Origin of the sequence: Acidibrevibacterium sp., assembly GCF_049965395.1 — a bacterium.
Classification (GTDB): domain Bacteria; phylum Pseudomonadota; class Alphaproteobacteria; order Acetobacterales; family Acetobacteraceae; genus Acidibrevibacterium; species Acidibrevibacterium fodinaquatile.
Map to the genome: position 1 here is coordinate 33,830 of NZ_JBMFWJ010000008.1, position 51,615 is coordinate 85,444.

51 protein-coding genes and 2 tRNA genes are annotated in these 51,615 nt (G+C 66.4%); 16 read left to right on the top strand and 37 right to left on the bottom strand.

The features are described 5' to 3' along the window. A partial coding sequence (locus ACP5M5_RS04245) for an Rne/Rng family ribonuclease (RefSeq protein ID WP_427935745.1) occupies positions 1-2,186 on the bottom strand: 2,186 nt, incomplete at its 3' end. Positions 2,187-2,683: 497 nt separating this feature from the next. Next, entirely contained in the window at positions 2,684-4,855 is a 2,172-nt protein-coding gene (katG, locus tag ACP5M5_RS04250) for a catalase/peroxidase HPI (RefSeq protein ID WP_427935746.1), read from the bottom strand. 202 nt (positions 4,856-5,057) lie between these two features. On the opposite strand from katG, the gene ACP5M5_RS04255 reads away from it, so the two are divergent. Continuing rightward, on the top strand, positions 5,058-6,677 hold the full coding sequence (locus tag ACP5M5_RS04255; RefSeq protein ID WP_427935747.1) for an acyl-CoA dehydrogenase family protein: 1,620 nt from the start codon (positions 5,058-5,060) through the stop codon (positions 6,675-6,677). 43 nt (positions 6,678-6,720) lie between these two features. Here ACP5M5_RS04255 and gltA read toward each other — a convergent pair whose 3' ends face one another. The 15 genes from gltA to ACP5M5_RS04330 all read right to left on the bottom strand — a co-directional run bounded on the left by gltA (position 6,721) and on the right by ACP5M5_RS04330 (position 21,585). Next, positions 6,721-8,028: a citrate synthase gene (gene gltA, locus ACP5M5_RS04260; protein ID WP_114913729.1), complete on the bottom strand. Its 1,308-nt coding sequence runs from the start codon at positions 8,026-8,028 to the stop codon at positions 6,721-6,723. A 129-nt stretch (positions 8,029-8,157) separates the two neighbouring features. Beyond that, positions 8,158-9,594: a CHAD domain-containing protein gene (locus ACP5M5_RS04265; RefSeq protein ID WP_427935748.1), complete on the bottom strand. Its 1,437-nt coding sequence runs from the start codon at positions 9,592-9,594 to the stop codon at positions 8,158-8,160. After that, entirely contained in the window at positions 9,591-10,124 is a 534-nt protein-coding gene (locus tag ACP5M5_RS04270; RefSeq protein WP_427935749.1) for a SixA phosphatase family protein, read from the bottom strand. Before ACP5M5_RS04270 ends, ACP5M5_RS04265 begins: the two co-directional genes overlap by 4 nt. 89 nt (positions 10,125-10,213) lie before the next feature. Continuing rightward, a complete protein-coding gene (ppa, locus tag ACP5M5_RS04275; RefSeq protein WP_427935750.1) occupies positions 10,214-10,756 on the bottom strand; it encodes an inorganic diphosphatase in 543 nt (180 codons plus the stop codon). An 87-nt stretch (positions 10,757-10,843) separates the two neighbouring features. Beyond that, positions 10,844-11,293: a DUF1178 family protein gene (locus ACP5M5_RS04280; protein ID WP_427935751.1), complete on the bottom strand. Its 450-nt coding sequence runs from the start codon at positions 11,291-11,293 to the stop codon at positions 10,844-10,846. A gap of 30 nt (positions 11,294-11,323) precedes the next feature. Continuing rightward, a complete protein-coding gene (gene grxC, locus ACP5M5_RS04285; RefSeq protein WP_427935752.1) occupies positions 11,324-11,587 on the bottom strand; it encodes a glutaredoxin 3 in 264 nt (87 codons plus the stop codon). Positions 11,588-11,691: 104 nt separating this feature from the next. After that, the gene (locus tag ACP5M5_RS04290) at positions 11,692-12,465 is read right to left on the bottom strand and encodes a ComF family protein (RefSeq protein WP_427935753.1); all 774 of its coding nucleotides are present in this window, start codon (positions 12,463-12,465) and stop codon (positions 11,692-11,694) included. Continuing rightward, positions 12,462-15,101 carry an alanine--tRNA ligase gene (gene alaS, locus ACP5M5_RS04295; RefSeq protein WP_427935754.1) on the bottom strand — a complete coding sequence of 880 codons (2,640 nt, stop codon included), beginning with the start codon at positions 15,099-15,101 and terminating at the stop codon, positions 12,462-12,464. The genes ACP5M5_RS04290 and alaS overlap by 4 nt, the downstream gene beginning before the upstream one ends. A 99-nt stretch (positions 15,102-15,200) precedes the next feature. After that, positions 15,201-15,902, bottom strand: a complete 702-nt coding sequence (locus ACP5M5_RS04300) for a pirin family protein (RefSeq protein ID WP_427935755.1) — start codon at positions 15,900-15,902, stop codon at positions 15,201-15,203. Between the two features lie 116 nt (positions 15,903-16,018). After that, entirely contained in the window at positions 16,019-17,047 is a 1,029-nt protein-coding gene (locus tag ACP5M5_RS04305) for a WD40 repeat domain-containing protein (protein WP_427935756.1), read from the bottom strand. Beyond that, positions 17,044-18,036 (bottom strand): CobW family GTP-binding protein, encoded by a 993-nt coding sequence (locus ACP5M5_RS04310; RefSeq protein ID WP_427935757.1) that lies wholly within the window; start codon positions 18,034-18,036, stop codon positions 17,044-17,046. Before ACP5M5_RS04310 ends, ACP5M5_RS04305 begins: the two co-directional genes overlap by 4 nt. 190 nt (positions 18,037-18,226) lie before the next feature. Next, positions 18,227-19,327, bottom strand: coding sequence for a TQO small subunit DoxD (locus ACP5M5_RS04315; protein WP_427935758.1), 1,101 nt, complete (start codon positions 19,325-19,327; stop codon positions 18,227-18,229). A 26-nt stretch (positions 19,328-19,353) separates the two neighbouring features. Beyond that, positions 19,354-20,346 carry a molybdate ABC transporter substrate-binding protein gene (locus ACP5M5_RS04320; protein WP_427935759.1) on the bottom strand — a complete coding sequence of 331 codons (993 nt, stop codon included), beginning with the start codon at positions 20,344-20,346 and terminating at the stop codon, positions 19,354-19,356. Between the two features lie 120 nt (positions 20,347-20,466). Beyond that, entirely contained in the window at positions 20,467-20,985 is a 519-nt protein-coding gene (locus ACP5M5_RS04325) for a DUF3576 domain-containing protein (protein WP_427935760.1), read from the bottom strand. Positions 20,986-20,994: 9 nt separating this feature from the next. Continuing rightward, entirely contained in the window at positions 20,995-21,585 is a 591-nt protein-coding gene (locus tag ACP5M5_RS04330; protein WP_427935761.1) for a thiamine phosphate synthase, read from the bottom strand. Here ACP5M5_RS04330 and ACP5M5_RS04335 point away from each other — a divergent pair. Then, on the top strand, positions 21,584-22,297 hold the full coding sequence (locus tag ACP5M5_RS04335; RefSeq protein ID WP_427935762.1) for a YggS family pyridoxal phosphate-dependent enzyme: 714 nt from the start codon (positions 21,584-21,586) through the stop codon (positions 22,295-22,297). The two genes, ACP5M5_RS04330 and ACP5M5_RS04335, sit on opposite strands and share 2 nt — an antisense overlap. Before the next feature lie 187 nt (positions 22,298-22,484). Then, positions 22,485-24,365, top strand: a complete 1,881-nt coding sequence (locus ACP5M5_RS04340; RefSeq protein ID WP_427935763.1) for a potassium transporter Kup — start codon at positions 22,485-22,487, stop codon at positions 24,363-24,365. A 67-nt stretch (positions 24,366-24,432) separates the two neighbouring features. Here ACP5M5_RS04340 and ACP5M5_RS04345 read toward each other — a convergent pair. Beyond that, positions 24,433-24,504 (bottom strand) — tRNA-Thr (locus ACP5M5_RS04345). Positions 24,505-24,663: 159 nt separating this feature from the next. Further along, complete coding sequence (locus ACP5M5_RS04350; RefSeq protein WP_427935764.1) at positions 24,664-25,533, bottom strand: N-formylglutamate amidohydrolase; 870 nt, start codon at positions 25,531-25,533, stop codon at positions 24,664-24,666. A 106-nt stretch (positions 25,534-25,639) separates the two neighbouring features. Between ACP5M5_RS04350 and ACP5M5_RS04355 the strand changes: the two genes are divergently transcribed. After that, positions 25,640-25,714 (top strand) — tRNA-Val (locus ACP5M5_RS04355). 18 nt (positions 25,715-25,732) lie between these two features. Here the strand turns inward: ACP5M5_RS04355 and aroB are convergent. Continuing rightward, positions 25,733-27,418 (bottom strand): 3-dehydroquinate synthase, encoded by a 1,686-nt coding sequence (aroB, locus tag ACP5M5_RS04360; RefSeq protein WP_427935765.1) that lies wholly within the window; start codon positions 27,416-27,418, stop codon positions 25,733-25,735. Between the two features lie 50 nt (positions 27,419-27,468). Between aroB and ACP5M5_RS04365 the strand changes: the two genes are divergently transcribed. From ACP5M5_RS04365 to ACP5M5_RS04380, 4 genes are all read left to right on the top strand, one after another. Further along, positions 27,469-27,615, top strand: coding sequence for a hypothetical protein (locus ACP5M5_RS04365; protein ID WP_427935766.1), 147 nt, complete (start codon positions 27,469-27,471; stop codon positions 27,613-27,615). Between the two features lie 12 nt (positions 27,616-27,627). Beyond that, positions 27,628-28,530 (top strand): tyrosine recombinase, encoded by a 903-nt coding sequence (locus tag ACP5M5_RS04370; protein ID WP_427935767.1) that lies wholly within the window; start codon positions 27,628-27,630, stop codon positions 28,528-28,530. A gap of 70 nt (positions 28,531-28,600) precedes the next feature. Then, complete coding sequence (locus tag ACP5M5_RS04375) at positions 28,601-29,557, top strand: acetyl-CoA carboxylase carboxyltransferase subunit alpha (protein ID WP_274966670.1); 957 nt, start codon at positions 28,601-28,603, stop codon at positions 29,555-29,557. 100 nt (positions 29,558-29,657) lie between these two features. Continuing rightward, positions 29,658-31,238: a DHA2 family efflux MFS transporter permease subunit gene (locus ACP5M5_RS04380; protein WP_427935768.1), complete on the top strand. Its 1,581-nt coding sequence runs from the start codon at positions 29,658-29,660 to the stop codon at positions 31,236-31,238. 40 nt (positions 31,239-31,278) lie between these two features. Here the strand turns inward: ACP5M5_RS04380 and ACP5M5_RS04385 are convergent, their stop codons facing one another. The 17 genes from ACP5M5_RS04385 to ACP5M5_RS04465 all read right to left on the bottom strand — a co-directional run bounded on the left by ACP5M5_RS04385 (position 31,279) and on the right by ACP5M5_RS04465 (position 45,388). Beyond that, a complete protein-coding gene (locus tag ACP5M5_RS04385; protein ID WP_427935769.1) occupies positions 31,279-32,310 on the bottom strand; it encodes a lipid A deacylase LpxR family protein in 1,032 nt (343 codons plus the stop codon). Between the two features lie 73 nt (positions 32,311-32,383). Then, positions 32,384-33,397 (bottom strand): dipeptidase, encoded by a 1,014-nt coding sequence (locus ACP5M5_RS04390; RefSeq protein WP_427935770.1) that lies wholly within the window; start codon positions 33,395-33,397, stop codon positions 32,384-32,386. A gap of 83 nt (positions 33,398-33,480) precedes the next feature. Further along, complete coding sequence (locus ACP5M5_RS04395) at positions 33,481-33,894, bottom strand: DUF1489 family protein (protein WP_427935771.1); 414 nt, start codon at positions 33,892-33,894, stop codon at positions 33,481-33,483. 19 nt (positions 33,895-33,913) lie between these two features. After that, a complete protein-coding gene (dmeF, locus tag ACP5M5_RS04400; RefSeq protein WP_427935772.1) occupies positions 33,914-34,828 on the bottom strand; it encodes a CDF family Co(II)/Ni(II) efflux transporter DmeF in 915 nt (304 codons plus the stop codon). Positions 34,829-34,870: 42 nt separating this feature from the next. Next, positions 34,871-35,785, bottom strand: coding sequence for a glycosyltransferase (locus ACP5M5_RS04405; RefSeq protein ID WP_427935774.1), 915 nt, complete (start codon positions 35,783-35,785; stop codon positions 34,871-34,873). 9 nt (positions 35,786-35,794) lie between these two features. Further along, on the bottom strand, positions 35,795-36,676 hold the full coding sequence (gene rfbD / locus ACP5M5_RS04410) for a dTDP-4-dehydrorhamnose reductase (protein WP_427935775.1): 882 nt from the start codon (positions 36,674-36,676) through the stop codon (positions 35,795-35,797). Then, the gene (gene rfbC, locus ACP5M5_RS04415; protein WP_427935776.1) at positions 36,673-37,236 is read right to left on the bottom strand and encodes a dTDP-4-dehydrorhamnose 3,5-epimerase; all 564 of its coding nucleotides are present in this window, start codon (positions 37,234-37,236) and stop codon (positions 36,673-36,675) included. The genes rfbD and rfbC overlap by 4 nt, the downstream gene beginning before the upstream one ends. A gap of 148 nt (positions 37,237-37,384) precedes the next feature. Next, positions 37,385-38,260, bottom strand: a complete 876-nt coding sequence (gene rfbA / locus ACP5M5_RS04420) for a glucose-1-phosphate thymidylyltransferase RfbA (RefSeq protein WP_427935777.1) — start codon at positions 38,258-38,260, stop codon at positions 37,385-37,387. Further along, positions 38,257-39,327, bottom strand: coding sequence for a dTDP-glucose 4,6-dehydratase (gene rfbB, locus ACP5M5_RS04425; RefSeq protein ID WP_427935778.1), 1,071 nt, complete (start codon positions 39,325-39,327; stop codon positions 38,257-38,259). The genes rfbA and rfbB overlap by 4 nt, the downstream gene beginning before the upstream one ends. Positions 39,328-39,404: 77 nt before the next feature. Beyond that, positions 39,405-40,187 (bottom strand): enoyl-ACP reductase FabI, encoded by a 783-nt coding sequence (fabI, locus tag ACP5M5_RS04430; protein ID WP_427935779.1) that lies wholly within the window; start codon positions 40,185-40,187, stop codon positions 39,405-39,407. Positions 40,188-40,253: 66 nt separating this feature from the next. Then, on the bottom strand, positions 40,254-40,958 hold the full coding sequence (gene ccmI / locus ACP5M5_RS04435) for a c-type cytochrome biogenesis protein CcmI (RefSeq protein ID WP_427935780.1): 705 nt from the start codon (positions 40,956-40,958) through the stop codon (positions 40,254-40,256). Beyond that, complete coding sequence (locus tag ACP5M5_RS04440; RefSeq protein ID WP_427935782.1) at positions 40,955-41,407, bottom strand: cytochrome c-type biogenesis protein; 453 nt, start codon at positions 41,405-41,407, stop codon at positions 40,955-40,957. The genes ccmI and ACP5M5_RS04440 overlap by 4 nt, the downstream gene beginning before the upstream one ends. Next, positions 41,404-42,009, bottom strand: coding sequence for a DsbE family thiol:disulfide interchange protein (locus tag ACP5M5_RS04445; RefSeq protein WP_427935784.1), 606 nt, complete (start codon positions 42,007-42,009; stop codon positions 41,404-41,406). The genes ACP5M5_RS04440 and ACP5M5_RS04445 overlap by 4 nt, the downstream gene beginning before the upstream one ends. After that, positions 42,006-43,967 (bottom strand): heme lyase CcmF/NrfE family subunit, encoded by a 1,962-nt coding sequence (locus tag ACP5M5_RS04450; protein WP_427935786.1) that lies wholly within the window; start codon positions 43,965-43,967, stop codon positions 42,006-42,008. Before ACP5M5_RS04450 ends, ACP5M5_RS04445 begins: the two co-directional genes overlap by 4 nt. Positions 43,968-43,977: 10 nt before the next feature. Further along, positions 43,978-44,478 (bottom strand): cytochrome c maturation protein CcmE, encoded by a 501-nt coding sequence (ccmE, locus tag ACP5M5_RS04455; RefSeq protein ID WP_427935788.1) that lies wholly within the window; start codon positions 44,476-44,478, stop codon positions 43,978-43,980. Then, a complete protein-coding gene (gene ccmD / locus ACP5M5_RS04460; RefSeq protein ID WP_427935790.1) occupies positions 44,475-44,612 on the bottom strand; it encodes a heme exporter protein CcmD in 138 nt (45 codons plus the stop codon). Before ccmD ends, ccmE begins: the two co-directional genes overlap by 4 nt. After that, positions 44,609-45,388, bottom strand: a complete 780-nt coding sequence (locus ACP5M5_RS04465) for a heme ABC transporter permease (RefSeq protein WP_427935792.1) — start codon at positions 45,386-45,388, stop codon at positions 44,609-44,611. The genes ccmD and ACP5M5_RS04465 overlap by 4 nt, the downstream gene beginning before the upstream one ends. 79 nt (positions 45,389-45,467) lie before the next feature. Here ACP5M5_RS04465 and ACP5M5_RS04470 point away from each other — a divergent pair, with 79 nt between their 5' ends. From ACP5M5_RS04470 to folE, 8 genes are all read left to right on the top strand, one after another. Further along, positions 45,468-45,761 carry a YciI family protein gene (locus ACP5M5_RS04470; protein WP_427935794.1) on the top strand — a complete coding sequence of 98 codons (294 nt, stop codon included), beginning with the start codon at positions 45,468-45,470 and terminating at the stop codon, positions 45,759-45,761. Between the two features lie 28 nt (positions 45,762-45,789). After that, the gene (locus tag ACP5M5_RS04475) at positions 45,790-46,203 is read left to right on the top strand and encodes an EVE domain-containing protein (protein ID WP_427935810.1); all 414 of its coding nucleotides are present in this window, start codon (positions 45,790-45,792) and stop codon (positions 46,201-46,203) included. Between the two features lie 62 nt (positions 46,204-46,265). Further along, positions 46,266-47,576: a serine hydrolase domain-containing protein gene (locus tag ACP5M5_RS04480; RefSeq protein ID WP_427935796.1), complete on the top strand. Its 1,311-nt coding sequence runs from the start codon at positions 46,266-46,268 to the stop codon at positions 47,574-47,576. Positions 47,577-47,584: 8 nt separating this feature from the next. Continuing rightward, positions 47,585-48,352: an enoyl-CoA hydratase gene (locus ACP5M5_RS04485; protein ID WP_427935798.1), complete on the top strand. Its 768-nt coding sequence runs from the start codon at positions 47,585-47,587 to the stop codon at positions 48,350-48,352. A gap of 2 nt (positions 48,353-48,354) precedes the next feature. Next, positions 48,355-48,642 (top strand): DUF1330 domain-containing protein, encoded by a 288-nt coding sequence (locus ACP5M5_RS04490; RefSeq protein WP_427935800.1) that lies wholly within the window; start codon positions 48,355-48,357, stop codon positions 48,640-48,642. Between the two features lie 29 nt (positions 48,643-48,671). After that, positions 48,672-49,442 carry an SDR family NAD(P)-dependent oxidoreductase gene (locus ACP5M5_RS04495; RefSeq protein ID WP_427935802.1) on the top strand — a complete coding sequence of 257 codons (771 nt, stop codon included), beginning with the start codon at positions 48,672-48,674 and terminating at the stop codon, positions 49,440-49,442. A gap of 9 nt (positions 49,443-49,451) precedes the next feature. Beyond that, complete coding sequence (locus tag ACP5M5_RS04500) at positions 49,452-50,879, top strand: MFS transporter (RefSeq protein ID WP_427935804.1); 1,428 nt, start codon at positions 49,452-49,454, stop codon at positions 50,877-50,879. 97 nt (positions 50,880-50,976) lie between these two features. Continuing rightward, complete coding sequence (gene folE, locus ACP5M5_RS04505) at positions 50,977-51,615, top strand: GTP cyclohydrolase I FolE (RefSeq protein ID WP_427935806.1); 639 nt, start codon at positions 50,977-50,979, stop codon at positions 51,613-51,615.

The following is a 51,615-nucleotide window of genomic DNA, read 5'->3' on the forward strand; positions in this document are numbered from 1 at the left end:
GGCTCGGGGGTAAATGGCTCGGGGGTAAATGGCTCAAACGCCATATCCGGTGGTGTTTCGCCGCTCGGCACCGCTTCCGCCTCGACGATCTCTTCCGCGTCCACCGTCAAGACCGGCATGGCGGCGGCCTCGCTGCCGGGCGCCATCTCCTCGCGCCGCTTGCTTGCGCTCCGGCGGCGGCGGCGGCGGCGGCGTTTGCTGCGCTCCTCGCCTTCGGCGAGCTTCCCCTCCGCCGCACTTTCCGCGGCCGCGCGTTCGGCATCCGGCGCGACGAGGGCGGGCTTCGCCACCGCCGGCGTCTCTACCGCCGCCGACTCGTCGGGCGTCCGTGCGAGCGGCCGCGGCGCGCTGGCTTCGCCCTCGGCCTGGGTCCGGGTTTGGGCGCGGATGCGTTCGATGCGAATCTGCTGGCCGGTCAGGCTGGCATCGATCTGAAACGCAACCCGCATCCCGAACCGGGTCTCGATCTCCGAAAGCAGGGTTCGTTTGTTGTTGAGGACATAGAGCACCACCGGCGCCGCCGCATGCACGGCGATTTCGGCGGCACGACGCTTGGCGCCTTCTTCCTCGACCGCGCGGAGGATGTGGATCGCAGCGCTTTCGGTGCTGCGGACATGGCCAAGCCCGCCGCAATGCGGGCACGTGACGAGGCTGGTTTCGGTGAGCGAGGGGCGGAGCCGCTGGCGGCTCATTTCCAGAAGGCCGAAATGGCTGATCGAGCCGACTTGGATGCGGGCGCGATCCTGTTGCAGCGCCTCTTTCAGCCGCCGCTCCACCTGGAGATTGTGGCGGCGCTGCTCCATGTCGATGAAATCGATGACGATCAGCCCGGCAAGGTCGCGCAGCCGCAATTGCCGCGCCGCCTCCTCGGCGGCTTCGAGATTGGTGCGGAGCGCGGTATCTTCGATATCGCGTTCACGCGTCGCGCGGCCGGAATTGACGTCGATCGCGACCAGCGCCTCGGTCTGGTTGATCACTAGATAGCCGCCGGAGCGGAGCGGCACGGTCGGGCTGAACACCGCCTCGAGCTGGGATTCGATCTGGTGATGCGCAAAAAGCGGCGTGCCGCCATCGTGCCACGCGATCACCTTGTTGGCATGGCTCGGCATGAGAAGGCGCATCAATTCATGCGCGCTCCGCCAACCCGCCTCGCCATCGACGATCACCTCGTCAATGTCGCGCGAATAGACGTCACGGATCGCCCGCTTGATCAGCGAGGCGTCTTCATAGATCAATGCCGGGGCGATCGACGCGAGGGTGGTTTCGCGAATATCGTCCCAAAGCCGCAAAAGATATTCGCAATCGCGCTTGATCTCCGGTTTCGGACGGTTGGCCCCGGCGGTGCGGACGATCATGCTCATCCCGTCCGGAATGCCGAGTTCGGCGATCACTTCCTTGAGGCGGCGGCGATCGGCGAGCGAAGTGATCTTGCGCGAAACTCCGCCGGCGCGCGGCGAATTCGGCATGAGCACGCAAAAGCGGCCGGCGAGCGAGATGTAGGTGGTAAGCGCCGCGCCTTTGCTGCCGCGCTCCTCCTTCACCACCTGGACCAACATGATCTGGCGGCGGTGGATGACCTCCTGGATTTTGTACTGGCGCAGAAAGCGGGGCAAAAGACGCGGCTCGCGCCCCTCCTCGCCGCTGTCGCCCTCGCCGCCACCAAAGGTCTCGGGCGCCTCGCGCTCGGGCCGATCACTCTCGGTTTGTTCGCTCTCTGTCGGGTCGTTGTCAGAGGGCGCAACAGACGCTGCCGCGCCGTCCTCGCCGGCGCCGCCAGCGCTGGCCGGATCGGCGGCAAAAGGCGCATGGTCCTCGACCGCCGGCTGCTCGCCCGGCAGCTGGTCGGGCGCAGCCATGGCGGCCGGCAACTCGTCATCGGAATCGTCGTCATCGCCGGCAGCGGCGGCCTGCATGGCGAGAAGCTTTTGGCGATCGGCGACCGGGATCTGGTAATAATCGGGATGGATTTCGCTGAACGCGAGAAACCCGTGGCGATTGCCACCATACTCGACGAAAGCGGCCTGGAGGCTGGGCTCGACCCGCACCACCTTGGCGAGATAGATATTGCCCTTGATTTGCTTGCGGGCGACGGTCTCGACGTCGAAATCCTCGATACGATTACCGTCGATCACGACCACGCGGGTTTCTTCCGCGTGGGAGGCATCGATGAGCAGGCGTTTGGTCATGGAAATGAAAACTCCGGAGCGGCGCCGGGAGCGCTGCGCAAAACAAGCTCCACCGGCGACGGGAAAAGCGGGAAAGAGACCGCGGGCGACCGCTCTCGCACCGATCAAACATAGCGCCCGCGGCCTCGGGGGAGGCGCTGCGGGCATCGGCATTGCGAGAAGAGTGAAAAATCACGGTCGGGCAAACAATCTCAAGGTTACAGGCGGCACGGCCGACACTTCGGCGAACACCGCAATAGATCAGCGCAAACCAGTGCCGGCTGCACCGGACATGCTATTCGCCAGGCATGAAACCGCCTGACCGGGCACAATCCGCACGGGCCACCGAACCCGCCAGCACCCCGCAGACGGGGCAAAACACCCCTCCGCGCTCGCCAGCGAGTTAAAAGACATCATGACGCAATCCCTGCTCGGCTGCAAGGCATCCCGTCAACCCCAACCCCGGACGCCGTGGCAGGCGTGGCGCTGAGGCCGAAAATCCCGGCGCCAGCCCCCTCTCAGGCGAGATCGAAGCGGTCGCTGTTCATCACCTTCACCCAGGCGGCGACGAAATCGGTGACGAATTTCTCCCGGCTGTCGGCCTGCGCGTAAACCTCGGCATAGGCACGGAGAATGGCGTTCGAGCCGAATGCGAGATCGACGCGGGTTGCCGTCCATTTGACCGCGCCTGACTTGCGATCGCGTATCTCGTAGAGATTTTCGCCGACCGGCACCCAGCGCGTGTTCATATCGGTGAGGTTGACGAAGAAATCCTGGCTCAAGACGCCGACCCGATCGGTGAACACGCCGTGTTTCGTGCCGCCGTGATTGGTCCCGAGCACCCGCATGCCGCCGACCAGAACCGTCATCTCGGGGCCAGTCAGGCGCATCAGCTGTGTGCGTTCGAGCATCAGTTCCTCGGGCCGCGCCGCGTAATCCTGCTTGAGCCAGTTGCGGTAGCCGTCATGAATCGGCTCCAGCACGGCGAAAGACGCGGCATCCGTCATCGCCTCGGTGGCATCGCCGCGCCCCGGCGCGAACGGCACGGTGATCTCGACCCCGGCCGCCTTGGCCGCGCGCTCGATGCCGACATTACCGCCGAGCACGATGACATCGGCAAGGCTCGCGCCAGCCTCGTCGGCGATCGGCGCCAAGACCGAGAGCACTTTGCCGAGACGCGCCGGCTCGTTCCCCACCCAATCCTTCTGCGGCGCAAGGCGGATGCGCGCGCCATTGGCGCCGCCGCGAAGATCAGAGCCGCGGAAGGTCCGCGCGCTGTCCCACGCGGTTGCGACCAGTTCGCTGAGGCCAAGCCCGCTCGCCGCGATGCGCGCCTTGACTGCGGCGATATCGTAATCGCGGCGGCCGGGCGGGATCGGATCCTGCCAGATCAGATCCTCTTTCGGCACGTCGGGGCCGAAATAGCGCGCTTTCGGCCCCATGTCGCGATGGGTGAGCTTGAACCAGGCGCGCGCGAAAACTTCCGAGAAATACGCCGGATCCTTGTAGAATCGCTCTGCAATCGGGCGATAGCTCGGGTCCATCTTCAACGCCATGTCGGCATCCGTCATGATCGGATTGCGCCGTATCGAGGGGTTGAAGGCATCGACAGGCTTGTCTTCCTCGCGGATCCCGATCGGCTCCCATTGCCAAGCACCGGCGGGGCTTTTCTTCAGTTCCCACTCGTAATTGAGAAGGAGATGGAAATAGCCATTGTCCCATCGCGTCGGGTGGGTGGTCCAGGCGCCCTCGATGCCGCTGGTGATCGCGTCCGGCCCGGCGCCGGTGCCGCTCGGATTGCGCCAGCCAAGCCCCTGCTCCTCGAGATCCGCCGCTTCAGGTGCCGGGCCGAGGCGCGTCGCATCGCCATTGCCATGCGCCTTGCCGACGGTGTGGCCGCCGGCGGTGAGCGCCACCGTCTCCTCATCGTTCATCGCCATGCGCTCGAACGTGACGCGGACATCCTGGGCGGTCCGCAGCGGATCGGGATGGCCGTCAACGCCCTCGGGATTGACGTAAATCAGCCCCATTTGCACAGCGGCGAGCGGGTTATCCAAGGAGGCGCGATCATCATTTCCATAGCGCTCGGTGCTTTGCGCGAGCCATTCCTTCTCGCCGCCCCAATAGACGTCTTTTTCCGGATGCCAGATATCCTCGCGCCCGAAGCCAAAGCCAAACGTCTTCAATCCCATCGATTCATAGGCGATGGTGCCGGCAAGGATGATGAGATCGGCCCAACTCACCGCGTTGCCGTATTTCCTCTTGAGCGGCCACAAAAGGCGACGCGCTTTGTCGAGGCTGACATTGTCGGGCCAGGAATTGAGCGGCGCGAAACGCTGATTGCCGTGCCCGGCGCCACCGCGCCCGTCGGCGATGCGATAGGTTCCCGCCGAATGCCAGGCGAGCCGGATCATCAGCCCGCCATAATGCCCCCAATCCGCCGGCCACCAATCCTGGCTGTCGGTCAAAAGCGCGTGGAGATCCCGTTTCAGCGCCGCGATATCGAGCGTCTTCAACGCCTCCCGATAGCTGAACCCTGCGCCCAGGGGATTGGTTTTGGTGTCGTGCTGATGCAGGATGTCGAGATTGAGGGCGTTCGGCCACCAATTCATCACCTGGTCGCGAAAAGCGGTGTTGCCGCCATGCATCACCGGGCATTTGCCAGCCGCTGTGGCGCGATCTCCATCCATGACATTGACCTCCCTGTCAAAAACGCCGCGCGGCCACCCCGCCGCGTTCGTCGCTGCGGCGCCAGTGTGGCAAAGGCCTTGGGTGGCACGCCAACGAAATTTCTTGGCGAGCGCCATCGACCCAAGCGATGACGCGAAAGCGTTTCCCCGCCCGCCCTGGTTTCGCTACCTTTTCGCGCGATCTTTGGGGAGAAACCATGCCATGACCGCCCTCCGGCCCGTCACCGCGCTCGACACGCACGAGGTTTTCAACCAGCCGCCGCCGCTCGAAAATAGCAATCTTTTCACCAGCGACCGCGCCTTGATGGACGCGGTGGCAAACGCCGGCGGCGCCCGCCACGCCGCACGGCTCGCCGCGCTCGGCGCGCGCGCCGGCTCGGCGGACGCCATCGCCTGGGGTATCGCCGCTGAGCGCAACCCGCCGGTCTTGGAAAATTTCGACCGCTTCGGCCAGCGCATCGATGAGGTCTCCTTCCACCCCGCTTATCACCAGTTAATGGCGCTCGGCCTCGAAAGCGGCTTCGCGAAGCTCGCCTGGGACGGGACGGAGGCGGGCCATGTCGCTCATGCCGCCATCCTCACCCTCACCGGCATGGTCGATCCCGGCACCAGTTGCCCGATGACGATGACCTACGCCGCCATCCCCAGCTTGCGCGCCGAACCCGCGATCGCCGCCTTTTGGGTGCCGCGCGTCCTCGCCGGCCGCTACGATCCCGCCTCGCGCCCGGCCGCGGAAAAAGCCGGGGTCACGATCGGCATGGCGATGACCGAGAAACAGGGCGGCTCCGATGTCCGCGCCAACACCACCCGCGCCGAAAAAATCGCAGACGGGAACTGGTATCGCCTCACCGGCCATAAATGGTTCTGCTCGGCGCCGATGTCTGATGCGTTTCTTACGCTCGCCTATGCCAAAGACGGCCTCACCTGCTTTCTCGTCCCGCGCTGGCTGCCCGATGGCACGCGCAACGCCGGATTTCGCATCATCCGCCTCAAGGACAAGCTCGGCGATCGCGCGAACGCGTCCTCGGAAATCGACTATCATGGCGCGCTCGCCGAACGTGTCGGCGCGGAGGGCCGCGGGATCGCGACCATCCTCCAAATGGTCCAGCACACGCGGCTCGATTGCGCCATCGGCTCGGCCGGGCAAATGCGCGCGGCGCTGGCGCAAGCGCTCTGGCACACCGCCCATCGCACCGCCTTTCAGCGGCGGCTGCTCGATCAGCCGGCGATGGCGGCGGTGCTCGCCGATCTCGCGATCGAAAGCGAAGCCGCAACAGCGCTCGCCTTCCGCCTCGCCGCGGCGCTCGACGCGGCGGATCCGCTCGCCCGCATTCTGCTCCCGTGCGCCAAATATTGGATCTGCAAACGCGCCCCGGGCTTCGTTGCCGAGGCGATGGAGTGCTTGGGCGGCGGCGGTTATATCGAGAGCGGGCCGATGCCGCGGCTTTTTCGCCAATCACCACTGAATGCGATCTGGGAGGGCTCGGGCAATGTCATCGCGCTCGACGTGCTGCGCGCGCTCGCCCGCGAGGCGGCAAGCGTTGCCGCACTCCGGGAGTTTCTCGAGGCGGCGCGCGGCCGCGAAAGGCTCTACGATGCCTGGATCGCCGAGATCGCGCTCGAACCGGCGGGAGAAGCGCAGGCGCGGCTGCTCGTCGAGCAGATCGCGCTCGCCGCCAGCGCCGCCGTGCTCCTCACCACGGAAAACCCGCTCGCCGAAGCCTTTTGCCGCCTGCGCCTCTCGCCACGCGGCGCCGCTTACGGCGCCTTCGATGCGGCGATCGACACATCGCTGATCCTTGCGCGGGCGATGCCGGCGTAAGGCATGACGTAAGGCGCGGGCGCCGCCGCGGGCGCCGAAAAACTCAATCGCGGTGCGAGCGCGGGACGAAATCGCGCATCGGCGCGCCGGTATAGAGCTGGCGCGGGCGGCCGATGCGCTGGGAGGGATCCTCGATCATCTCTTTCCACTGGCTGATCCAGCCCACGGTGCGCGCGACCGCGAACAGCACCGTGAACATGCTGGTCGGAAAACCCATCGCCTTGAGAATGATGCCGGAATAGAAATCGACGTTGGGATAAAGCTTTTTCGAGATGAAATACTCGTCGCTGAGGGCGATCCGTTCGAGTTCGATCGCGAGATCGAGCAGCGGGTCGTCCTTGATGCCGAGTTCACCGAGAACTTCGTGGCAGGTGCGCTGCATAATCTTGGCGCGTGGGTCATAGTTCTTATAGACGCGATGGCCAAAGCCCATCAGCCGGACATTGCTGTTCTTGTCTTTGACGCGGGCGATGAACTCGGGAATGTGGTCAACATGGCCGATTTCCTCGAGCATTTTCAAAACCGCCTCGTTGGCGCCGCCATGCGCCGGGCCCCAGAGGCTGGCGATGCCGGCGGCGATGCAAGCGAACGGATTGGCGCCGGTCGAACCGGCAAGGCGCACGGTGCTGGTCGAGGCGTTCTGCTCGTGATCGGCGTGCAGGATCAGAATTCGGTCCATCGCGCGCGAGAGGATCGGATTGACCTTGAACGGCTCGGCCGGCACCGCGTTCATCATGTAGAGAAAATTCTCGGCGAACGAGAGATCGTTGCGCGGATACATGAAGGGCTGGCCGATCGAGTATTTATAGGCCCAGGCGGCGATCGTCGGCACCTTGGCGATCAGGCGGAAGGCGCTGATGCGGCGATGCTCGGGATTATTGATGTCGAGACTGTCGTGATAAAATGCCGACAAAGCGCCAACCACCCCGCACAACACCGCCATGGGATGCGCATCACGGCGGAAGCCGTTGAAGAAGCTGCGCAACTGCTCATGCAGCATGGTATGGCGGGTGACGCCGCGCTCAAACTCGGCGAATTCGGCGTCATTGGGCAACTCGCCATTGAGGAGGAGATACGCCACCTCGAGAAAGGTCGAATGCTCGGCCAATTGCTCGATCGGATAGCCACGATAAAGCAAGACTCCCTCATCGCCGTCGATATAGGTGATCTTGCTTTCGCAAGACGCCGTGCCGCCATAGCCGGGATCGAAAGTGAAGACCCCGAGTTCGTTGTAAAGCTTGCGGATGTCCAGCACCTCCGGCCCAATCGTGCCCGCCAGCATGGGCAATTCCGCGCTCTGATTATGCCCGGGAATGGTGATGACGGCGGAGCTCTTGGTGGCGTTGCTCATGCGTGTGTCCCCTGTGGCGGCGCGCACCGCGCGTTTGTTGGCGTGTCGGCTATCGGGCCGGTGCTGCGGCGTAGATAAGAGTGAAATCGCCGGCAAAGCAACCTTCGCAGACGCAGCAAAATCGCGTGATTATTGCCAGAATGGTTTAAGCGCCTGTAAACGCTCGCGTGCCCGCTCCGCTTTGCGGAGCGCGCGCGGCACGCCGGCGGCGGCGAGACCGAGCGCCATGCCTTGCGCCACGGCCAAATCGTCAGCGCGGGCATGATCGGGCGTGAGGCCGCGCACCAGGCGCGTGGTGGTGGTGGCGTCGTTGATCGTACCCAGCCACTCTTGCAGCGCCGCGAGGCGGCGGAGAAAGCGCGCCATGCGCCGCGGCGGAAAGCAGGGCGCGAAAATCTCGCCGAGATAGCGGAGCCGCTTGGCATCCAGCCGCAAGCGATGGCGCTGGTCCGGCCCGAGCTCGGCCAGCGTCGTCACCCGGCGGAGTTTTCGCGCCCGCCGTTCGAGCCTCTCGCGAGCAAATTCGCCAAAAGAGAGCGCAATCGTGTCGCTATCCGTGGCATCGCGCCCCGCAGCGACGTCGTTGGGAGGCATGACAAGCAGCGGCAGGATCGCAAGCATGACGTCGAGCCGGCGCCCGCCCTCCCCCGCCCGCCAGGCGCCGAGCGCCGCATAGGCCTCGTGCCAGCGCCGAATCGCCAGCGGCAAAAGCTGCGACGGCGCCGGATCATCGGGAAAGGCGAGGGCAAGATCGCGCCCGATCCCTGCCATGAACACATCCCATTCCCGCGCCGGGGTGAGACTATGGCTGAAATCGCGTAGGCTTTGACGAAGTTCAACGAGCAGCGGCGCGCACAGCGGTGCGAACACGGCGATCGCGGCGCGCAGCCGGCGAAGGGCGACGCGGGTTTGATGCACCGGCTCGGGGTCGTGCGCGGCGCTGGCCGGCCCTGGCGCCCGCGCCAGGGCGGCGAGATGGGCGCGCAAATTCGCCCCGCGCGCCGCCAGAATCTGGCGGGCGGCGAGCGCAAGGGGGGTTGCCGCGTCAAGGCCGGTGATGGGATCGGGAGGGGGCGGCAAAGCAACGCCAAGGGCGCGATGGGCGGCGAGAGCGGGGAGCGGTGCGGGGAGTAGCGCGAGCGGCAGATCCTCGGCAAGCGCCCGCGCCGCCGCCGCGACCGCGAGCGCCGGCCCGGCCAGCGTCAGACAAAAAAAGCGTCCCGTCCCGCCGGCAACGAAGGCCCCGGCGGTGATCTCGAGCGCAACCCCGGGCACATTGCGACTGACATAGCGCCGCCGCCGGCCGATCATGCCGCCGAAAACGACCCCCTCGCCGCAGGATAGAGCGCCCGGCCGCAGCACCATCGCCTCTCCCGCAGCGTTGAGACCCCAAAGTTCGACGAAACGCGCCGAGGCGCGCCCGCCATGCAACCCGAGCGCCCGAAACCCCGGCGCGCGGCGCAGCCGGCGCACGGCATCGGGAGGAAGAAGGAGGTCGAGCCGCGCCGCGGTGGCGGCGTCCGGTTGCCGACGGCGCGGCTGCCGCGCGGGCTCGCCGGCGATCATCCCTCGGCCGCGGTGAGATCACGCGGCGAGAGGAAGCGGAGCAGCCGCGCCGGCCCGACGCCGAGCGCCGCCCACGGGCCGCCATACGCAAATTCGAGCAGGGTTCCGGTCGGCAACCCTGCTGCCAGCCGCGTCACGATCTCGCGCCTTTCGCCATCATCGCGATGATCGGCAAGCCGCAGCGCGCAATCATGCAAACCGGGGTTATGGCCGATCACCAGCACGCTGCGGACGGTTTCCGCAACCTCCGCCAGAATCCCTAAGATCTGCTCGGCGCTCGCGAGATAAAGTTGCGCCATCGTCTCGACCAGCGGCGTCTCTTCCCAAGGCTCAAGCGCGGCCAGCGTCTCGATCGCGCGCCGAGCGCTCGAGACCAGCACGAGATCGGGGAGCAGGCCGCGCGCGCGCATCGCCGCGCCGATCGCGCTGGCATCGCCGCGCCCGCGCGCCGTCAGCGGTCGCGCGTCATCGGGAATACCCGGGCCGGCGGCGGCCGCTTTGGCGTGGCGCAGGAACAAAAGCTGGTGCATGCGGGCGGAAAACCATGACGGACGATGTGATCCAAGTCATCTTGCCATCTTCGGCGGCGTTTGTCGCCCACCCCGCTTGCGAGAGACCGCTAGCGCCCGGCTTTGGCCTGCTGCTCGCGCGCGATCGCGGCGCGGATCAAATCCCGCGCCTCCGCGGCGTCGCCCCAGCCCGAGAGCTTTACCCACTTGCCCGGCTCGAGATCCTTATAGTGCTGAAAGAAATGCTGAATCTGCTCGAGCGTGATCTCGGGAAGGTCGGTGTAGTTTTTCACATGGGCATAGCGCTTGGTGAGGTGGGGCGATGGCACGGCGAGGATTTTTTCATCGAGGCCGGCATTGTCCTCCATGCGCAAAACGCCGATCGGGCGCACATTGATCACCGCGCCGGGAACGATCGGGCGGGTATTGGCGATCAACACATCGATCGGATCGCCATCTTCGCACAAAGTATGGGGCACGAAGCCGTAATTGCCGGGATACCGCATCGGCGTGTACAAAAACCGATCGACCACCAGCGTGCCGGCCGCCTTGTCCATTTCATATTTGATCGGCTCGCCGCCAACCCCGACCTCGATCACGACATTGACGTCATCCGGCGGGTTTTGGCCAATGGCGATGGCATCGAGACGCATGGCGACACTCCGAGAGCAGGAAAAACCGAATAGGCCGCGCTCGTTACCATGGATCCGCCTCGCGCGAAACCGTGCTGCAGCGCAAAATCAGCCGTCGGCGCGCGGTACCCAAGGAATGCGCGCGACTTCGATGCCCTCCTCGGCGAGTTGCTCGGCCTGCTCGCGGCTGGCTTCGCCATAAATCGGGCGGACAGCGCTTTCGCCAGCATGGATACGCCGCGCCTCCGCGGCAAAGTCGGCGCCGACATAGTCGCAGTGTTTCTCGATCTCGGTGCGCAGCCGTTGCAAGACCGCGCGCACCTGATCAGGGAGGTGGGGGCCCGCGACGGCTTTCGGCGGCGCCATGGCGGCAGTGGCGGGTGCGGCCGCGTCCCGCCGTGCCAGCGCCGGCGCCATCAGCGCCCGGGTGACGCCGCGATCGCCGCAGTGCGGGCAGGAAAGCAGACCCTTCGCCGCCTGCTGCTCGAAGGCGGCGCTGCTCTTGAACCATCCGTCGAAAGCGTGCTCAGACGAGCAGCGGAGCTGGTAGTGGATCATCGTGCCGGCCGCATACCGTCGTCGTCTCGATCAGGCGGCTTTGTGCAGCAACCGATCGAGCTTGCCGGCTTCGTCCAACGCATAGAGATCATCACAGCCGCCGATCGCCTGGCCGTCGATGAAAATCTGCGGCACCGTTCTCTGCCCGCCCGAGCGCCGCATCGCCTCGGCCCGCGCCGCCGAGCCGGCGGGCGCATCGATCTCCTCGAACGCGACCCCCTTCTGCGTCAAAAGCCGCACCGCGCGCGCGCAATAGGGACAGAAAGCCTGGGTATAGATCTCGATCTTCGGCATGCCGATCTCCGTGTCTCCGAAAGAAATGTTCTTTCCTGGTGACGCTGGCAAGGGGTAGGACCGGTTCGGGGGCGCAAAAGAGGCGCCGAGGTCGCGTGCCGGCATCACTGAAACCGTGGATCGGCGACACGGGCGAGCGCCAAGACATCGACGGCGAGCGCGCCGGCGGCGAGCAGGGCGCGGGCGCAGGCATTGCTGGTGGCGCCGGTGGTCAGCACGTCATCGATCAGAAGAATGCGCCGCCCAGCGATCGCCGCCGCGCGGCCGGGCCGAACCGCGATCGCGCCGGCCATGGTCTCCGCCCGCGCGCGCGCCGAGAGATCCCCCAGCATCGGCGTTGCCCGCACGCGGCGAAGCACATCGGGGAGCATTTTCCGCCCAGAAAGCCGCGCCAGCGCCCCGGCAAGCAGCGCCGCCTGGTTGTAACGCCGGACAAGCAAGCGCGTCCGATGCAGCGGCACCGGCACCAGAAGATCGGCCTCTTCGAGCAGCGCCGCGCCGGCGCGGGCCATGAAGCGGGCGAGCGGCAAAGCGAGGTCGGTGCGGTCGCCATGCTTGAACGGTAGGATCAAGCGCCGCGCCATCGCGTCATAGCGAAAGGCTGCCCGGGCGCGCGAAAAAACCGGCGATTGCTGGCGGCAATGGGCGCATAGCCCGTCACCACCGGCGAGTGCGGCATAAACGAAAGGCGCGCCGCAGCGGACACAAAACGGCGCGGTGATGAAGGTAACGCCTTGAAAGCAGGTGGCGCAGAACTGCCCTGGCGCCGCAACCGGCCGGTCACAGGCAAGACAAAGCGGCGGCAGCAGGAGATCGAGAAGGCCGCGCCCGCAGCGCTGCAGAAGCCGCCCCAGCCTCGGCGCGGCGGCGCCGCTCACGCCGCAAGACGCGTGCGGATCGCGGCCAAGGCCGCCTCCGCCCGCGACGCATCCGGCCCGCCCGCTTGGGCGAGATCGGGGCGGCCACCGCCGCCCTTGCCGCCGACCGCCTCGCTCGCCGCGCGCACGAGATCGACGGCGTTGAACCGCGCGGTCAGATCGGGCGAGACGCCAACGACGATGCTCGCCTTGCCGTCAGCGGTGGAAACCAAAGCGACGACGCCGCTGCCGAGCTGCTTTTGGATGGCATCGGCGAGGCTTTTGAGTTCGCGCGCCGCGACTTCGCCGAGATTGCGGGCGGCGAGTTTCACCCCGCCGACCTCCTCGATCGCCGCCTCCGTGCTGCCGGTCGCGAGCTTGCGCTGCAAGGAGCTGATTTCACCCTCGAGCCGCCGGCGGTCTTCGAGCAGGGCCTGAACGCGCGCCGGCACATCGGCGGGATGGGTGCGCAAAGCCGCCGCCGCCGCAGCGAGGCGGCGATCAGTCTCGGCAACCAGCGCCAGCGCACCAGCCCCGGTCGCCGCCTCGATGCGGCGAACCCCGGCGCCAACCGCGCTTTCCGCTTCGATGCGGAAAAGACCGATATCGCCAGTGCGCCCGACATGGGTGCCGCCGCAAAGCTCGATCGACCAGGCCGGCTTGTTGCCGTCTGGCGCGCCCATCATCACGACCCGCACCTCATCGCCGTATTTTTCGCCGAACAAGGCCATCGCGCCGAGTTCGACCGCCGCCGCCGGCGTCATCAGCCGGGTGGTGACGGCGCTGTTTTCGCGGATCCGGGCATTGACCTCCGCTTCCACCAAAGCGAGATCCTCGGCGCTCAGCGGACGCGGGTGGCTGATGTCGAAACGCAGCCGATCGGGCGCATTGAGGCTGCCTTTTTGCGTCACATGGCTGCCGAGCCGACGCCGCAGCGCCTCGTGCAGAAGATGGGTCGCGGAATGGGCGGCGCGGATCGCGCGGCGCCGGTCATGGTCGATCTCGGCATGGACGGCGGCGCCGACGCGGGCGGTGCCGGCCTCGATCCGGCCGAGATGGACGAAAAGATCGCCGAGCTTCTTTTGCGTGTCGGTGACGAGGATGCGCAAGCCTTCGGCGCCGGTGATTTCCCCAGTATCGCCGACCTGGCCGCCGCTTTCGCCATAAAACGGTGTCTGGTTGAGGATGACCGCGACCTCTGCCCCCGGCTTGGCCTCGGCAACCGGCGCGCCGTCCGCGACCAGAGCAAGGATGGTCGCATCGGCGGCCTCGGTCGCATAGCCGAGAAATTCGCTGGCGCCGGTCTTTTCGCGAAGTTCGAACCAAACGCGCTCGGTCGCCGCCTCCCCCGACCCCGCCCAGGCGGCGCGGGCGCGGGCGCGCTGGCTTGCCATCGCCGCCTCGAAGCCGGCGAGATCAACGCTGCGGCCCTGCTCGCGCAGCGCGTCCGCGGTGAGATCGACCGGAAACCCATACGTGTCATAAAGCCGAAAGGCGACCTCACCGGGCAGCGCCGCCCCTGCCGGCAGATCCGCGACCGCCTCGGCGAGAAGATGCAGCCCGCGCTCCAGCATCGCGGCAAACCGCGTCTCCTCCAGCGCCAGCGTCTCCTCGATCAGCACCTCGGCACGGCCAAGTTCGGGGTAAGCAAGACCCATCTGGCGTAAAAGCGCCGGCACGAGCCGGCACAGCAAGGGCCGATCGACGCCCATCTGGTGGGCGTGGCGCATGGCGCGGCGCATGATCCGGCGCAGCACATAGCCGCGTCCCTCGTTTGAGGGCAGCACGCCATCGGCGATCAGGAAAGCGGAACTCCGCAAATGGTCGGCGATGACGCGGTGGCTCACTTTATGCGGCCCGTCCGGTGCCTGGCCGGAGGCTTCGGCGCTGGCGAGGATGAGGGCGCGAAGCGTGTCGGTGTCGTAATTGTCGTGCTTACCCTGGAGGATCGCCGCAAACCGCTCGAGCCCCATGCCGGTATCGATCGAGGGACGCGGCAGCGGCCGGCGTTCGCCGGGCGGATCCTCCTCGAACTGCATGAAAACGAGGTTCCAGATCTCGATGAAGCGGTCGCCATCGGCGTCCGCGCTTCCGGGTGGGCCGCCGGGGACGCTATCGCCATGGTCATAGAAAATTTCCGAGCACGGACCGCAGGGGCCGGTATCGCCCATGCGCCAGAAATTATCGCTGGTCGGGATGCGGATGATGCGATGTTCGGGCAACCCCGCGATCTTGCGCCAGAGCATTGCCGCGTCATCATCCTCGGAATAGACGGTGACCAGGAGGCGCTCGGGCGGCAGCGCGAAATCGCGGGTGATCAGCGTCCAGGCCAGCTCGATCGCGACATCCTTGAAATAATCGCCGAAGCTGAAATTGCCCAGCATCTCGAAAAACGTGTGATGGCGGGCGGTATAGCCGACATTGTCGAGATCGTTATGCTTGCCGCCGGCGCGGACGCATTTCTGCGCCGTGGTCGCGCGGCGATAGGGGCGGGTTTCCTGACCAGTAAAAACGTTCTTGAACTGCACCATGCCGCTGTTGGTGAACAGCAGACTCGGGTCGTTGCGCGGCACGAGCGGCGAGCTTTCCACCACTTGGTGGCCGTTGCGGGCAAAAAAATCGAGAAAGGCGGCGCGAATGTCGTTGCTGCTGGGCATCGTGACCGGAAGGCCCCTGGCTCTCTGGGTTGGCTATGATCGAAGCAAAACCCATTACCGCAGGCGCCCCCGCCTGTCACCTTGGCGCGGTCACCGGCTTTACTGGCCGAGTTCGACGAGCACGATTTCCGCCCCGTCGTCAGACGCCAGGGTGATCTCGCTCTCGCCCGCGATCGCCGCGCCATCGCGCGGGCCGAGCCGCTCGCCATTGACCGTGATCGTGCCGCTGGCCGCAACGATATAGGCGCCGCCGCCTTGCGGCAGGCGGCAGCTTACGCTCTCGCCGGCCGCGAGCCTGCCGGCGAGCACCGCAGCGTCGGCATAGAGCGGCAAGGCTCCGAGCCCGTCATGCGCTGCCCGGCCGCTCGCCAGCACCTGCAAACCGCCGCCCTCGCGCGGGAATTGCCGCGTCCCCCAGCCGGGCGCAACGCCGCGCTGATTGGGCGCAACCCAAATCTGGAAAAGCCGCGTCGGCACCGCTTCGAGATTATATTCGGCATGAACGATGCCGGTGCCGGCATGCATCACCTGAACATCGCCGGCCTCGGTGCGCCCCTCGTTGCCGAGACTGTCGCGATGGGTGATCGCGCCATCGCGGACATAGGTGATGATTTCCATTTCGCGATGCGGGTGCGGGTCGAAGCCACGCGCGGGCGCGATCTCGTCGTCATTCCACACCCTGAGCGGGCCGAACCCCATCCGCTGCGGGTCGTGATACTCGCCGAAACTGAAATGATGGCGGGCATTCAGCCACTCATTGCGAAACCGACCGAGGCCGGCAAACGGGCGAAGATCGATCATGGTGCCGCTCCTGCTATTTTTCTTCGATATCGAAGGATAGGGAGCGAGTCAACTCTCGCCAAGGATTTGGCACGGTGGGATCACCCGTAAGCGCCGAGCGCGACGGCGAAATTTCCCTAACGCTTCGAAAAATCGACACGGGCGACAAAGCCCGTTTCCGTGCCGAAAACGAGATTGGCGCCATCGGCACTCCAGGCAAGTGCCGAAATCGCACCGCGCCCGGGTGCGGCAACCGGCAGAATGCGCTCGGAGGCGATATCGGCAAGCACGACCAGACCATCGGCGAACCCGGCGGCAACCGTGTCGTGGACGGGGTGGCACGCGACGCGCGTGCAGAGCACGCCATCGCCGCCGGCGAGTTCGAGCGGTGGTTTTCCCATCGGCCCACCGCCGGAAAACGGCCACAGCACCACCGTCTCGGCGCCGCTGGTCGCGAGAAATTTGCCGCTGCGGCTAAAGGAAAGCGATTGCGTCTTCGCCGGATAGCCGCTCATGCGCATATGCTCGCCACTCGAGAGCCGCCAGCCATGCAGCGCGTTTTCCTGCATCGCCGTCACCACCACATCATTATCCGGCGACCAGGCGAGCGCGGTGTGGCTTCCCTTCCATTCCAGTCGGCGCGGATTGTCCGATTTCGAGGCAACGAACCAAAGACTGACGCCGTTGTAATGCGCCGCAGCAACACGTTTGCCCTTGGCGTCAAACGCGAGCCCGGTGATCGCGGACGGATGGTCGAGCTGTTTTTGTGTCCGCCCCGCCTGATCGAAGAGATGGAGCTTTTTGCCGATCGCAGCGGCGCGATGGCCGCTGGCATGGCTTGCGACGTGCTCGACCCATTTCATCCCGAACCGGGCGATCTCGGTGATCTCGCCCGCGGCCGAGACCGCGAGAAAGCGCCCGTCATCGCCGCCGGAGAGAAATCCCGCCGGCCCGCCGTCGGCGCAGAGCGCAAGGGCCGCGCCATCATGGGCCGCAACCCGCCGAAAGCCGCCCCTATCAGCGAGCGCGAGCGTGCCGTCACCGAGCGCGCAAGCACTAACCAGGCCGTCTCGCGTCCAGGCGGCTTCGGTGACGAAGGCGCCGAAATCCTCGCTGATCCCGCGCTCTTCGAGGAGCCGGTCGGCCTGCCGCAGGCCACCACTCATGGCGCGGCATCTGGCGCGGCATCGACCTGACAGGCGAGGAAGCCGCGGCGGAGCTGCGGGCGGTTGAGGTTGCGGCCGATGAAGACCAGTTTCGAGGCCGGCTTGGCGCCCTTCGGCCACGGGCCGATGAAATCCCCCTCCGCCATCATGTGGACGGCTTGGAAGGCGAAGCGACGGCTCTCGCCCGGATAGTGCAGGATCCCCTTGGTGCGGAGGATATCCTGACCTTGGGCGGCGAGGAGGGCGCCGATCCAGGCGTTGAATTTTTCCGGGTCGATCGGCCGCTCGGCCTCGAAACTCATGCTGGCCACGTCTTCGTTATGGCTGTGGCTGTCGTCTTCGAGGAAATTCGGGGCATGGTCGAGCACGCGGGTGAGGTCGAAAGCACCCTGGTCGAGAAGATCGGCGATGGCGACGCCGGCGCGGGTTGCGCGGTGGATGCGCGCAAAACGGTTGATCTCGCGGATCCGCGCCTCTAGCGCCGCCGCTTCCGGCTCCGAAACCAGATCCATCTTGTTGAGGACGATGACATCGGCGAACGCGATCTGCTCGCTCGCCTCGGGGCTGTCGGCGAGCCGCGCCAGGAGATTCTTCGCGTCGACGACGGTGACGATGGCATCCAGCCGGGTTTTTTCGCGCACCCCCTCATCGACGAAAAATGTCTGCGCGACCGGCGCAGGATCGGCAAGCCCGGTGGTCTCGATCAAAATGCCGTCGAATTTGTCGCGCCGCTTCATCAGCCCGCCGAGGATACGAATGAGATCGCCGCGCACGGTGCAGCAGATGCAGCCATTGTTCATCTCGAACACTTCCTCGTCGGTATCAACGACGAGATCATTGTCAACGCCGAGTTCGCCGAATTCATTGACCACGACGGCGTAGCGCTTGCCATGGTTTTCACTCAAAATGCGGTTGAGCAGCGTCGTCTTGCCGGCGCCGAGATAGCCGGTGAGCACTGTCACCGGCACTTGTTGGGAAGTCTCCGTCATCAGATCACTCCATACCACACGAACATCGCCAATAGCGCCGCAGGTGCTATCCAACAGGCAAAAGTTTTTTGGTTCTTTTTTTCAAAAAAGAACACGCTTCCTTTTTGGCTCCCGCCGGCCCCGCCGCCTTTGCCCCCATATAGGCGCCCGGTCCCCTTTCGGGAACCGGGCGGGATCAGCTATGCATCGGTCACTGCGCGGCGGGAAGCGCCAGGGTGAAGACGTGGTTGTTGGCGCTGGTCAGGCGCAACACATAGCCGGGCGCGGTGAGCGGCGCCGCACCCGGCGCCGGCGGCAGCGTGATCGTCGCCATCGCGCCGACGCCAGCGACGATGCCGAACGGTCCGGGCTTGAATTGCTGATACGCGAAATCATTGACGATCGCGGTTTTCGGCAATGACGTCAGGGTTTTGGTGTCCCAGTGGGCGATCACCTCGCCCGAGCCCGCGGCAAGCAGCGCGGCATCGACGATATGCGACGGCGCCTCCGGCGTGCCAGCGTCGAGATAGGCATGAAACCGCACGCTGCCATCCGCCGCGAGCGCACCATTGGTCAGCGTGACATGGTGCTTGGTCGGGCTCACCGGGCCGCCATGAAACGGCGTTATCACCGAGCCGCGATAATAACTATACGTGCTAATGTCGAAGGCGGCGACGAAGGCGAGGACGACGAGGGCGAGAGTACGAAAGCGCCGCTCATCGAGCGGCAGCGGCAGGCTGCCGGCGCTCCAGCGGAACCACGGGCGGTCGGCGAGCGCCGGGTTGCGGCCAAGGCGGAGATTGTCGAGCGCGTAAGCGCCACCCCCGGCAAGGAGTAGCGTGCCGCCCATGGCGAGGTTGGCGGCGGCCATCGTCCATTCATCGATGCAGGTCGCGCCCTGCCAGCCGAACATCAGCATCAGCACTACCGAAAACCCCATCGAAATCAAGGCACTCGCCCGTGTGTAGAGCCCGAGGATGAGAAACAGGCCAACGATCAGCTCGGCCGCCGAAAACAGAATGACCGAGGCATAGAGCAAGGCAAAATGCTGGAGCAGAAAGCCGATCACCTTGTCGAGGCCGAGCAGCGCCCCCGGCATGGCGGTGTGGAATTTGTGCGCCATCCAAGAATGCCCGCCCCAGGCGTCGAGCTTGGAGGGGGCATAGATGAAGCGCCGCGAGCCGCCGCCCCAGTAAATAAACCCCTGGATGACGCGGACCGGGAGCAGCGCGAGCCCGGCGATCTGCCAGCCGCTATCGGCAAGCGCTGTCGCAAGCGCGGGATGGCCGGGTTTGAGCGTGGTCGTGGACATGGTGGACATTCCTTATTTTGGCCGCATCAGGGCTGATACGGCTTGAAGCCATAGCGCGCGAAGATCGCCAGCGCCGCTGGCGAGCGGATGAAAGCAAGCCAAGCGCGGGCGGCGTCCGGGTGCGGTGCGCCCTTGACCTCGGCGCCAGCATAGATCGCGGTGACGTTTTGCGCCGGCGGGATGGCGATGGTGGTGATCGGGTGTCCGGCCTGCTCCTGGAACATCGCTTCCGACTGCCAGGTGACGCCAGCCACCGCCTTGCCCTCCATCAGCCAGAGCGGCGTCTCGCGATGGTGGATATGGGTGAGCAACGTCGTCCCGTCCGCGACCTTGGCGCCATAGACGCGGTCGGCCAGCGCCTTGCCGCCGGCCTTTTCCAGCGCCGCTTTGATCTGCCGCGCGATGCCCTCGAATGCCGGGTTGGGCATGACGAGGCGGATATCGGGGCGGCCGAGATCGGCAAGCCCGGTGACATGGCCGGGATTGCCCTTCGGCACCATGATCGCGAGCTGGTTGGTGACATAGGGCACCGCCGGGCCGACGAGATGGCCATCCTTGATCAGCGCTTGTACCTTCTTAAAGCCGGCGAAATAGGCGTCCGCCGGCACCGTCCAAGTCATATTGCCGGAGGTGACGGTGCCGCCGGCTTCGATTTGCTTGACCAGCATGCCGGGCGGGATGGTCTCGTAATAAATATGGCCCTTGAATTCGGGATGCGCGGTCTCGAAGGCGGCGACCAGCGGCGCCATCGCGAAGAAATAATTGCCGCCGACATAGAGCACGAGCTTGGCGGTCATCGGATCGCCATGGAAATCCGCGAGATCGTCCACTTCCGGCACGGTGAACTCAAAGCCCCGCTGAGTGACATCGTCATTGGCGCCGTTCTGCCACGGCGGATAAAGCGTCGCCTCCGCCGCCGGCGCGGGATGCGGGGCGGCAAGGAGGGCAAGCGCGGCGAGGGCAGCCCAGCGCGGGCTCTGCCGTTTCGCACGCCAAGTTTTCGGTTGCAGTGTGATCATCGCATTCTCCCTTCTGCCGGCGGGGCGCCGGCCTTGCCCGAAGAATGGCGGTATAAGCCGCGAAATTCTAACGAAATGTTCCGCTGGAATTATTCGATAAAATAGATTGATTTACGTCGATCAATAAGAATCGGTTGCGCCATGGGCGAGGTCATGGGTGCGCAACTCGCGGGCCCGGGCGAGCACTTTGCTCTCAAGCTCGCCAACCGTGACCTTGCTCACCGGCGCATCGACCCATTGGCCATTTTGCTGCACCTGGCGGAAGAGGGTGACGCGGATCGCATCGGCGCGCATCTGCCGGCCAAGGATATAGGCGGTGGCGCGGAAGCGCTCATTGGCGACGGAAGTCGGCTGGTACCAGTCGGTCATAATGACACCACCGAACGGATCTTCCGAGGCGAGCGGCATGAAAGAGAGGATATCCAGGGCGCCGCGCCAAAGATAGGCATTGACCCCGACGCCGGCATTGACGTCCGGGCCGCCTTTCGCGGTCGCGCCGGCAGCGTTGGCGCCGAGGCCGGGATCGGATGGCGGGGGCATTTCTGTCTTGCTCGCGCAACCGGCGAGCGCAAGCGCGAGCGCGAACGCCGCGAGCGCAAGGCGGGAAGCAAAAGCAGGCGGACGCGACGATGGCGGCATGAGCGCTCTCTAGCGGTTCGGCGCGGCGTCGCCAAGCGCCGTGATCGCCGCCAGGCCCGCGCAATAGCGGCGCGGCAGGCGGCGCGCACGCGCGCCATCGATCCCGCCGAGTGCCGCGACCGCAAGTCCCGCGCGCGACGCCAGCGCAACCCAGCGCAAAACCCCGAGCGCGGGCGCGCCGGGATGGCTTGCCGTCCCGAAAACCGGCGAGAGAAAGGCGAGTCGCGCGCCAACGCGGCGGGCTCGCCGCAACTCCCGCGCCGAATGGGCGGCGGCGGTCAGGAAACAGGGCTTCGATCCCCGCCACCGCGCGGTGACGCGAGCCGGGAGATGCAGCCCAGCGCGAAGCCGCGCCGCGAGCCGCCAGTCGCCCCCGATCGCAAGCGCGATCCGCCGCGCACGGCACAACCCGGCGACCGCGCCGGCAAGGTCGGGGGCGGCGCCGCGCAGCACGACCCCGGCCCGGCCGCGTGGGAGATGAAGGATCGCGGCGCGCGGGTCGGGAAAACGAGTTGCGTCGCTGAACAGCCAGAGCGTCGGCAGTCGATCCCGGCGCCAGGGCTTGACCCGAAACGCGTAGGCAAGGAGTTTGCGATCCATGACCGCATTGCAAGCACATCCCGGCCCGAACGGCGAGGGCAGCACGGTCGCCGAGCGGCTCGCCGCCTGCCGCGCGGCGATCGCGCACGCGGCGCGCGGCAATGGGCGCGATCCGGCGGCGATCACGTTGCTCGCGGTCTCCAAAACCCAGCCGCAAGCGGCGATCGAGGAAGCGCTCGCGCACGGGCAGCGGCATTTCGGGGAAAACCGGGTGCAGGAGGCGGCGGCGAAATTTCCCGCCCTGCGTGCCAACTACCCCGACCTGCGTCTCCATCTCATCGGCCATCTCCAGACCAACAAGGCGCGGGACGCGGTGCGGTTGTTCGATGTCATCGAAAGCCTCGACCGCCCGAGCCTCGCCGAGGCGCTGGCGGCGGCGATGGCGCGCGAAGAGAGGCGGCCGGATCTGCTGGTCGAGGTCAATCTCGGCGATGAGCCGCAGAAATCGGGGGTCATGCGAGAGGCCGCCGATGATTTCATCGCCGCCTGTAAGGTTCGGTTCGGGGCAGCGCTGATCGGGGTGATGGGGATTCCGCCGGTTGCGGCCGATCCCGCGCCGCATTTCGCCTGGCTTGCCGCCTGCGCCCGGCGTCATCGCCTGGACGTGATCTCGATGGGGATGTCGGCCGATTTCGAGGCCGCGATCGCCGCCGGCGCCACCGAAATCCGGCTCGGCACCGCGATTTTCGGCGCCCGCCCGGCGGCTGCCTGAGGCCGCACCGCGCGGCTGCCTGCTTGCGCCGTCGGTCAGCGGTAGCGTATGGGTGCCGCCCGGCGCCACGATTTTGCAACGCACAACCCGCGCAGAGGCCCGAGACGATGATGTTTCTCCCGCCCCCCGCCTTGCTCACCCCGATGAGGGCCGCTGCTGCCGCTGCCGCGGGGCGAAAGGCGCGCCGATGACCATCGCCGAACGAGATCGGGCGGCGCCACGACTCGGTGTTCTGCTCGCCGTCCTCGGTGTCGTCTATGGCGATATCGGCACCAGCCCGCTCTATGCCTTCCATGCGAGCCTCGTTCTTTTACAGCCGCATCCGATCAACGCGCCGGAGATTTTGGGCATTCTCTCGCTCATCGTCTGGTCGCTGATCCTCATCGTCACGGTCAAATACGTGACCCTGGTGATGCGCGCCGATAACCGCGGCGAGGGCGGCATTCTGGCGCTGATGGCCTTGGCGCAGCGGGTCTCGAAGCTCGCCAGCACCCGGCGCGGCCTGGCTCTGGTCGGCATCGTCGGCGCCAGTCTTTTTTTCGGCGACGGGGTCATCACCCCGGCGATTTCGGTGCTGTCTGCGCTCGAGGGGCTCGAGGTTTCGGCCCCGGGGCTGCAGACTTATGTCCTGCCGATCGCGGCGCTGGTCATCGTCGTTCTCTTCGTCATGCAGTCGCACGGCACTGGCCGCGTCGGGCGGGTTTTCGGGCCGGTGATGGCGGTGTGGTTCGCGGTGATCGGGGTTTTGGGTGCGATTGCGGTCGCCCGGCACCCGCTCATCCTGCTTGCGCTCTCGCCGAGCTATGCGCTTGCGCTGTGCCTGCATTACCGGTTCATCGCTTTCATCGTCCTCGGCGCGGTGGTGCTCGCGGTCACCGGGGCGGAAGCGCTGTATGCCGATATGGGCCATTTCGGTGCCCGGCCGATCCGCACCACATGGACGTTTTTCGTCCTCCCCTCGTTGATCCTCAATTATCTCGGCCAAGGCGCGCTGGTGCTCAATGACCCGAGTGCCATCGCCAATCCGTTCTATCTTCTGGCGCCGTCCTGGCTTGGCCTGCCGCTGGTCATTCTCTCCACCATCGCGACGGTGATCGCGAGCCAGGCGCTGATTTCCGGCGCCTATTCGATGGCCCGGCAATGCATGCAGCTCGGTTTTCTCCCGCGCATGACGGTGCGTCACACCGGCGAGACCGAGGAAGGGCAGATCTATGTGCCGCAGATCAATTATATTCTCGCGATCGCGGTCTTGATCCTGGTGCTCTCCTTCAAGACCAGCGACAGCCTGGCCTCGGCCTATGGCATCGCCGTCACCGGCACCTTTACCTGCACCGCGATCCTCGCCGCCGTCGTTTTTCGCCGCCAGTTCCTCTGGTCGCGCGCCGCGACGATCATCGTGTTCGGCTTTTTCTTCGTGCTCGATGGCACGTTCTTCGCCGCCAATTCGCTGAAAATCGTCGAGGGCGGCTGGGTGCCGCTTGTCATCGGCGGGGCGCTGATCGGGCTGATGACCACCTGGCGGCGCGGGCGTGACCTCATGCTGGCGCGCTGGCAGCAAGACAGCCTGCCGCTCGCGACCTTCATCGCCCGATTGCCGCAATCGCGCACCGTGCGCGTCCCCGGCATCGCAGTGTTTCTCACCGGCAACCCGGAATATGTTCCCGGCGCCCTGCTCCACAATCTCAAGCACAATAAAGTGCTGCACGAGCAGGTTCTGTTCGTAACCGTTAACAATATCGACGTCCCCGAAGTCTTGCCCGAGCATAGAACCCAGATCGAAGATCTCGGCTCCGGCTGTTACCGGGTCATTCTGTCCTATGGTTTCAAGGAAAGCCCCAATATCCCGCGTGCCCTCGAGGCTCTGCGCGACAAGGGCCTGCCGTTTGATGCGATGCAGGTGAGCTATTTTCTCGGCCGTGAGACGCTGGTGCCGGCGATGGTGCCGAAAATGTCGCTCTGGCGGATGTGGCTATTCCTCGCCATGGCGCGGAATGCGGTTTCGGCGACGGAATTTTTCCGCATTCCGCCCGATCGCGTCGTCGAACTCGGTGTCCGGGTCGCGATTTGAGCCGGCATCGGGCGCCTGTGCCCTTGCTAGCGCCCACCCCTATCGTTGCCACCGCGAAAAAGCGCGATGCCGGGTGAGGGATTTGAACCCCCGGCCTTCGGTTTACAAAACCGCTGCACTACCGCTGTGCTAACCCGGCCTATTTTGGGAAATAGCGCATTTTCGAGGGACGCGTGAAAGCCGTCAAGCGCAGGGCGAACCGCAAAAATCGGTAGAAAATTTTTTTGCTTCTTTTTTTATAAAAAAAGAATTTTTCTTTCTCTTTTCGACTCCCAAAACCGTTCCCCACCACGCCGACTCAGCCGGCTTGGGCCATCAGCGCCGGCGCCTCGGCGGCGAGCAGCGCGATCAGGCGGGTGATCGCCTGTTGCAGGGGTTGGAAACCCGCCGAGGGGGTGATGTTGGCCTCGTCCATATAAAGCCGGCGCGCGAGTTCGATTTGGATGGCGTGGACGCCTTCTTGCGGGCGGCCGTAATGGCGGGTGATGAAGCCGCCGGCATAGGGGTGGTTGCGGCGCACGACGAAGCCGAGGGCGCGGAACGCGGTCTCGATCCGGGTGGTGATCGCGTCGGCGCAGGTAGTGCCATGGGCATCGCCGAGGACGATATCGACGCGGCCGAGCCCCATGAGGCTCGCGTGCGGCATCGAATGGCAATCGACCAGGAGACAGGCGCCGAACTCGGCTTTGGTTTGCGCGATCAGCGCCGCCAGCCGGTCGTGAAACGGCGCCCAGCAGGTCGCGATCCGCGTCTGCGCCTCGGCGAAGGAGAGGCGCTCGCGGTAGATCGGCGTATCCGCAGCAACGATGCGCGGGATGGTGCCGAGCCCGGCTTCGACCCGCGGGCTCGCGCGGTTGACGAAATCCGGAAGCGTCTCGGCGAACATCGCCGGATCGAGTTCCCAGCGCTCACGATTGACGTCGCAGAAGGCGCGCGGAAAGCGCGCCGCCAGCAGAACGGCGCCGCATTCCGGGGCCGCGGCAAAGAGATCATCGACGAAACTATCCTCGCTGCGGCGAAGATTTCGCGGATCGAGCCGGGCCTGGGCGATGAACGCCGCGGAATAATCGCGCCCGGAATGCGGGGAGGTGAAGATCACCGGCACCCGGCACCCGCACGGCTGGCGTTCGATCAGAGTTTCCTGGGCGAGCGGGGTTGGAAAATCCATCATACGTCCCGGCGGCACGCGAACGCGAAAGACCGATGGCGGGGTTGCGGCCAGGCGGCGGCTTGCGCTAGAAGCGCTGCTCTCGGTGCCGCTAGCACCGGACGGTGGGCGGTTAGCTCAGCGGGAGAGCGTCCGCTTGACACGCGGGAGGCCACTGGTTCAATCCCAGTACCGCCCACCAAGTCCGCCAATGTCCCCATCATGGACCGCACCCTTCGTCGCGCAGAAGCGCAGATACCGCCGCTTCCTCGACGTCGCGCGAGGTGAAGGCGCGCCCGATCCCGCGCGCAAGCACGAAAGCGAGCCGCCCGTCGCGCATTTTTTTGTCATGGCGCATATGGGCGATCAGCCGGCCCGCCGAAAGCGTCTGGCCGAGATCGGCAAGCCGCGCCGGCAAACCGACGGCGGCGATATGGGCGATCACGCGCGCGGCGTCGGCGTCAGCGCAGTGGCCAAGGCGGGCCGAGAGTAAAAATGCGAGCCCGAGGCCGATCGCCACCGCCTCGCCATGCAGAATCCGGCCATAGCCGCATTCCGCCTCGAGCGCATGGCCGAAACTATGCCCGAGATTGAGCAGCGCCCGGCCATCGGCTGGCTTCTCCTCGCGCTCGTCCTCGATGACCACCGCTGCCTTGAAAGCAACAGCGCGGAGAATGGCTTCGGCCTGCAGCGCACGGTCCCCCGCAATCACGCCAGCGCCATGCGCCTCGCACCAGGCAAAGAAATCGGCGTCGCCGATCAGCCCGGCCTTGGCGATCTCGGCATATCCCGCGCGCAGCTCCCGGGCCGGGAGGCTCGCCAGCGTCGCGGTATCGGCAAGCACCATGAGCGGCTGGTGAAAGGCGCCGACCAGGTTCTTGCCGCGCCGTGTGTTGACGCCGGTCTTGCCACCGACACTCGAATCGACCTGGGCGAGCAGCGTCGTCGGGATCTGCACGAAGGGCAGGCCGCGGAGAGTGGTCGCGGCGGCAAAGCCGGCGAGATCGCCGATGACGCCGCCGCCGAGTGCGATCACCGCGGTCCGGCGCTCGACGCCAAAGCCGAGCAGATCATCGACGAGGCGCCCGTAGATGTCGAGAGATTTACTCTCCTCCCCAGCCGCGACGACGAGGTGTTGGCTCGTGATCCCGGTTGCAGCGAGGCCGGCCTCGAGGCGCGCGAGATAGAGCGGCGCGACCGTCGCATCAGAGATGATAACGGCGCGCTTTTGCGCAAGAATCGGCGCGAGCAGCGCGCCGGCGCGATCGATCAGCCCTTCGCCGACGACGACATCATAGGCCTGCCTCGCGAGCGCGACATGCACGCGACGCGGCGGGCGGTGGCCGGCGAGGGCGGCGAGCACGCGGCGCGTCGTCGCCTCCAGCGTCTCATCCTCGCAATCGACGATCACGTCCGCCTCGGCATAGATCGGCCCACGCTCGGCCGCGAGTCGGGCCAGGATCGCCGCCGGATCACCGCCAGCGAGCAGCGGCCGGTGGGTCCGCCCGGCGACGCGGCGGGTGAGGATGGTGATCGGGCAGCGGAGCCAGAGCGAAACCGCGCGCGCGCGGATGGCTGCCCGCGTCGCGGGGTCGAGAAAGGCGCCGCCGCCGGTTGCGAGCACCATGGGCGGGCCAGCGAGCAGGCGCTGGATCACCCGGCGTTCGCCGTCGCGGAACTCGCGCTCGCCATAGCGCTCAAAGAGTTCGGCGATACTAAGCCCGGCGGCGGCCTCGATTTCGGCATCGGCGTCGAAAAAGGGAAGCGCGAGGCGGGCCGCGAGACGGCGGCCAATCGAGGTTTTTCCAGCCCCCATGAGGCCGATCAAAACCAGCGAACGCCCGGCGAGGGCGGAGATCTCATCGTCCGAAGCGGTCTCGGCATCGAGCGCGGTGTTGCGTATCATGATGGCGAAAGCTAGCACAGGGGCGAAGCTTAACGCCAAGAGAGAGCGGCATGCGCACAACCCTGCTGATCGTGGTCCTACTCGGGATCGCCGCCGCCGGTATCGGCGTCCTGGTGCTCGGCGCCTTCCCGCCGGCACCGCATACCACTTTGGTCGAAAAAACCCTGCCGCTGGCGCGCCCCGCCGCGCCGCACTGACCCCAGGCCGCCATGGACCGCCATCTCGAGGCGTTTCTGGAGATGCTGGCCGCCGAGCGCGATGCCGCCTTCAACACGCGCGAAGCTTACCGCGCCGATCTCGAGGATTTCGCCGCTTTCGCCGCGGGCGATGGCAGCACCCTCATGGGCGCGACGCCGGCGCTGCTGCGCGCCTATCTCGGGAGCCTCCGCGCCCGCGGGCTTGCAGCAAGAAGCCAGGCGCGGCGGCTTTCGGCGCTTCGCCAATTCTACCGATTCCTGTTGCGCGAGGGAATCCGCGCCGAGGATCCGAGCGCCGGGCTCGATTCACCGCGCCCGAGCAAAAAGCTGCCGAAATATCTCGACCCCGCGGAGATCGTCGCGCTGCTCGAAGCGGCGGCGCGTCTCCCCGGCCGGGCCGGGCCGACCGCGGTTGCGGCGCTCGAATTGCTCTATGCGACCGGATTGCGGGTTTCCGAGCTGCTCGCTTTGTCGCCAGCGGCGATCACCGCTGGCGAGGCGATGATCCTGGTGCGCGGCAAGGGCGGCAAGGAGCGAATCGTGCCGCTCTCGCCGATCGCCGCGGCGGCCGCCGAGCGGCTGCTCGCGGGGCAAGGCAAACCCGCGGGAAGAGAGTCTCGGCGCTGGCTCTTTCCCGGCCGCGATCCGCGCCGCCCGATGACCCGCCAGGGGCTGGCACTTCTCTTCAAGCAGGCGGCGCTGGCCGCCGGACTCGACCCCGCTTTGGTCTCGCCGCACGTGTTGCGTCACTCCTTTGCGACGCATCTCCTCGCCAACGGCGCCGATCTCCGCAGCCTGCAGACCCTGCTCGGGCACAGCGCCATCGCGACGACCGAGATTTACACGCATGTGTCCGCCGGCCGGCTGCAAGCGGCGGTGGCGCGGCATCACCCGCTGGCACGACGGCGAAGCTGAGCGACGCGAGGTTGGTCGCCGGGACGGCGCGGGGTTGGTCGCCGGAGAATTTGTGCTAAAGCGCCTCGTCATGCGCCATTTCCTCGATTTCGAAAAACCGATCGCCGAGCTGGAAAGCAAGATCGACGAACTCCGCCGTATGGCTGAGCCGGGGGGGATCAATATCGCCGAAGAAATCGCCCGTCTGAGCGAAAAAGTGGACCGCCAGCTCCGCACCACCTACGCCAAGCTCTCGCCGTGGCAGAAAGCGCAGGTCGCGCGCCACCCCGATCGCCCCAAGGCGAGTGACTACGTCGCCGCCCTGATCACCGAGTTCACGCCCCTCGCCGGCGACCGCGCCTTCGCCGACGACGCGGCGGTGATCGGCGGTCTCGGGCGCTTTCAGGGGCAGGCGGTGATGGTGCTCGGCACCGAAAAAGGCAATGACACCGAAAGCCGCGTCAAACATAATTTCGGCATGAGCCGGCCGGAAGGCTATCGCAAGGCGCGGCGGCTCATCGAACTCGCCGGGCGCTTTGGTCTCCCCGTGCTCACCTTCGTCGATACCTCCGGCGCCTATCCCGGGATCGAAGCCGAGGCGCGCGGCCAGGCCGAGGCGATCGCGCGCACGATCGAGGCTTGTCTTGCCGCACCCGTGCCGATCGTCGCAACCATCATCGGCGAAGGCGGCTCCGGCGGCGCCATTGCGCTCGCCAGCGGCGATGCCGTGTTGATGCTCGAACATGCCATCTACTCGGTGATTTCGCCGGAGGGCTGCGCCTCCATCCTCTGGCGTGAGGCGAGCGCCGCCGAGGCGGCGGCGGAGGCGCTAAAACTCACCGCCGATGACCTCAAACGCCTCGCCCTGATCGATCAGGTGATCGCCGAACCCCTTGGCGGCGCCCATCGCCAACCCGATATCGCAATCGCGGCGGTTGCAGAAGCCATCGCCGGGGCGCTCACCCCGCTCCTCGCCCTCGATCCCGCGTTGCTGTGCGGTCGGCGAGCGGAGAAATTCCTCGCCATGGGACGCGAAACGCCCGGTTGATGGGTTTGGTGGGTTTGATGGGAAGGAAGAGAATGTTCTTTTTTGAAAAAAAGAACCAAAAAACGTTTATCCGTTGGGACTCTGGGAAGAACGCCAAGCCATGAGCGGCGGCGTCGCGCATGCCGGTTGGCGGCCGCGTGCCAATCCCTGGCTGATCGCCGTCGCCGTTACCCTCGCGGCGTTCATGGAAATCATTGACACGACCATCGTCAATGTCAGCCTGCCGCATATCGCCGGCTCGATGTCCGCAAGCTACGACGACGCCACCTGGACACTGACCTCCTATCTCGTTGCCAACGGCATCGTCCTGCCGATTTCCGGCTGGTTCGGGCGGGTGATCGGGCGCAAACGCTATTTCATGATCTGTATCGCAGCCTTTACGATCAGCTCGTTCCTCTGCGGGATCGCGACCTCGCTGCCGCAAATCATCGTCTTCCGCCTGATGCAGGGGTTTTTCGGCGGCGGGCTGCAGCCCAATCAGCAATCGATCATTCTCGATACCTTCGAACCCTCCCAGCGCGGGCGAGCCTTTTCGGTGGTGGCGATCGCAACCATCTTCGCCCCCGTGATCGGCCCGACCTTGGGGGGATGGATCACCGATAATTACTCCTGGCGCTGGGTGTTCCTCATCAACGTGCCGATCGGCATCATCGCGTTTCTCGCGGTCGGCGCGCTGGTCGAAGACCCGCCCTGGGTCAAGGCCGATCGCGCCAGCCGCCGCGGCATCGATTACATCGGCGTCGCTCTCATCGCGCTCGGCATTGGCTGCCTCCAAATCATGCTCGACCGTGGCGAGGACGATGACTGGTTCGCCGACCCCTCGATCCGCCTCTTCGGCATTCTCGCCGCGATCGGGCTGATCGGGGCGGCGGTGTGGCTTTCGATCGCCAAAAATCCGGTGGTCAATCTCCGCGTGCTGCGCGATCGCAATTTCGCGCTCGGCTCGGTGATGATTTTCATGATCGGCGCTATTCTCTATTCCAGCGCGGTTCTGATCCCGCAACTCGCGCAGGAGCAGCTCGGCTATACCGCAACCCTCGCCGGCCTCGTTCTCTCGCCGGGAGCAATCCTGATCCTGTTTCTGATCCCGATCATCAGCCGGCTTCTGCCGCACGTGCAGACAAGAATTTTCATCGCCTTCGGTTTCTTCTCACTCGGCTGCGCCCTCGCCTATGCCCATGGTCTGACACCGGACGTGGATTACACGACGCTCGCCCTGATGCGCGGCGCGCAGACCTTTGGCCTCGCCTTTCTCTTCGTTCCCAACAGCACCATCGCCTACTCAACCCTGCCGCGCGCGGCCAACGCCGATGCCAGCTCGCTTTACGTGATGTTCCGCAACATCGCCGGCTCGATCGGGATTTCGCTCGCGGCCGCCTTTGAAACCGAGCGCACCCAGGTCCGCCGCGCGTATCTTTCTCAGCATCTAACGCCGCTTGAGCAGCCCTACGTCACCGCCAAAGCCCAGATCGCAAATACGCTGATCGCGCACGGGACAGCGGCATCAGCTGCGCCAGGCGTTGCCGACGGCCTTATCAACATGACGCTGCAAAAACAGGCGGCGGTGCTCGCTTATACCGATATTTTCGCGATCACCGCGATCGCCGCCTTCTGCGTCGTGCCGCTCGCCTTCCTGTTCTCCCCGAGCCGCGCGACCGGCCGCCCCCGCGCCGAGCATTGATGGCGGCGTGCATCGCCGCCGGCCGGCAGCGCGGTCGCGATCAGAATCGGAACGAGGCGACCAGCGAGCCCCATTGGTGCAGCCCGCCATGCTCGCCGTAAAATGTCTGGGTCTGGAAGACCTGCGTATAGGACACCCGCACCCCATCGACGATGACGGCAACCCCGGCCTCCAACTCGCCGACGAAGGTTCTTTCGCCGACGCTCGGCGTCGCATTGAACGGCTCGCCGGCCAAGGTCGCGTTATAGAGCCAAGCCTGCCCATCGGCGCCGGCGAAGAAATACCAGTCAAACGGCTTGACCGGCGTATAGGCCGCACCACCCGACATGCCCGGCTCGAGGCGGGCAACGCCGTAATCGGACGCGAGCCCCTGGCCGATCCGCACCACGCCACCGGCGAGCCCATAGATCCAAAGATTGCCGACCCCGATCGTGGCGTTGGGCAAAACATCGGTCTCAAGCCCGCCGATATGCCCGGTCGAGATGCGCCAGATGCGTGAACTCTCGAATTGCAGCACCGGCTCGTCCGGCATCTGATAGCCCCAGCCAAGATCATGCGGCTGGCCGATCAGGTTGTGGAACCAGTTCTGCGTCTGCTCGGCAAGCGCCGCCTCGCCGATCGTCCCGACATCGACACCGAGAATGCTGCGCCAGTCATTGGTGTCCTGGATCAGCGAGAAATTGCCCATCAACGTGCCGGCATAGGGCTCGTCGCCCGCCGGCGGTGGCCGCGCGTCGGTCGCGGCGGGGCTGAACATCTGCTGCTGGATGTCGATCGAGACGCGCTGCTGACCAGCGCCCCAAAGGGCGCGGCCGATCTCGCTCGCGAAATTCGGCACATCCCCGGTCGGCGAGACATAGCCGAGATAGAGCCCGTTGAGATAATAGCGATCAGGCGGCGGGTTGCTGGTGATCGAAGCATTTTCCCACTGGAAGGTGACGATCGCATCGGGATCGGCGGGCGGAAGGTCAGAGCCATCGCTCGGCGTGAGCGACGAGCCGGCCAACGCCGCCGGCGCCATCGCCAGCAGGGCAAATGCGGAGAGCGAGAGGCGCGGGAGGAGAGGTTTCATTCGCGACAATTTCATTACGACAAAATAGCGAACAAAGCGAGAGCGGAGGCAACGCCGCGACCGGCCGCCGACATCAGCGCGCGATTTCCTCGGCGCGGCGCAGGAGGCGGAGGAAATTGCCGCCCCAAAGGGCTGCGATCTCCGCCCGGCCATAGCCGCGCGCGACCAGCTCGACGGTGATCGCCGCGCTCTCGGCGGCATTCGACCAGCCGGAAATCCCGCCGCCACCGTCGAAATCCGAGGAAATCCCGACATGGGCGACGCCGATGCGCCGCGCCGCGTAGTCGATGTGATCGACAAAATCGGCAACCGTCACGCTCTCGGCGCTGCCTTTGGCGCGCAGGAATGAGGGCATGGCGGTGATCTGAATCAGCCCGCCGCTGGCGCGCAGCGCATCGAGTTGCTCGTCATCGAGATTGCGCGGATGATCGCAGAGCGCGCGGATGCAGGAATGGCTCGCCAGCACCGGCGTGCGCGAGGCGGCAACCGCTTGCAGCATCGTTGTCTTAGCGGTGTGCGAGACATCGACCAGCATGCCAAGACGGTTCATCTCGGCGATCGCCGTCCGCCCGAGCCGCGACAGCCCGCCATGCTCGGCCGGCGGATCGGCGAGATCGCGGCGCGCGATGGCAGCATCGGCGAGATCATTGTGGCCATTATGGGTAAGCGTCATATAGCGCGCGCCCAGCGCCCGAAGCGCCCCGAGATTGCCGGGATCGCCACCGATCGCCTGGCCGTTCTCGACCACCGGGATGATGCTGATCACCCCCTCGCGCCACGCCGCCTCGACCTCGGCGGCGGTCTCGGTAATGCGCGCGCGTATCCCATCATGCGAGCGGCCCATGGAGCGGATCGCCTGCAACATGGTCTGGGCGCGCAGAAACGCCGCTTGCTGGCTGTCGGCATCGCGCCGTGTTTGCGGCACATAGGCGGCAAAACAGCCGGCGGTGAGCCCGCCACGGCGCATTTTCGGCAGATCGACGCGGCGATCGCTTTCGCGGAACGGATCGGGACCGTCGGGCCAGGGAATATCGATATGGCTGTCGAGGGTGAGGATGTCGCGATGAAGCGCAAGGGGATCGGTCATGGCCGCACGCTCTCCGAGCTACGTTCCGCCGTCAAGCGCCAGACACGAAATTGTCTCGCAGGCAACGCTAGTTAGAACGCCCGTTAGAGCAAGGCAAGCGCGCGCAACGCCTCGGCCAGAGCGGGCGGCAGCGCCGCATCCTCGCCACCCTCGGCGAGATCGGGCGGCGCCTGCTCGGGCGCGAGATAGCGCCAGCCCTGAAACGCCCTGACCGGCCGCGCGGCGACATGGACAAGCGTGGGGTCGAGCGTGATCGCGCAGGCGGCGCTGCCGTCCTCGCGCCGCGTCGCCGCGATCGCGACGATGCGCTGGCGCACGCTCATGGTGCCGGCGATCACCCAATAGAGCGAGCCGCCAGCGAGAATTTCGGGCGCGCGTTTGGGAACATGGCGCGTGACGTGGCGGAGCGGCGGATGGGCCGCGGCGCGCTCGGCCTGCACCGCCGCGAGATGGGCGCGATCGCTGATCCCGACCGCGAGTTTTTGCAAATGGAGCATCCGCCCTCACGCCATCATGCTAGGCCGGCTCGATCTCGATGGTGAGATGCGAGAGCCCGGCGGTCGCCCCGAGGCGGCGGCGATATTCATCGAGGCTCAGCGGCGTCGCGCTGGCGATCGAGACCACGGCGCAGAGATGCCCCGGCCCGACCCGCCAGACATGGAGATCGCGCACCCGCGCCCCGTCGCGTTCGAGCACCTCGCGGATACTGGCCGCGGCCTCGGGATCGGGCGTCATATCGAGCAGCACCGCGCCGCTCGCGCGGATCAGGGTCACCGACCAGCTCACGATGACGGCGGCGCCGATCAGCGCCATCACCGGATCGAGCCACAGCCAACCGGAAAGACGCGCCCCGCCAAGGCCGATCAGCACCAGGATCGAGACCGCGGCGTCGGCCAGCACATGCGCGCGCGCGGCGCGCATATTGTTGTCCTCGGACACCGCGCCGTGATCATGCCCATGCCCATGCCCATGCCCGTGCCCATGCCCGTGCCCGTGATCGCCGAGCAGCAGCGCGCTCGCGACATTGACGACGAGACCAATGCCCGCGATCGGGATCGCTGCGGCAAAATCGATCGCGACCGGATGAACGAAGCGCGACAACGCCTCCCAGGCGATGAGGATCGCGATCATGGCGAGCGCGATGGCGCTCGCGAAACCGGCGAGGTCGCCGAATTTGCCGGTGCCGAAGGCAAAACGCGGATCGCTGAGATGGTGGCGGGCGACACGATAGGCAAGCGCCGCCAACAACAGTGCCCCGACATGCGTTGCCATGTGCAGCCCGTCGGCGATCAGCGCCATCGAGCCAAACAGCGCGCCGCCGGCGATCTCAACCAGCATGACCGCAAGACAGAGCCAAACCACGACCCAGCTCCGCCGCTCGTTCTCGGCGTGGTGGGCGCCGAGAAAAACATGGTTATGGGGATTTTTCATCGGGCCCTCGCGGCAGTGCCACAATCGGCGAAGTCTAACCCGTCATCCGATCAGGAGCCAGAGCCGCAGCAAAAACGTCTCAAGCCGCGTCCGGCGTTCAAGCCCGGGCCAGGCGAGCAGCCGCAACCGCCCGCGCAAGCCCCTCCCGAGGGCCTGCGCCAGCGCCGCCGCTTCGTCCACCACCGGCGCCGGCAACAGCGCCGCATTGGCGGCAAGCCCCGCGAGATGGGCGCGAAACCGGGCGATGAACGGCGTCGGGCCGCGGCCAAGCGCCGCGAGCGCCCGGCGAAGCCGCGAACCCGGCGCGCCGATCGCATTGCCATCATGCTGACGATAAAGCAGCACCTCCTCGGCATCGGTGAGGATGACACCGCCGGCGGCGCAAACCAGAAGATAGCTCCACCAATCATGCAAGGTCTCGGGCGGTGGCCGGCTTGCCGCGACCAGCTCGGCGGCGGCGCGATTGAGCATCATGGTGCAGCCGGGGGCAATATTCGCGGCCAAGGCGGCGGGAAACCGGGTCATGCCGCCAAACGGCGGCAAGCTTCCCAGCGGGCCGAGCGCGGCATCGACCAAGCGCGCCCGCGCGCAATAGAGCGCCGGCCGCTGGCCGGGCAGGATTGCGAGGGCGTCGCGCGCCCGCGCGAGCTTATCCTCACGCCAGACATCGTCCTGGTCGCAAAAGGCAAAAAAATCATTCGCGGGATCGGCGCTGGCGGCGGCGAGGAGCGCGAAAAAACTCCCCGCCGCGCCCAGCCGCCCGGGCGGCTCGCTGACCGCGTCGCTCTGGCCGGGCGCGAAGGCGGCGAGCAGCGCCGGGCTCGCATCCGTAGAGCCATCATCGCGCCAATAGAGATGCCAGTCCTGGCAGCTCTGGCGCGCGAGGCTTGCGAGCTGCTCAGGGAGAAACCGTGCGCCCTGGTAGCTCGCCAGCAAAATCGCGACGCGTCCCGCCATCGGCGGCGGTCAGGTGGCACAGAGGGTGGCGACGACGCGCGCGAGGCTTTCGCGCCAAGGCGGCAAGGCGAGGCCGAAAACCCGCGCGAGCTTGCCGCAAGCGAGCCGCGAATCGGCCGGCCTTCGCGCCCGCGTCGGCCAGTCTTTGGTCGCGATCGCGGCGATCGGCGGCGTTGGGATGCCATAGCGCGCGGCCTCGGCGAAAATTGCCACCGCGAACTCATGCCAGCTCGCCTCGCCCGCCCCGGCGGCGTGATAGAGCCCCCAATTTTCCGCGCCGGCATCACATTTCGTCACGAGATCGAGGATCAGGGCGGAGAGATCCTCGGCCGCGGTCGGTGCGCCGCGCTGATCGGCAACGACGCGGAGATTGCGACCGGCGGCCGCCGCGGCGAGCATGGTGCTGACGAAATTCCGCCCGCGCGCCGCATAGACCCAGGACGTGCGCAGGATCAGCGCCCGCGCCCCGCTCGCCAACACCGCCGCTTCGCCGGCAAGCTTGCTCGCGCCATAGATTCCGGTCGGCGCGGTGGGATCGGTCTCGACATAGGGCGCGCCCTTGCTGCCATCGAACACGTAATCGGTGGAGATATGGATGAGCGGAATGCCGGCGTCGGCGGCGAGGGCGGCAAGCCGCGCCGGGCCGTCACGATTGGCGCGAAAGGCCGCCGCTGCATCATCTTCCGCGGCATCGACGGCGGTGTAGGCGGCGGCGTTGATGACGAGACGCGGCCGGGTCGCGGCAAAAACCGCGTCGATGCTCTCCGGGCGGTCGAAATCGACCTCGGGCCGCCCCACCGTGCGCGCGGCCATGCCGCGCCGGGCCGCGTGTTCAGCCAGCGCCTGCGCCACCTGCCCCGTGCCGCCGGTGATCAGGAGTGGCGCCGTCATCCGCCCGCCCGAAACCATGGCGTGACCTCAGCGAGAGGCGGCAAGACCCGGTCCTTGTCGGAGAGCACCACCGCCTCCGCCGGCGCCGGCCAGGGAATCGCAAGCATTGGGTCGTTCCAGATCACGCCGCGCTCGGCGGCGCGGTCATAGGGCGCGGTAACTTTGTAAATCACCTCGGAATCAGGCTCCAAAGTGCAAAACCCATGCAGAAACCCGCCCGGGATCCAAAGCTGGCTCCAGTTCTCGGCGCTCAAGACGGCGCTGACATGGCGGCCATAGCTCGGCGAGCCAACCCGGAGATCGACCGCGACATCGAAAATCGCCCCGCGCACGCAACGCACCAGCTTGCCTTGGATTGCCGGCGCAATCTGGCAATGCAGGCCACGAAGGGTGAAGCGCTGGGCGGAAAAACTGTGATTGTCCTGAAGGAAGTCCCCCTCGATCCCGGCTTCCCGCCAGCGCGCGGCATTGAAGGTCTCGGAAAAAAAACCACGCGCATCGGCAAACCGCGGCGGCGTCAGCAAAATCACATCGGGAATGGCGAGGCGTTCGATGTTCATCAGCAAAATCCAAAGAAAGAGTCTTCTTTTTCTGAAGAAAAAGAAGCAAAAAGACTTTCGTCCTGATGTCTCGAAATGGCCACCACCCGAGATGGGATAAAAGTTTTTTGGTTCTTTTTTTCAAAAAAGAACATTTCTTGCCTTTCTTTTAAGCCTGATGCCCATCGGCGAGCTCTGCCAGGACTTGACCGAGTTCGGTTTTACCGAGGCCTCTCGCATGCTGGCGCAGCGCGTCGGCATCGATATGGCCGAGCCGGAAGGCGACCTCCTCGGGGCAGCCAACCAGCATCCCCTGGCGCGACTGGATGGTCTGCACGAAGGTTGCGGCCTGCAGCAGGCTATCGGGGGTGCCAGCGTCGAGCCAGGCGCAGCCGCGCCCGAGCCGCTCGACCTCGAGCGAGCCATCTTCGAGATAGAGCCGGTTGAGATCGGTGATCTCCAACTCACCGCGCGCCGAGGGGCGGATGCGGGTCGCGAAATCGCTCACCCGGGCATCGTAGAAATAAAGCCCGGTAACCGCCCAGTTCGATTGCGGCGCCGCCGGTTTTTCGACGATATCGATAGCGCGGCCGGCCGCGTCGAAGGAAACGACGCCATAGCGTTCGGGATCGCGGACGCGATAGGCGAACACCGTCGCCCCCTGGGTGCGCGCGCTCGCCCGCCGGAGAAGATCGGAGAGATGGTCCGCAAAGATCAGGTTGTCGCCGAGCGCGAGCGCGCACGGCGAGCCCGCGATCCAGTCATGGCCGATGAGAAAAGCCTGCGCGATCCCCTCCGGACGCGGCTGCTCGGCATAGGCGATGCGCAGGCCGAGCCGCTCGCCATCGCCGAGCAGGCGGCGGAATTGCGGCAGGTCAGCCGGCGTCGAAATCACCAGAATATCGCGGATGCCGGCGAGCATCAGGGTCGAAAGCGGATAATAAATCATCGGCTTGTCATAGACCGGCAGCAATTGCTTGGAGGCTGCGAGCGTCATCGGCGAAAGCCGCGTCCCCGAGCCGCCCGCGAGAAGAATGCCTTTCATGCCCCATCCCTTGCGCCGGTGATGCCGAGCCGCTCGCCGCCATAGCGCCGCGCCTGGATCTCCTCCCACCACGGGCGATGATCGAGATACCATTGCACGGTGCGGCGCAGGCCCGCCGCGAAATTATGCCGCGCCCGCCACGAAAGCGCCGCTTCGGCATGGCTCGGGTCGATTTCATAGCGGAAATCATGGCCCGGGCGGTCGTCGACGAAGGTGATCAGGCGCGCATGTGGCCCCGCCGGATCGGGCGCCACTTCGTCGAGCACGGCGCAAATCGCGCGCACGACCTCGAGATTGGAGCGCGGCTGGCGGGCGCCGATGGCATAGGTCGCGCCCGGCGTGCCGCGTTCGAGAACGGCGAGCAGCGCCTCGGCGTGATCCTCGACATAGAGCCAGTCCCGCGTGTTCGAGCCGTCGCCATAGACCGGGAGCGGCTTGCCGGCGAGGGCGTTCAGCGTCACCAGCGGGATGAGCTTTTCGGGAAACTGCCAGGGTCCGTAATTATTGGTGGTGTTGCTGACCAGGGTCGGGAGACCGTAGGTGTGAAACCACGCCCGCACGAGATGGTCGGACGCCGCTTTCGATGCCGAATAGGGGCTCCTCGGGTCATAGGGCGTGGTTTCGCGAAACGGCGGATCGGCGGGGCCGAGGGCGCCGAACACCTCGTCGGTCGAGACATGGTGGAAGCGAAACCGCGCCTTGGCGGGCGCCGCAAGGCTCGCCCAATAGTCTCGCGCCGCTTCCAGAAGCACGAAAGTGCCGGTGACGTTGGTTGCAATGAACGCCGCCGGCCCGTCGATCGAGCGGTCGACGTGGCTTTCTGCGGCGAGATGCATGACCGCGTCCGGCCGATATTCCGCGAAAATCGCCCGCATCGCCGCGGCATCCGTGATATCGGCGCGGATCAGGGTGTGGCGTGGGTCAGAGCGCGCGCCCTCGAGCGCCGCTTCGGACGCGGCATACGTCATCTTATCGACCGTCACGACCTCGTGGCCGGTGGTGGCGAGCGTATGGCGCACCACCGCCGAGCCAATGAAGCCGCACCCCCCGGACAGCAAAATCCGCATTTTTCTCCCGATCCCTCGCGCACTTCGTCCTCGCATAGCGGCTTCGCCGCAAGAGGTCCACCGGCAAAGGCGGGCGGTCAGCGCAGGACCATGCCCTCGATATGCATGCCGGCGTCGACATAGAGAACCTCGCCGGTGACGCCGGCGCCATACTCGCTCATCAGCGCAAGCGCCATGCGGCCGACATCGTCCGGCTCGATCAGGCGGTGGAGCGGCGCCGCCTTGGCGCTTTCGTCGAGCAGGTCATCGAAATGGGCGATGCCGGAAGCGGCGCGGGTTTTCACCGCCCCGGCCGAAATGGCGTTGACGCGGATGCGCTTGCCGCCCAGCTCATGCGCGAGATAGCGAACGGCGGATTCGAGTGCCGCTTTCACCGGCCCCATCACGTTGTAATGGTCGACGACCTTCTCGGCGCCATAATAGCTTAACGTGATCACGCTGCCGCCTTCATCCATCAGGGGTTCGGCAAGGTGGCACATGCGGATCAGCGAATGGCAGGAAATCAGCATCGCCTGCGCAAAGCCCTCGGCCGAGCAATCGGTGAGCCTTCCCTGCAAATCCGCTTTCGGCGCGAAGGCGATGGCGTGAAACAGGAAGTCGAGCCGCCCCCATTGCGCCCGGATGGCGTCGAACACGGCGTCGAGCTGGCCCGGCGCGGCGACGTCACAGGGGAGAAAAATCGGCGCCGCGAGATCGCGCGCCAACGGCTCGACGAAGGGTTTCGCCTTGTCGTTGAGATAGGTGATGGCGAGGTCGGCGCCGGCGCTCCGCAGCCGCCGCGCCGCCGCATAGGCAAGGCTGTGCTCGTTGGCGATGCCGGCGATCAGCCCTTTGCGGCCGTTGAGATCAAAAACTTCCATCGGCTTTCTCCGTTTTCGGTGAAACCGCGTGAAAGCACGGCTGGACCTCACCCGCCTTGATCTCGCTCAGGGTGTGGCAAGGCTCAGCCGCTGCTGCACCGCGTCGCGCCACGGAGCATCGGCGGGGGCGGCGGCGAGGGCCTGGCGAAAGAGGTCGGCGGCTTCCGGCGTCACCCGACCGGCGGCCTCGGTCATCGCCTCGGCGGTTTCGGCGGCAAGCGTCGCCTCGAAGCCGGCGGCGAGCGCGCGCTGCCAGGCTTCGGCGGCGGCGGCCGGGTTGCCGCGGGAATTTTCGGCGTTTCCGAGCAGGATATAGCCCTGGCGCGCGCGCGGCGAGGCCGGGTCCATACTGGCGAGCCGGGCGCGGAGAGCGGCGATGAGAGCCTCTTCCTTGGCCGCCTCGGCACGCCGCGGCGCGAGCGGCGCCGCCGGCAGGAACGGCATGCCGCCGGGCCAGTAAAGCGCGAGGGCTGCGAGCGGAATGAGCACGAGCGTGATCAGCAGCGGGCGGCGCTGCGCGCCTTCGGCACCGCTTTCCTGCTCGGCGCCAGCGGCGAGCAAACGGCGCTGCACCTCGATCTCGGCGGCGGCGTATTCCTCGGCGCCGATGCGCCCGTCCGCGCGCTCGCGCGCGAGTTCGGCGAGCTGGGCGCGATAAAGCGCGAGTGCTGCCTCACGCCGCCCACGCAGCCGATAATGCCGGCGCCCGAGCAAAAGCGCGAGCGGGAACAGGCAGAGCCCGGCAGCGAGCACGAACAAAAGCCAGATCACGATTTCAACAGATCCTTGAGCTTGCGCTGTTCCGCCGCCGAAAGCGGCGCCGGCGGCGGGCGCCGCTCGCGCATCGCAAACGCGGAGATGACCGCGCCGCCGATAAGCGCCAGCGCTGGCGAGGCCCAGAGCAGCCAGGTCAGCGGCTCGAAAGGCGGGCGCAGGCGCACGAAATCGCCGTAACGCGCGACCATCCAGGCGATGATTTTCTTGTCGCTCTCCCCAGCCGCGACATGCTGGCGAACGATGTGGCGGAGATCGCGGGCGAGATCAGCGCCGCTATCCTCGATGCTCTCGTTCTGGCAGACGAGACAGCGCAATTGCCGCCCGATCGCCTCCGCCCGCGCCTCCTGCTTGGGATCGGGCAGCATCTCGGCGGGGTCGCTGATCGCCAGCGCCGAAGCGAGCGGCAGCGCCAAAAAAACTAGCAAAATCCATACTCTGATCATGCGTAGGTCCGGAGCAGGGGGGAAACCTCGTCGCGCACCGTCTCGGGCGCGAGCGGGCCGGCCCAATGGCCGCGCACGATCCCAGCGCGATCGATCAGAAAAGTCTCCGGCACGCCATAAAGCCCCCAATCGATCGATACCCGGCCGCTTTCGTCGCGCGCGAGCCGCGCATAGGGGTTCCCATCCTCGCCGAGAAGTTTCGCCGCATCCGCCGCTTGGTCTTTATAGGCGATGCCCCAGATTGGAACCCCGGCGGCGGCCATCGCCATCAATTGCGGATGCTCGATCCGGCACGGGACACACCAGGAGGCGAAGAAATTGAGGAGGAGCGGCCGTCCCCCGGCTTGCAGGGCGGCGCGCAGATCGGCGCTGCCGAAGCCGATGCTCGCCGGCGCTTGCGCGGGCAGCGCGGCGAATTCGGGAATGGCATGGCCGACCAGCGGGTTATCGACCGCGTGGGGATCGTAACGGCCGGCCTCCATGCGCCGGAGCAGGGCATAGAACCCGCCTCCGGCGGCCGCGGCGACGGCAAGGGGAATGCCGACCAGGGCACGGCGCGAAAGCCCCCTCGACGTGCCGCGCGCCGGCCGCGCGCCGCTCATGCCGAGACTGCCCGCGCCGACATGCGGCGAAGCGGCGCGCCGATCCGCAAGCGTCGATCAGCGAGCGAAAGCCCGCCGCCCGCCGCCATCACCAGGGCGCCGAGCCAGATCCAGGGCGCGAGATAATTGACATGAAGGCGCAGCACCGCCTTGCCGTCACGCTCCTCCCCGAGCACAGCGTAGAGATCGCGGAACAGATTGGTGCGGATCGCGGTCTCGGTGGTGGTGGTGCGCTGGAGCGGATAGCTCCGCCGGCCGGGGCTCATCATCGCGATCACGCGGCCATCGCGCATCACACGGATATCGGCGACGCGAGCGCGGTAATTCGGCCCCGGCACATCGTGGAGATCGGCGAGTGTCCATTGATAGCCGCCGAGTTCGACGGTCTCGCCGACGGGAATGGCAATGATCCGGTGCTCGGCGATCGCCATGCCGGCAATGCCGGCAACGGTCAGCCCCATCCCGGCATGGGCGACCGCGCCGCCCCAGGCGGCGAGCGGAATGCCGCCGAGCCGGGCGAGACTCACCGCGAGCCGCACGCGGAACAGGCGTATCCGCTCGACGATGTCGACAAAGGCGCCGAGGATCAGCCACGCGCTGGCGGCGAAGCCAAGCGCCGGGAAAACCGCCATCCGAAAACGCGCGAACGCGCCGACCGCAAGCGCCGCGAGAGCCACCCACCAGAGCCGGATCAGCGCCGGGCCGAGTGCTGCGCGTTTCCACGACAGCATCGGCCCGATCACCATCACGGTAAAAAGCGGGATCGCGAGCGGCAACACGGCGGCGTTGAAAAACGGCGCGCCGACGCTGATTTGCGCACCAGCGAGCAATTGCGCGAACAAGGGATAGGTGGTGCCGGTGAACACCACCGTGGCGATCGCACACAGCAGGATATTGTTGAGGACGAGCGCGCCTTCGCGCGACAGCGGCGCGAAAATCCCGGTCGGCAGCAGCCGCGGCGCCCGCCACGCAAACAGCCCGAGCGCCGTGCCGATGACAAGGGCGAGCAGCGCCAGGATGAAGACCCCGCGCGCCGGATCATTGGCGAAGGCGTGAACGGAGTTGAGGATCCCCGAGCGCACCAGGAACGTGCCGCAAAGGCTCAGCGAAAAGGTCCCGATCGCGAGCAAAACCGTCCAGATTTTCAGGGCGTCGCGCTTTTCGACGACGATCGCGGAATGCACCAGCGCGGTGCCGGCAAGCCAGGGTAGCAGCGAAGCATTCTCCACCGGATCCCAAAACCAATACCCGCCCCAGCCGAGCACATAATAGGACCACCAGGAGCCGAGCGCGATGCCGCCGGTGAGGAACGCCCAAGCAGCCAGCGCCCAGGGCCTGACCCAGCGCCCCCAGGCGGCATCGACGCGGCCCTCGATCAGGGCGGCAAGCGCGAAGGCGAAGGGGATCGAAAACCCGACATAGCCGGCATAAAGGATCGGCGGATGAAAGGCGAGGCCGGGATCCTCGAGCAGCGGGTTCATCCCCTGCCCTTCCCAGGGCGGCGGCCAGAGCCGCACGAAGGGATTGCTGACGGTGAGTGAAAACAGCACGAACCCGACCGATGTCGCCCCGAGAACGCCGATCACCCGCGCCCGCGTCGCCGCCGGCAAAGCGCGCCCGAACACCCCGACGGCGGCGCCGCAGAGCGCGAGAATGAAGCACCAGAGCAGGATCGAGCCCTCATGGTCGCCCCAGATGCCAGTGATCTTATAGAGTAGCGGCTTCGTGCTCTGGCTGTTTTCGGCGATGTTGTAGACCGAGAAATCGGAGACCAGGCTCGACCAGAGGAGAGCCGCGAAAGCGATCGCGAGCGCCATCATCTGGCCGAGCGCGAGCGCCGGCGCCGCGGCCATCAGCGCCGCGTCCCGCCGCGCCGCGCCGATCAGCGGCAAGACCGCCTGCGCCCCCGCCAGTATCACCGCGAGCGCCAGCGCGAAATGGCCGAGTTCGGGAATCATCTTCGCCCTTTCATCCGCCGTTCTTGGTTGCGGGCAAGGTGTTCCAGGTCGCCGCCGGCGGCGGCGGGCCGGCTTCGGGTTGCCAATGGCCGCTTTTCTTCAGCGCCTCGACCACGTCCTTTGGCATATAGGTCTCGTCATGCTTGGCGAGCACCTCTGAGGCGATGAAATTGCCATCTGGCGCGAGCGTCCCCAGCGTCACCACCCCCTGGCCCTCGCGAAACAGATCCGGCAGCACACCGATGTAAGAGACATTCACCGAAGTTCGCCCGTCGGTCACGCGAAACCGCACCGCAGGCTCGCCGTCGATGGTCGTGTGCTGGACGCTGCCGGCGGCGACGAGACCGCCGAGGCGAAGCGTCTCGCCGGCATGGCCGCGGCTCGCGAGATCGGAGGGGGTTACGAAAAACACCAAATTATCGCGGAAAGCGAACAAGGTCAGTGCCGCCGCCGAACCAAGGCCAAGGCCGCACGCAAGCATGATCGCGAGCCGGCGATGCTTGCGTTTCATCGCCGCCGCCCTCCCTCGAGCGCCGCAAGCCGCGCCCGCGCCCGGCGCAGCCGCAGCCAAGCCTCGCCCCCGAGCCAGACCGGGATCGCGAGCGCGGCGCCATAAGCCGGCACGATGTAGGCGAGATGGGTCATGCCCCCTCCGCACGGGCGGCGAGAAGGGCACGGATGCGCCGCTCCATCACCGCCGCCGAAAGCCGCGCCAGTACCAGGGCCGCGAAAATGAACGAGGCGCCGAGCGCGGTGAACAAGAGCGGCCAAAGCATGCCCACATACATCGTCGGCGCCCCGGTGAGCGTGATGCTCGCCGGTTGATGCAGCGTGTTCCACCAATCGACGCTGAATTTGATGATCGGCAGATTGACGACGCCAACCAGCGCCAGGATCGCGCCGGCGCGATAGCCGCGCTCGGGGCTGTCGAAGGCGCGGGTCAGCGCGATATGGCCGAGATAGAGGAAAAACAGCACCAGAACCGAGGTCAGCCGCGCATCCCAGACCCAATAGGCGCCCCACATCGGCTTGCCCCAGAGGCTGCCGGTGATGAGACAGATGGCGGTGAAGCCGGCGCCGACCGGCGCGATCTCGACGGCGGCAAGATCGGCGAGCGGATGGCGCCACACCAAAGACGCGGCGGAAGCGCCAGCCAGCGCCATATAGCCCGCCGAGGCGAGCCAGGCCGCCGGCACATGGACATACATGATCCTGACCGCGTCCCCCTGCTGCCAATCGGCCGGGGCGATGAAAAGCCCCCAGTAAAGCCCGATCGCGGCAAGCGCGAGACCGAGCACGCTCGCCCACGGCAACACCCGCCCGGCGAGGCGCAAAAAGCGCCCGGGATTGGCAAAACGATGCAGCCCGCGCGCACCCGGCGGCGGGACGGTCGATGAGAAAACCTCCACGGCACTCAGCATAGCCGCTCCGCCTCCAGGTTTGAAGCCGGCCGGCGTTGCCTCTATGCTCGACTGCAAATCACGCTCTCGGGAGAGATTCATGTTGTTCGCCATTATCTGCACCGATCGGCCGGCGAGCCTTGATCTGCGTCAAGCAACCCGGCCGGTCCATCTCGACTATCTCAAAGCCCACGCCCACCGGCTGATCCAGGCCGGCCCCGTGCTCAACGCCGCCGGCGAGCCCTGCGGCAGCCTGCTCATCGTCGATGCTGCCGACCGCGCCGAGGCCGAAGCCTTCGCCGCCGGCGATCCTTACGCCAAGGCGGGCTTGTTCGAAAGCGCGCTGATCCGGCCCTATCGCATGGTTTTCCGCGACGGCCAGATGATCGCATGAGCGACGCGATCGCATGAACACGGGGGTTCTGCCCGCCTGGCTGGTGAAATCCGAGCCCGACGCCTTCAGTTGGGCCGATCAGGTGAAAAACGGCACCGAGCCCTGGACCGGGGTGCGCAATCACGCCGCCAAGAATAACCTCAAAGCGATGCAAGTCGGTGACTTCGCGTTTTTCTATCACTCCAATACCGGCCGCGAGATCGTCGGCCTCGTTGAGGTGGTGCGCGCCGCCTACCCCGACCCGACGGCCGAGAGCGGCGACTGGGTCGCGGTCGATGTCCGCGCCGTGGCTCCCTTGCCGCGCCCGGTAAGCCTCGCCGCGATCAAGGCCGAGCCACTGCTCGCCGATTTCGCGCTGATCCGCCAGTCACGGCTTTCGGTGATGCCCGTCGCCACCGCTCACGCGCGGCTGTTGCTGCGGATGGGTGGGTTGAGCGGTTGACGTGATGATTGACCGCAGGCCCCCGCCGGCGGAACAATGGCGGCGGGAAAGCGGAGGAAACCATGCGCAAAGTCATTCCCATCCTCGCCGCGTTGGCGCTGTTCGCGAGCCCGCCGGCGCGTTGGGCGCAGGCGGCAGCGCTCGATCCCGCGGCGCCGGAAGAAGAAGGCATGTCGAGCGAGCGGCTAGCCCGCATCGGCCAGGTGTTCAACGCCGAAATCGCCGCCGGACGCATCCCCGGCGCGGTGATCATGATCGCGCGCGGCGGCCATCTCGTCTATCGCGAAGCCTTCGGCATGGCCGACAAGGCGCATGGGCGGATCATGACGCCCGAGACCATCTTCCGCCTCTATTCCATGACCAAGCCGCTGGTTTCGGTCGCGGCGATGACGCTGGTCGAAGAGGGAAAGCTCCAACTCACCGACCCCGTCGCCAAATACCTCCCCGAATTCAGCGTCTTGCAGGTAAGCGTGCCGGCGACCAACGGGCTCGGCCAGCGCGCCTATACGCTGGTCGCGGCGACCCGCGGACCGACCATCCAGGATCTTTTGCGCCACACGGCCGGCCTCGCTTATGGCGAGATCACCACCAACCCGCTGGTGCGCGACGCTTATATCAAAAGCCGTCTCAGCAAACCCGATTTCGACTACAACGTCACCGATCTCGCGCCCGACGATTTCGTCCACGCTCTCGCCGCCGCACCGCTTGCCTATCAGCCGGGGACGGTGTGGGAATATAGCCTCGCGGTCGATCTTCTCGGCCGCGTCGTCGAAAAAATCTCCGGCCAGCGCCTCGCCGATTTCGTCGCCAAGCGCCTGTTCCGCCCGCTCGGCATGGTCGATAGCGGGTTTTCCGTGCCGGCCGAAAAACAGGACCGGATCGCCGAGCCGCTGCCGACCGATCCCGCAACCGGCGCGCCCAACCGGCTGATCGATGTGCGCTCGCCACCGGCCGAGGATTCGGCGGGCGCCGGCGGCGTCGGCACGGCGATGGATTATTTGCGCTTTGCCGAAATGCTGGAGGAAGGCGGCCGGCTCGACGAGCACGTCATCCTGAGCCCGACGACGGTCGCGCTGATGACCGCAGATCAGCTCGGCCCGACCATCCGGCTAAGCATTTCGCCGGGCGAGATGCTGCTCGGCGTCCCTGGTTACAGCTTCGGCCTCGGCTTCATGGTGCGCATGACCCCGGGGCTGGCCGGGGTTCCGGGCTCGGTCGGCGAATTCATGTGGGCGGGCTATGCCGGCACCTTCTTCTGGGTCGATCCCGCCGAGCAACTGGCGGTGGTGATGATGATCCAGGCGCCGGGGCCAAGCCGGGCCTGGTATCGTCGGGAGATCAAGGATCTGGTCTATCAGGCGATCGTCGAATGAGCGCCGCCATGGTGCGCCTCGCGGAGGACTGGCGGGGAGAGGAATTGATCGCCGAAATCACCATCGATCGGCCGGGCAAGCTCAATGTCATCGGCGAGGCGGCGATGCTTGATTTGCGGGCGCTTTGTGATGATCTCGCCGGGCGGCCGGAACTGCGCTGCGTCGTGCTGCGTGGCGGCGGCGACAAAGCCTTCATCGGCGGCGCCGACATCGCCGAGATGGCGGCGCTCGATCCGGCGAGCGCCCGGCGCTTCATCACCGCGCTGCATGAGGTCTGCGCGGGTCTGCGCGCTCTCCCGGTGCCGGTGATCGCGCGTATCGCGGGCTATGCGCTCGGCGCTGGCCTCGAAATCGCCGCCGCCTGCGATCTCCGCATCGCGGCAAGCACCGCCCGCTTTGGCATGCCGGAGGTCAAGGTCGGAATTCCCTCGGTCATCGAGGCGGCGCTGCTTGCGCGCCTCATCGGCGATGGCCGGGCACGCGCGATGATGCTGCTCGGCGAGGTTTTTACCGCCGAGGAAGCAGAGCGCTGGGGCTTGCTGTCACGGGTGGTGGCGCCGGAGTCCCTCGAATCGGCCGTCGCGGAGGCGATAACCGCGGTGTTCGCGGCCGGGCGCGAGGCCCTCCGGCTGCAAAAAGCGTTGTTTCAACGCTGGGAAAATCTGCCGCTCGATGCCGCGATCATGGCCGGGATCGACGCCTTCGCGCAAGCCTTCGAGGGGCCCGAGCCGCGCCAGCGCCTCGGCGCGTTCGTTGCTCGCAAACGGGGAGACTGACCATGCCGGCCTATCTCATCGCCGAGATCGAGGTTACCGATCCCACGCTTTATGAGCGCTACAAGCCGCTCGCCGCCGCCGCGATCGCCGCCGGCGGCGGGCGCTATCTGGTGCGTGGCGGCGAAACCGTCGCGCTCGAGGGGGCGGCGCCAGCCGGGCGGCTCGTCATCCTCGAATTCCCGAACGCCGCCGCGGCGCGGGCGTTTTACGACGGCCCGGATTACGCCGAGGCGCGCCGGATCCGCGAACGCGCCGCCAAAAGCCGGGTGATCATCGCAGACGGGGTCTGAGAATTTTCACGATCTAAAGAGGAAACGCCATGACCAATCGCTTCGCGCTCTATCCCAGCCTCAAGGACAAGGCCGTCTTCATCAGCGGCGGCGCGACCGGGATCGGCGCCGCCTTTGTTACGCATTTCGCCGAACAGAGGGCACGGGTCGGCTTCGTTGACCTCCTCGATCAGGAGGCTCAGGCGCTGGCGAGCGAGATCGCCGGCAAGGGGCAGCCGAAACCGCTCTATCGCCATTGCGATGTGACCGACACCGCCGCCCTCAAAGCGGCGATCGCCGCACTCGCAGCGGAACTCGGCCCGATCACCGTGCTGATCAATTCGGCGGCCAATGACCAGCGCCACACCATCGAGGAAGTAACCCCGGAATACTGGGATAATCGCCTTGCGATCAATATCCGCCACCAATTTTTCGCGGCCCAAGCGATCGCGCCGATGATGATCGCCGCCGGCGGCGGCTCGATCGTCAATATCGGCTCGGCGAGCTGGCATCTCGGCCAGGGCGGCATGCCCGCCTATGTCGCGGCCAAGGCCGGCGTCGAGGGGCTGACACGCGGTCTCGCCCGCGATCTCGGTCCGCATAAAATCCGCGTCAATTGCATCATCCCCGGCTGGATCATGACCGAACGGCAGATGACGCTGTGGCTGACGCCAGAGGCCGAGCGCGGCCTGATGGAAAAACAGTGCCTCAAGGAAAAAGTCTATCCCGCCGATATCGCGCGCATGGCGCTCTGGCTCGCCGCCGATGACAGCCGGCTGTGCTCGGCACAGAATTGGGTGGTCGATGGCGGATGGAGCTGATACCCAGTCTTGACCGGCGTCGCCGATCGCGCGCTGGGACACCAGCGGCGGGAGTTTCGCGGGACGATGGAGATGGCCGACGGCTTGGAGCAGCCCCAGCGTTTTTGGGGCGCGCTGACGATCTGGCTCGGCTTGACCCTCGCGGTGCTCGATGGCGCCATCGCCAATGTCGCGCTACCGGCCATCGCGCGAGACGTGCATGCCGCCCCCGCTGCCGCCGTCTGGGTGGTGAACGCCTATCAGCTCGCGGTCACCATCTCGCTGCTGCCGCTCTCTGCGCTCGGGGAGCGGCATGGCTATCGGCGGGTCTATTGGGCCGGGCTTTCGGTGTTCATCGTCGCCTCCGCCGCCTGCGCGCTGTCGCGAACGCTGCCGGCATTGACGCTGGCCCGCGTCCTGCAGGGGTTCGGCGCCGCCGGGATCATGAGCGTGAACGGGGCGCTGGTGCGTTTCATCTATCCGCGCCGACTGATGGGCCAAGGGCTCGGGCTCAATTCCATGGTCGCCTCGGTCTCGGCGGCGCTTGGCCCCACCGTCGCCGCCGGCATTCTTTCCATCGCGCACTGGCAATGGCTATTCGCGATCAATGTGCCGCTCGGTGTCCTCGCGCTGATCATCGCGCTGCGCACGTTGCCGGCGACGCCACGCTCGGCACAGAAATTTGATGTCGCCAGCGCCGCGCTGAACGCGCTGACGTTTGGTTTGCTGATTGTCGGGATCGACGGCGCGGCGCACGGCCAGGGGCGTCTCGTCATTGCCGGGGAATTGCTCGGCGCGGTCGTTTGTGGCGCCGTGCTGATCGCCCGCCAGCTTTCCGAGACCGCGCCGCTTCTCCCCGTCGATCTCCTGCGGATCCCACTGTTCGGGCTTTCGGTTGCGACCTCGATCACCACCTTCGCCGCCCAGAGCCTCGCTTTCGTCTCGTTGCCGTTTCTGTTTGAAAACGGCTTTCATCTGAGCGATGCCCATACCGGGCTTTTGATGACGCCGTGGCCGGTCGCGGTCGCGGTGATCGCGCCGTTCGCCGGCCGCCTCGCCGACCGCTACCCGGCCGGCCTACTCGGGGGGATCGGCCTCGCCGGCATGACCGTCGGACTCGCTTTGCTTACCCTGCTGCCGAGCCACCCCGCCCTGCCCGCGATCATCGCGCCGATGGCGCTGTGCGGCCTTGGCTTCGGATTTTTCAACTCACCGAACAATCGCGCGATGCTGACCGCGGCGCCGCGCGAGCGGAGCGGCGGCGCGAGCGGCATGCTGGCGACCGCACGCCTGCTCGGCCAGACCACCGGCGCCGCCCTCGTCGCGCTGTGCTTTGCCTTCGCCCATGCCCGCGGCCCCAAGCTCGCCCTCGTCTTGGCGACGGGGGCGGCGGTGGCGGCGACGATCGCGAGCCTCTCGCGCCTGGGCGGGGCGGCGCGCGCGGGCGCTGACTCGTGAGCGGCTTGCGGCCTGCGCATCCGGCGCCATATCTCATCGATGGGGGCATTGGCCGCGAAGAGGGCCGGCGCCGTTGGGAAAAGAGGATGACCAGCGCGTGGATAGCATAACGAACGTAGCGAAACTCCGTGCCAAGCCGGTCTCCGACCGGCCTTCACGCAGGCAGGCGGAGGCGGCGGTGCGCACGCTGCTGCGCTGGGCGGGCGACGATCCCGGGCGCGAAGGGCTGCGTGACACGCCGTCGCGCGTCGTGCGCGCCTATGAGGAATTCTTCGCCGGCTACGCGACCGACCCGGTTGCGCTACTCGCCCGCACCTTCGAGGAGGTCGAGGGGTATGACGAGATCGTGCTGCTCCGTAACATCCGCCTCGAAAGTGTGTGCGAGCATCACATGGCGCCGATCATCGGGCGCGTCCATGTCGGCTATCTGCCCGACCGGCGCGTGGTCGGCATCAGCAAGCTCGCCCGCGTCGTCGAGGCCTATGGCAAGCGGCTGCAGATCCAGGAGAAGCTCACGGCGCAGATCGCCAATGTCATCAATGAGGTGCTGGAGCCGCGCGGGGTCGCGGTGGTAATCGAGGCGGCGCACCAATGCATGACCACGCGCGGCGTGCACAAGCCCGGCGTGACGATGACCACCAGCCGCATGCTCGGCACCTTCCGCGACGACGCGGCCACCCGCCGCGAATTCTTCGCCATGCTCCAGACCAGCCCGCAAAGCGGCTGCGAGGGGTGA

What these genes read in the sequence shown, in the direction of transcription:
- ACP5M5_RS04315 (WP_427935758.1), bottom strand. Translation starts at nt 19,327, where the DNA reads ATGTCCACGACCACGCTCAAACCCGGCCATCCCGCGCTTGCGACAGCG.
- aroB (WP_427935765.1), bottom strand. Translation starts at nt 27,418, where the DNA reads ATGATACGCAACACCGCGCTCGATGCCGAGACCGCTTCGGACGATGAG.
- ACP5M5_RS04480 (WP_427935796.1), top strand. Translation starts at nt 46,266, where the DNA reads ATGCGCAAAGTCATTCCCATCCTCGCCGCGTTGGCGCTGTTCGCGAGC.
- ACP5M5_RS04375 (WP_274966670.1), top strand. Translation starts at nt 28,601, where the DNA reads ATGCGCCATTTCCTCGATTTCGAAAAACCGATCGCCGAGCTGGAAAGC.
- ACP5M5_RS04310 (WP_427935757.1), bottom strand. Translation starts at nt 18,036, where the DNA reads ATGACGGAGACTTCCCAACAAGTGCCGGTGACAGTGCTCACCGGCTAT.
- ACP5M5_RS04335 (WP_427935762.1), top strand. Translation starts at nt 21,584, where the DNA reads ATGACCGCATTGCAAGCACATCCCGGCCCGAACGGCGAGGGCAGCACG.
- ACP5M5_RS04255 (WP_427935747.1), top strand. Translation starts at nt 5,058, where the DNA reads ATGACCGCCCTCCGGCCCGTCACCGCGCTCGACACGCACGAGGTTTTC.
- ccmD (WP_427935790.1), bottom strand. Translation starts at nt 44,612, where the DNA reads ATGACCCATCTCGCCTACATCGTGCCGGCTTATGGCGCCGCGCTCGCG.
- ACP5M5_RS04390 (WP_427935770.1), bottom strand. Translation starts at nt 33,397, where the DNA reads ATGACCGATCCCCTTGCGCTTCATCGCGACATCCTCACCCTCGACAGC.
- ACP5M5_RS04485 (WP_427935798.1), top strand. Translation starts at nt 47,585, where the DNA reads ATGGTGCGCCTCGCGGAGGACTGGCGGGGAGAGGAATTGATCGCCGAA.
- ACP5M5_RS04280 (WP_427935751.1), bottom strand. Translation starts at nt 11,293, where the DNA reads ATGATCCACTACCAGCTCCGCTGCTCGTCTGAGCACGCTTTCGACGGA.
- ACP5M5_RS04385 (WP_427935769.1), bottom strand. Translation starts at nt 32,310, where the DNA reads ATGAAACCTCTCCTCCCGCGCCTCTCGCTCTCCGCATTTGCCCTGCTG.
- katG (WP_427935746.1), bottom strand. Translation starts at nt 4,855, where the DNA reads ATGGATGGAGATCGCGCCACAGCGGCTGGCAAATGCCCGGTGATGCAT.
- ACP5M5_RS04350 (WP_427935764.1), bottom strand. Translation starts at nt 25,533, where the DNA reads ATGGATTTTCCAACCCCGCTCGCCCAGGAAACTCTGATCGAACGCCAG.
- ppa (WP_427935750.1), bottom strand. Translation starts at nt 10,756, where the DNA reads ATGCGTCTCGATGCCATCGCCATTGGCCAAAACCCGCCGGATGACGTC.
- rfbB (WP_427935778.1), bottom strand. Translation starts at nt 39,327, where the DNA reads ATGCGGATTTTGCTGTCCGGGGGGTGCGGCTTCATTGGCTCGGCGGTG.
- ACP5M5_RS04340 (WP_427935763.1), top strand. Translation starts at nt 22,485, where the DNA reads ATGACCATCGCCGAACGAGATCGGGCGGCGCCACGACTCGGTGTTCTG.
- ACP5M5_RS04440 (WP_427935782.1), bottom strand. Translation starts at nt 41,407, where the DNA reads ATGATCAGAGTATGGATTTTGCTAGTTTTTTTGGCGCTGCCGCTCGCT.
- alaS (WP_427935754.1), bottom strand. Translation starts at nt 15,101, where the DNA reads ATGCCCAGCAGCAACGACATTCGCGCCGCCTTTCTCGATTTTTTTGCC.
- rfbD (WP_427935775.1), bottom strand. Translation starts at nt 36,676, where the DNA reads ATGACGGCGCCACTCCTGATCACCGGCGGCACGGGGCAGGTGGCGCAG.
- ACP5M5_RS04320 (WP_427935759.1), bottom strand. Translation starts at nt 20,346, where the DNA reads ATGATCACACTGCAACCGAAAACTTGGCGTGCGAAACGGCAGAGCCCG.
- grxC (WP_427935752.1), bottom strand. Translation starts at nt 11,587, where the DNA reads ATGCCGAAGATCGAGATCTATACCCAGGCTTTCTGTCCCTATTGCGCG.
- ACP5M5_RS04270 (WP_427935749.1), bottom strand. Translation starts at nt 10,124, where the DNA reads ATGCACCAGCTTTTGTTCCTGCGCCACGCCAAAGCGGCCGCCGCCGGC.
- rfbA (WP_427935777.1), bottom strand. Translation starts at nt 38,260, where the DNA reads ATGAAAGGCATTCTTCTCGCGGGCGGCTCGGGGACGCGGCTTTCGCCG.
- ACP5M5_RS04300 (WP_427935755.1), bottom strand. Translation starts at nt 15,902, where the DNA reads ATGATCGATCTTCGCCCGTTTGCCGGCCTCGGTCGGTTTCGCAATGAG.
- ACP5M5_RS04405 (WP_427935774.1), bottom strand. Translation starts at nt 35,785, where the DNA reads ATGGCGGGACGCGTCGCGATTTTGCTGGCGAGCTACCAGGGCGCACGG.
- ACP5M5_RS04330 (WP_427935761.1), bottom strand. Translation starts at nt 21,585, where the DNA reads ATGGATCGCAAACTCCTTGCCTACGCGTTTCGGGTCAAGCCCTGGCGC.
- ACP5M5_RS04365 (WP_427935766.1), top strand. Translation starts at nt 27,469, where the DNA reads ATGCGCACAACCCTGCTGATCGTGGTCCTACTCGGGATCGCCGCCGCC.
- ACP5M5_RS04325 (WP_427935760.1), bottom strand. Translation starts at nt 20,985, where the DNA reads ATGCCGCCATCGTCGCGTCCGCCTGCTTTTGCTTCCCGCCTTGCGCTC.
- ACP5M5_RS04265 (WP_427935748.1), bottom strand. Translation starts at nt 9,594, where the DNA reads ATGATCGCCGGCGAGCCCGCGCGGCAGCCGCGCCGTCGGCAACCGGAC.
- gltA (WP_114913729.1), bottom strand. Translation starts at nt 8,028, where the DNA reads ATGAGCAACGCCACCAAGAGCTCCGCCGTCATCACCATTCCCGGGCAT.
- rfbC (WP_427935776.1), bottom strand. Translation starts at nt 37,236, where the DNA reads ATGAACATCGAACGCCTCGCCATTCCCGATGTGATTTTGCTGACGCCG.
- ACP5M5_RS04445 (WP_427935784.1), bottom strand. Translation starts at nt 42,009, where the DNA reads ATGAGCGGCGCGCGGCCGGCGCGCGGCACGTCGAGGGGGCTTTCGCGC.
- ACP5M5_RS04495 (WP_427935802.1), top strand. Translation starts at nt 48,672, where the DNA reads ATGACCAATCGCTTCGCGCTCTATCCCAGCCTCAAGGACAAGGCCGTC.
- ACP5M5_RS04305 (WP_427935756.1), bottom strand. Translation starts at nt 17,047, where the DNA reads ATGAGTGGTGGCCTGCGGCAGGCCGACCGGCTCCTCGAAGAGCGCGGG.
- ACP5M5_RS04450 (WP_427935786.1), bottom strand. Translation starts at nt 43,967, where the DNA reads ATGATTCCCGAACTCGGCCATTTCGCGCTGGCGCTCGCGGTGATACTG.
- ACP5M5_RS04470 (WP_427935794.1), top strand. Translation starts at nt 45,468, where the DNA reads ATGTTGTTCGCCATTATCTGCACCGATCGGCCGGCGAGCCTTGATCTG.
- ACP5M5_RS04395 (WP_427935771.1), bottom strand. Translation starts at nt 33,894, where the DNA reads ATGCTCCATTTGCAAAAACTCGCGGTCGGGATCAGCGATCGCGCCCAT.
- fabI (WP_427935779.1), bottom strand. Translation starts at nt 40,187, where the DNA reads ATGGAAGTTTTTGATCTCAACGGCCGCAAAGGGCTGATCGCCGGCATC.
- ACP5M5_RS04370 (WP_427935767.1), top strand. Translation starts at nt 27,628, where the DNA reads ATGGACCGCCATCTCGAGGCGTTTCTGGAGATGCTGGCCGCCGAGCGC.
- ccmE (WP_427935788.1), bottom strand. Translation starts at nt 44,478, where the DNA reads ATGAAACGCAAGCATCGCCGGCTCGCGATCATGCTTGCGTGCGGCCTT.
- ACP5M5_RS04380 (WP_427935768.1), top strand. Translation starts at nt 29,658, where the DNA reads ATGAGCGGCGGCGTCGCGCATGCCGGTTGGCGGCCGCGTGCCAATCCC.
- dmeF (WP_427935772.1), bottom strand. Translation starts at nt 34,828, where the DNA reads ATGAAAAATCCCCATAACCATGTTTTTCTCGGCGCCCACCACGCCGAG.
- ACP5M5_RS04465 (WP_427935792.1), bottom strand. Translation starts at nt 45,388, where the DNA reads ATGCTGAGTGCCGTGGAGGTTTTCTCATCGACCGTCCCGCCGCCGGGT.
- ACP5M5_RS04490 (WP_427935800.1), top strand. Translation starts at nt 48,355, where the DNA reads ATGCCGGCCTATCTCATCGCCGAGATCGAGGTTACCGATCCCACGCTT.